At 63.1% G+C, this 55583-nt stretch carries 59 protein-coding genes, 1 tRNA gene and 1 pseudogene (2 of these 61 running past the window's edge); 23 read left to right on the top strand and 38 right to left on the bottom strand.

What is annotated here, in order from left to right; translation table 11 throughout:
- Positions 1-910: the 3' portion of an efflux RND transporter permease subunit gene (locus CK224_RS05710; protein ID WP_095781097.1), read on the top strand. The gene continues 2222 nt to the left of window position 1, outside the view; the window shows 910 of its 3132 coding nt (coding positions 2223-3132); the start codon falls outside the window, past its left edge; its stop codon occupies positions 908-910.
- Between the two features lie 27 nt (positions 911-937).
- Here the strand turns inward: CK224_RS05710 and CK224_RS05705 are convergent, their stop codons facing one another.
- The 3 genes from CK224_RS05705 to CK224_RS05695 all read right to left on the bottom strand — a co-directional run bounded on the left by CK224_RS05705 (position 938) and on the right by CK224_RS05695 (position 3744).
- Positions 938-1396 (bottom strand): hypothetical protein, encoded by a 459-nt coding sequence (locus CK224_RS05705; RefSeq protein ID WP_067002590.1) that lies wholly within the window; start codon positions 1394-1396, stop codon positions 938-940.
- Between the two features lie 63 nt (positions 1397-1459).
- Entirely contained in the window at positions 1460-2497 is a 1038-nt protein-coding gene (locus CK224_RS05700) for a zinc-binding dehydrogenase (RefSeq protein ID WP_095781095.1), read from the bottom strand.
- A gap of 5 nt (positions 2498-2502) precedes the next feature.
- A complete protein-coding gene (locus tag CK224_RS05695) occupies positions 2503-3744 on the bottom strand; it encodes an acyl-CoA dehydrogenase family protein (RefSeq protein ID WP_095781094.1) in 1242 nt (413 codons plus the stop codon).
- A gap of 114 nt (positions 3745-3858) precedes the next feature.
- On the opposite strand from CK224_RS05695, the gene CK224_RS05690 reads away from it, so the two are divergent.
- The 6 genes from CK224_RS05690 (at position 3859) to CK224_RS05670 (ending at position 7578) form a co-directional block, all read left to right on the top strand.
- A complete protein-coding gene (locus tag CK224_RS05690; RefSeq protein WP_095781093.1) occupies positions 3859-4674 on the top strand; it encodes an SDR family oxidoreductase in 816 nt (271 codons plus the stop codon).
- A gap of 45 nt (positions 4675-4719) precedes the next feature.
- The gene (locus CK224_RS05685; protein WP_277816115.1) at positions 4720-5205 is read left to right on the top strand and encodes a MaoC family dehydratase; all 486 of its coding nucleotides are present in this window, start codon (positions 4720-4722) and stop codon (positions 5203-5205) included.
- Positions 5202-6239, top strand: a complete 1038-nt coding sequence (locus CK224_RS05680) for a phosphotransferase (RefSeq protein WP_095781092.1) — start codon at positions 5202-5204, stop codon at positions 6237-6239. Before CK224_RS05685 ends, CK224_RS05680 begins: the two co-directional genes overlap by 4 nt.
- A gap of 36 nt (positions 6240-6275) precedes the next feature.
- The gene (locus CK224_RS31875; RefSeq protein WP_245425754.1) at positions 6276-6431 is read left to right on the top strand and encodes a hypothetical protein; all 156 of its coding nucleotides are present in this window, start codon (positions 6276-6278) and stop codon (positions 6429-6431) included.
- A gap of 105 nt (positions 6432-6536) precedes the next feature.
- Positions 6537-7181, top strand: a complete 645-nt coding sequence (locus CK224_RS05675; protein ID WP_095781091.1) for a TetR/AcrR family transcriptional regulator — start codon at positions 6537-6539, stop codon at positions 7179-7181.
- 160 nt (positions 7182-7341) lie between these two features.
- Positions 7342-7578, top strand: coding sequence for a DUF680 domain-containing protein (locus CK224_RS05670; RefSeq protein WP_095781090.1), 237 nt, complete (start codon positions 7342-7344; stop codon positions 7576-7578).
- 87 nt (positions 7579-7665) lie between these two features.
- Here CK224_RS05670 and CK224_RS05665 read toward each other — a convergent pair whose 3' ends face one another.
- The 5 genes from CK224_RS05665 to CK224_RS05645 all read right to left on the bottom strand — a co-directional run bounded on the left by CK224_RS05665 (position 7666) and on the right by CK224_RS05645 (position 13187).
- Complete coding sequence (locus CK224_RS05665) at positions 7666-7884, bottom strand: hypothetical protein (RefSeq protein ID WP_095778807.1); 219 nt, start codon at positions 7882-7884, stop codon at positions 7666-7668.
- 85 nt (positions 7885-7969) lie between these two features.
- The gene (locus CK224_RS05660; protein ID WP_095781089.1) at positions 7970-8554 is read right to left on the bottom strand and encodes a sarcosine oxidase subunit gamma; all 585 of its coding nucleotides are present in this window, start codon (positions 8552-8554) and stop codon (positions 7970-7972) included.
- Positions 8547-11555 carry a sarcosine oxidase subunit alpha gene (locus CK224_RS05655; protein ID WP_095781088.1) on the bottom strand — a complete coding sequence of 1003 codons (3009 nt, stop codon included), beginning with the start codon at positions 11553-11555 and terminating at the stop codon, positions 8547-8549. The genes CK224_RS05660 and CK224_RS05655 overlap by 8 nt, the downstream gene beginning before the upstream one ends.
- Positions 11552-11848, bottom strand: coding sequence for a sarcosine oxidase subunit delta (locus tag CK224_RS05650; RefSeq protein ID WP_095781087.1), 297 nt, complete (start codon positions 11846-11848; stop codon positions 11552-11554). The genes CK224_RS05655 and CK224_RS05650 overlap by 4 nt, the downstream gene beginning before the upstream one ends.
- Before the next feature lie 85 nt (positions 11849-11933).
- Entirely contained in the window at positions 11934-13187 is a 1254-nt protein-coding gene (locus tag CK224_RS05645; RefSeq protein ID WP_095781086.1) for a sarcosine oxidase subunit beta, read from the bottom strand.
- A 253-nt stretch (positions 13188-13440) separates the two neighbouring features.
- On the opposite strand from CK224_RS05645, the gene CK224_RS05640 reads away from it, so the two are divergent.
- The 6 genes from CK224_RS05640 (at position 13441) to CK224_RS05615 (ending at position 18435) form a co-directional block, all read left to right on the top strand.
- Positions 13441-14199: an SDR family oxidoreductase gene (locus CK224_RS05640; RefSeq protein WP_095781085.1), complete on the top strand. Its 759-nt coding sequence runs from the start codon at positions 13441-13443 to the stop codon at positions 14197-14199.
- Positions 14200-14307: 108 nt separating this feature from the next.
- Complete coding sequence (locus CK224_RS05635; RefSeq protein ID WP_095781084.1) at positions 14308-14694, top strand: SET domain-containing protein-lysine N-methyltransferase; 387 nt, start codon at positions 14308-14310, stop codon at positions 14692-14694.
- Between the two features lie 177 nt (positions 14695-14871).
- The gene (gene rpsU, locus CK224_RS05630; RefSeq protein ID WP_040969057.1) at positions 14872-15135 is read left to right on the top strand and encodes a 30S ribosomal protein S21; all 264 of its coding nucleotides are present in this window, start codon (positions 14872-14874) and stop codon (positions 15133-15135) included.
- Positions 15136-15271: 136 nt separating this feature from the next.
- The gene (locus tag CK224_RS05625; RefSeq protein ID WP_095781083.1) at positions 15272-16123 is read left to right on the top strand and encodes a tetratricopeptide repeat protein; all 852 of its coding nucleotides are present in this window, start codon (positions 15272-15274) and stop codon (positions 16121-16123) included.
- Positions 16124-16312: 189 nt separating this feature from the next.
- Positions 16313-16789: a DUF992 domain-containing protein gene (locus CK224_RS05620; protein WP_067002615.1), complete on the top strand. Its 477-nt coding sequence runs from the start codon at positions 16313-16315 to the stop codon at positions 16787-16789.
- 194 nt (positions 16790-16983) lie between these two features.
- Positions 16984-18435, top strand: a complete 1452-nt coding sequence (locus CK224_RS05615) for an MFS transporter (protein ID WP_245425751.1) — start codon at positions 16984-16986, stop codon at positions 18433-18435.
- Here CK224_RS05615 and coaBC read toward each other — a convergent pair.
- The 3 genes from coaBC to ubiE form a co-directional block, all read right to left on the bottom strand.
- A complete protein-coding gene (gene coaBC / locus CK224_RS05610) occupies positions 18432-19904 on the bottom strand; it encodes a bifunctional phosphopantothenoylcysteine decarboxylase/phosphopantothenate--cysteine ligase CoaBC (protein WP_210199646.1) in 1473 nt (490 codons plus the stop codon). The genes CK224_RS05615 and coaBC overlap by 4 nt on opposite strands.
- Before the next feature lie 73 nt (positions 19905-19977).
- The gene (ubiB, locus tag CK224_RS05605) at positions 19978-21552 is read right to left on the bottom strand and encodes a 2-polyprenylphenol 6-hydroxylase (protein ID WP_095781082.1); all 1575 of its coding nucleotides are present in this window, start codon (positions 21550-21552) and stop codon (positions 19978-19980) included.
- A 13-nt stretch (positions 21553-21565) separates the two neighbouring features.
- Positions 21566-22342, bottom strand: a complete 777-nt coding sequence (gene ubiE, locus CK224_RS05600; protein WP_095781081.1) for a bifunctional demethylmenaquinone methyltransferase/2-methoxy-6-polyprenyl-1,4-benzoquinol methylase UbiE — start codon at positions 22340-22342, stop codon at positions 21566-21568.
- A gap of 171 nt (positions 22343-22513) precedes the next feature.
- Between ubiE and CK224_RS05595 the strand changes: the two genes are divergently transcribed.
- The 3 genes from CK224_RS05595 (at position 22514) to CK224_RS05585 (ending at position 24937) form a co-directional block, all read left to right on the top strand.
- The gene (locus CK224_RS05595) at positions 22514-23488 is read left to right on the top strand and encodes an adenosine deaminase (protein ID WP_095781080.1); all 975 of its coding nucleotides are present in this window, start codon (positions 22514-22516) and stop codon (positions 23486-23488) included.
- 147 nt (positions 23489-23635) lie between these two features.
- The gene (gene upp, locus CK224_RS05590; protein ID WP_067002624.1) at positions 23636-24265 is read left to right on the top strand and encodes a uracil phosphoribosyltransferase; all 630 of its coding nucleotides are present in this window, start codon (positions 23636-23638) and stop codon (positions 24263-24265) included.
- A gap of 105 nt (positions 24266-24370) precedes the next feature.
- The gene (locus CK224_RS05585) at positions 24371-24937 is read left to right on the top strand and encodes a TIGR02281 family clan AA aspartic protease (RefSeq protein ID WP_067002626.1); all 567 of its coding nucleotides are present in this window, start codon (positions 24371-24373) and stop codon (positions 24935-24937) included.
- Between the two features lie 8 nt (positions 24938-24945).
- Here CK224_RS05585 and deoA read toward each other — a convergent pair whose 3' ends face one another.
- From deoA to CK224_RS05555, 6 genes are read right to left on the bottom strand one after another with little or no spacing between them, the layout of a single operon-like run.
- Positions 24946-26262 carry a thymidine phosphorylase gene (deoA, locus tag CK224_RS05580; protein WP_095781079.1) on the bottom strand — a complete coding sequence of 439 codons (1317 nt, stop codon included), beginning with the start codon at positions 26260-26262 and terminating at the stop codon, positions 24946-24948.
- Positions 26262-27068 (bottom strand): purine-nucleoside phosphorylase, encoded by an 807-nt coding sequence (locus CK224_RS05575; protein WP_095781078.1) that lies wholly within the window; start codon positions 27066-27068, stop codon positions 26262-26264. The genes deoA and CK224_RS05575 overlap by 1 nt, the downstream gene beginning before the upstream one ends.
- Entirely contained in the window at positions 27065-27457 is a 393-nt protein-coding gene (gene cdd, locus CK224_RS05570; protein WP_067002633.1) for a cytidine deaminase, read from the bottom strand. The genes CK224_RS05575 and cdd overlap by 4 nt, the downstream gene beginning before the upstream one ends.
- A gap of 58 nt (positions 27458-27515) precedes the next feature.
- Positions 27516-28487: an ABC transporter permease gene (locus CK224_RS05565; RefSeq protein ID WP_095778796.1), complete on the bottom strand. Its 972-nt coding sequence runs from the start codon at positions 28485-28487 to the stop codon at positions 27516-27518.
- A gap of 1 nt (position 28488) precedes the next feature.
- On the bottom strand, positions 28489-29628 hold the full coding sequence (locus CK224_RS05560) for an ABC transporter permease (protein ID WP_095781077.1): 1140 nt from the start codon (positions 29626-29628) through the stop codon (positions 28489-28491).
- Positions 29625-31157, bottom strand: coding sequence for an ABC transporter ATP-binding protein (locus tag CK224_RS05555; protein WP_095781076.1), 1533 nt, complete (start codon positions 31155-31157; stop codon positions 29625-29627). The genes CK224_RS05560 and CK224_RS05555 overlap by 4 nt, the downstream gene beginning before the upstream one ends.
- 162 nt (positions 31158-31319) lie before the next feature.
- Between CK224_RS05555 and CK224_RS05550 the strand changes: the two genes are divergently transcribed.
- Both CK224_RS05550 and CK224_RS05545 read left to right on the top strand, forming a co-directional pair.
- Positions 31320-31529: a SlyX family protein gene (locus CK224_RS05550; protein WP_067002641.1), complete on the top strand. Its 210-nt coding sequence runs from the start codon at positions 31320-31322 to the stop codon at positions 31527-31529.
- Between the two features lie 38 nt (positions 31530-31567).
- On the top strand, positions 31568-31975 hold the full coding sequence (locus CK224_RS05545; RefSeq protein ID WP_095781075.1) for a hypothetical protein: 408 nt from the start codon (positions 31568-31570) through the stop codon (positions 31973-31975).
- Here CK224_RS05545 and CK224_RS31870 read toward each other — a convergent pair.
- The 5 genes from CK224_RS31870 to CK224_RS05525 form a co-directional block, all read right to left on the bottom strand.
- Positions 31970-32131, bottom strand: a complete 162-nt coding sequence (locus tag CK224_RS31870; RefSeq protein ID WP_245425803.1) for a hypothetical protein — start codon at positions 32129-32131, stop codon at positions 31970-31972. The genes CK224_RS05545 and CK224_RS31870 overlap by 6 nt on opposite strands.
- On the bottom strand, positions 32116-32415 hold the full coding sequence (locus CK224_RS05540; protein WP_245425748.1) for a hypothetical protein: 300 nt from the start codon (positions 32413-32415) through the stop codon (positions 32116-32118). Before CK224_RS05540 ends, CK224_RS31870 begins: the two co-directional genes overlap by 16 nt.
- A gap of 69 nt (positions 32416-32484) precedes the next feature.
- Positions 32485-33474 carry a BMP family ABC transporter substrate-binding protein gene (locus CK224_RS05535; protein ID WP_067002774.1) on the bottom strand — a complete coding sequence of 330 codons (990 nt, stop codon included), beginning with the start codon at positions 33472-33474 and terminating at the stop codon, positions 32485-32487.
- Positions 33475-33671: 197 nt separating this feature from the next.
- Positions 33672-33992: a hypothetical protein gene (locus CK224_RS05530; RefSeq protein ID WP_095781074.1), complete on the bottom strand. Its 321-nt coding sequence runs from the start codon at positions 33990-33992 to the stop codon at positions 33672-33674.
- Positions 33993-34083: 91 nt separating this feature from the next.
- The gene (locus CK224_RS05525) at positions 34084-34785 is read right to left on the bottom strand and encodes a DUF2569 family protein (RefSeq protein WP_095781073.1); all 702 of its coding nucleotides are present in this window, start codon (positions 34783-34785) and stop codon (positions 34084-34086) included.
- 403 nt (positions 34786-35188) lie between these two features.
- Between CK224_RS05525 and CK224_RS05520 the strand changes: the two genes are divergently transcribed.
- From CK224_RS05520 to CK224_RS05505, 4 genes are all read left to right on the top strand, one after another.
- Positions 35189-35278: transfer RNA gene (locus CK224_RS05520), tRNA-Ser, on the top strand.
- A 520-nt stretch (positions 35279-35798) separates the two neighbouring features.
- The gene (gene groES / locus CK224_RS05515) at positions 35799-36095 is read left to right on the top strand and encodes a co-chaperone GroES (protein WP_095781072.1); all 297 of its coding nucleotides are present in this window, start codon (positions 35799-35801) and stop codon (positions 36093-36095) included.
- 62 nt (positions 36096-36157) lie between these two features.
- Positions 36158-37813: a chaperonin GroEL gene (gene groL / locus CK224_RS05510; RefSeq protein WP_095781071.1), complete on the top strand. Its 1656-nt coding sequence runs from the start codon at positions 36158-36160 to the stop codon at positions 37811-37813.
- 997 nt (positions 37814-38810) lie between these two features.
- Complete coding sequence (locus CK224_RS05505) at positions 38811-39332, top strand: hypothetical protein (RefSeq protein ID WP_095781070.1); 522 nt, start codon at positions 38811-38813, stop codon at positions 39330-39332.
- A 202-nt stretch (positions 39333-39534) separates the two neighbouring features.
- On the opposite strand, the pseudogene ccoS reads toward CK224_RS05505, so the two are convergent.
- The 8 genes and pseudogenes from ccoS to ccoN all read right to left on the bottom strand — a co-directional run.
- Positions 39535-39684: pseudogene (gene ccoS / locus CK224_RS05500) on the bottom strand (cbb3-type cytochrome oxidase assembly protein CcoS); the annotation flags it as partial.
- Complete coding sequence (locus tag CK224_RS05495) at positions 39681-41960, bottom strand: cation-translocating P-type ATPase (protein WP_095781069.1); 2280 nt, start codon at positions 41958-41960, stop codon at positions 39681-39683. The pseudogene ccoS and the gene CK224_RS05495, both read right to left, overlap by 4 nt.
- A complete protein-coding gene (locus CK224_RS05490; protein ID WP_095781068.1) occupies positions 41957-42454 on the bottom strand; it encodes a FixH family protein in 498 nt (165 codons plus the stop codon). The genes CK224_RS05495 and CK224_RS05490 overlap by 4 nt, the downstream gene beginning before the upstream one ends.
- Positions 42451-44010: a cytochrome c oxidase accessory protein CcoG gene (gene ccoG, locus CK224_RS05485; RefSeq protein WP_095781067.1), complete on the bottom strand. Its 1560-nt coding sequence runs from the start codon at positions 44008-44010 to the stop codon at positions 42451-42453. Before ccoG ends, CK224_RS05490 begins: the two co-directional genes overlap by 4 nt.
- Positions 44011-44213: 203 nt before the next feature.
- On the bottom strand, positions 44214-45077 hold the full coding sequence (gene ccoP, locus CK224_RS05480; protein ID WP_095781066.1) for a cytochrome-c oxidase, cbb3-type subunit III: 864 nt from the start codon (positions 45075-45077) through the stop codon (positions 44214-44216).
- The gene (locus tag CK224_RS05475; protein WP_067002678.1) at positions 45074-45229 is read right to left on the bottom strand and encodes a CcoQ/FixQ family Cbb3-type cytochrome c oxidase assembly chaperone; all 156 of its coding nucleotides are present in this window, start codon (positions 45227-45229) and stop codon (positions 45074-45076) included. The genes ccoP and CK224_RS05475 overlap by 4 nt, the downstream gene beginning before the upstream one ends.
- Before the next feature lie 10 nt (positions 45230-45239).
- Positions 45240-45971: a cytochrome-c oxidase, cbb3-type subunit II gene (ccoO, locus tag CK224_RS05470; protein ID WP_067002680.1), complete on the bottom strand. Its 732-nt coding sequence runs from the start codon at positions 45969-45971 to the stop codon at positions 45240-45242.
- Between the two features lie 11 nt (positions 45972-45982).
- Positions 45983-47593, bottom strand: coding sequence for a cytochrome-c oxidase, cbb3-type subunit I (gene ccoN, locus CK224_RS05465; protein WP_095781065.1), 1611 nt, complete (start codon positions 47591-47593; stop codon positions 45983-45985).
- Between the two features lie 86 nt (positions 47594-47679).
- On the opposite strand from ccoN, the gene CK224_RS05460 reads away from it, so the two are divergent.
- Positions 47680-48255 carry a hemerythrin domain-containing protein gene (locus tag CK224_RS05460; RefSeq protein WP_095781064.1) on the top strand — a complete coding sequence of 192 codons (576 nt, stop codon included), beginning with the start codon at positions 47680-47682 and terminating at the stop codon, positions 48253-48255.
- Here the strand turns inward: CK224_RS05460 and CK224_RS05455 are convergent.
- The 8 genes from CK224_RS05455 to trbE form a co-directional block, all read right to left on the bottom strand.
- Positions 48252-49010 carry a Crp/Fnr family transcriptional regulator gene (locus tag CK224_RS05455; protein ID WP_095781063.1) on the bottom strand — a complete coding sequence of 253 codons (759 nt, stop codon included), beginning with the start codon at positions 49008-49010 and terminating at the stop codon, positions 48252-48254. The two genes, CK224_RS05460 and CK224_RS05455, sit on opposite strands and share 4 nt — an antisense overlap.
- Positions 49011-49414: 404 nt before the next feature.
- Entirely contained in the window at positions 49415-49687 is a 273-nt protein-coding gene (locus CK224_RS05450; RefSeq protein ID WP_095781062.1) for a DUF2274 domain-containing protein, read from the bottom strand.
- A gap of 13 nt (positions 49688-49700) precedes the next feature.
- Positions 49701-50918 (bottom strand): TrbI/VirB10 family protein, encoded by a 1218-nt coding sequence (locus CK224_RS05445; RefSeq protein ID WP_095781061.1) that lies wholly within the window; start codon positions 50916-50918, stop codon positions 49701-49703.
- A gap of 10 nt (positions 50919-50928) precedes the next feature.
- Positions 50929-51957 (bottom strand): P-type conjugative transfer protein TrbG, encoded by a 1029-nt coding sequence (gene trbG / locus CK224_RS05440; protein ID WP_095781060.1) that lies wholly within the window; start codon positions 51955-51957, stop codon positions 50929-50931.
- Positions 51947-52678, bottom strand: a complete 732-nt coding sequence (trbF, locus tag CK224_RS05435) for a conjugal transfer protein TrbF (RefSeq protein ID WP_095781059.1) — start codon at positions 52676-52678, stop codon at positions 51947-51949. The genes trbG and trbF overlap by 11 nt, the downstream gene beginning before the upstream one ends.
- Positions 52679-54001, bottom strand: a complete 1323-nt coding sequence (gene trbL, locus CK224_RS05430; protein ID WP_095781058.1) for a P-type conjugative transfer protein TrbL — start codon at positions 53999-54001, stop codon at positions 52679-52681.
- A gap of 33 nt (positions 54002-54034) precedes the next feature.
- Complete coding sequence (gene trbJ, locus CK224_RS05425; protein ID WP_095781057.1) at positions 54035-54760, bottom strand: P-type conjugative transfer protein TrbJ; 726 nt, start codon at positions 54758-54760, stop codon at positions 54035-54037.
- On the bottom strand, positions 54757-55583 hold the end of the coding sequence (gene trbE, locus CK224_RS05420; RefSeq protein WP_095781056.1) for a conjugal transfer protein TrbE. Its footprint extends 1624 nt past the window's final position; 827 of the gene's 2451 nt are visible here — the last part of the coding sequence; its start codon lies beyond the right edge, outside the window; its stop codon occupies positions 54757-54759. Before trbE ends, trbJ begins: the two co-directional genes overlap by 4 nt.

Genomic DNA, 55583 nt, shown 5'->3' with positions numbered 1-55583 from the left:
CGATGTCGTCGACGTCTACATCGCCGACCGCAGCTATGGCGTGAAGTTGGTCTCGACCACCAATCCGATCAACGATCCGACGGATCTGGAAAATATCTTCCTCAAAACGTCGGACGGCCGCTTCGTGCCGATGTCGACCATCGCCACGCTGACCGAGCGCGCCGTGCCGCCGTCCCTCACTCGCGAGCAGCAGCAGCCGTCGGTGGCGATCACCGCCAATCTCGGCGGCAGCTTCGCGCTCGGCGATGCGCTGACGCGTGCCGAGGAGATCGCAACACCGCTGCTGCCGTCGGACGCGCGGATCGTGCCGCTGGCCGAGGCGGCGACGCTCGGCGAGAGCAACAGCGCCATGGCGACCATCTTCGGTTTCGCGCTGGTCATCATCCTTCTGGTGCTGGCGGCCCAGTTCGAGAGCTTCGTCAGCGCCGTCATCATCATGGCGACAGTGCCGCTCGGGCTCGCCTGCGCCATCTTCGCGCTGCTTTTGTCGGGCACCAGCCTCAACGCCTACAGCCAGATCGGCCTGGTCCTCCTGGTCGGGGTCATGGCCAAGAACGGCATCCTGATCGTCGAGTTCGCCAACCAGCTGCGCGATCGCGGGCTTGGCGTGCGCGAGGCGATCGAAGAGGCCGCCACCATTCGCCTTCGCCCGGTGATGATGACGATGATCTGCACCGTGCTCGGCGGCGTGCCGCTGGTGCTGGCTTCAGGCGCAGGCGCCGAGGCGCGCGTGGCGCTCGGTTGGGTGATCGTCGGCGGCCTTGGCCTGGCGACCGTCTCCACGCTTTTCCTGACCCCTGTCGCCTATCTCTTGCTTGGGCGCTTCGTCACGCCCAAGGCGCATGAGGAAGCCCGCGTGAAGCGTGAACTCGAGCAAGCCGCCTATGCCAATGTCGAGCCGGCGGAATAGTGGACGAGCACGAGCCAGGCAGCGCAGCTACTTGCCGGTGAATTCGGGCAGCCGAATGTATGGATTGCGCTGATCGTAGGAATATCTTGGCTCGCCTTTGCCTGACGAAACGGCACCAGCTATGAGCACTCCTTTCGGCCCAAACTGATAATCGATGCCGGCACAAAGATGCGCGAGCGTTTCATAGTCGAAGTTGCGCAATTCGCTGCCGGCTGCGAATGCAGCCGCTTTCAATGCATCCGACGAAAGCGAGCCGAGCATGCTATCGCGATAGGCCCTGACCTTGGCCTTGCTGAGCCGCGATGACTGGCATTCAGAGCCGACGACGCGCGCCAGCATGATATTTCTTATTGCGGTCGATGCTGGATCATTCAAAGAGGCCGAATATTTATTGAGAAAATAGTTCGTACCCGGATCATTGGTCATCGACTTACGCCAAATGGGCGGGAACTTGTCGGCGGCCTCGGCACTAAATGTACCTGCCATTGACACCAGGACGAATCCGACAAACCACCGTAGCCTCATAGACGCGACCTCGAGTTATTTTGATCAGGGCTTAACAAACACCTTGCCGTTCGGCTTGGCCAGCTCGTCCGGCAGCCTGGCCATGGCCTCGTCCAGCGGCACCACCGCCGTCACATCCGTCGACCAGCGCCCGTCGGAAAACCTCTTCTGCGCCTCCAGCACCGCCGGGCCGAGCCGGTCGCGGAACTGCCGCATCCATTCGGCCAGCCAGAAGCCTTCGATGCGCTTGTGCTGGAAGATCAGTTGGCCGGGCTCGCGGATGACAGTCGCCTCGGCGTCGAGCCTCCCATAGACGATCCAGCGCGAGCGCTTCGGCATGACGTTGAAGATGGCCGAGGCAAGCGGTCCGGTCACTGCGTCCAGGAAGATGCGGGGCTGCTCCGCCTTCATCACCTCGCGCAGCGCGGCCTCGAAATCCGCCGCCTTCTCGTTGAGCGCATGGGCGGCGCCCAGCTCTTTCAGCAGCGGGATCTGCTCGTCGCGGCGCACAGTGACGATCGGCCGAAAACCCTCCTCTTTCGCCAGCCCGATGATCAGCTTGCAGAGCTGGCTGGCGCCGGCAGTCATGATGAAGGCCTTCTCACCCTCCTCTCTGACGATGTCGAACATGGCTAAGGCGGTCAGCGGATTGACGATCATCGCCGCGGCGTCCTCGTCGCGCACCGTGTCGAGCAGTGGAATGCAGGAAGCCGCCTCGGCGACCGCGTATTCTGCCCAAGCACCCCAGTTCGACACGCCGGTGGCGAAGGCGACGCGCTTGCCCGCAAGGCTTTTTGCGTATGGATCGTCGCCAGTCGAGGCCACGATTCCGACGCCCTCAAATCCGGCCGGCCGGCCCTGCACACGGGGCTGGCCGTATTGCCCTGTGATGAAGGCGATATCGGACGGGTTGATTGAGGCGAGACTGACCTTGATCAGCGCTTGTGTCGGACCAGGCGCCGGCACGGCGATGCTGCCGGGCTTCAAATAAGGCTCCATCGCCTCCGGCACGCTGGCCGAAGGCGTTTTGCTGTAGCCGTCGCCGACAAGCAGCAAGCCTCGCATTTCCGATGGAAGCGTCATGGCGGTCAGATCTTCTCCTGCGTGTATTTCCTGAGCTCGGCGCGCGCCACCTGCCGCCGGTGCACGGCGTCGGGCCCGTCGGCCAATCGCAGAGTTCTCAGATGCGTCCACGAGCGGGCGAGCGGCGTATCTTGGCTGATGCCTTGCGCGCCGAACATCTGCACCGCCTCGTCGGTGACCTTGAGCGCGACGCGCGGCGCTACCACCTTGATCTGGCTGATCCAAGGGGCCGCAGCGCGTGCATCGCCCTGGTCGATCATCCAAGCTGCCTTCAGGCACAGGAGCCTCGCCATCTCGATCTCCATGCGGCATTCGGCGACGATGTCGAAATTGGCGCCGAGCTTTGCCAGCGATTGGCCGAACGCCTCGCGCCGCACCGAACGCTGGCACAGCATCTCCAGCGCCATCTCGGCCTGGCCGATCGCACGCATGCAATGATGGATGCGGCCTGGCCCAAGCCGTCCCTGCGCGATCTCGAAGCCCCTGCCCTCGCCGAGGATCAGGTTCGCCGCCGGCACCCGCACATCCTCGAACCTCAGATGCATATGGCCATGCGGCGCGTCGTCGTCGCCATAGACCTGCATTGGACGGAGCTTGGTGATCCCCTCGCTCTCCGCCGGCACCAGGATCATCGAATGCCGGCGATGCTGTGGCTCCTCGTCCGAGCCGGTCCTCACCATGACGATATAGATGGCGCAGCGCGGGTCGCCGGCCCCGGACGCCCACCATTTCTCGCCGTTAAGCACATAGTCGTCGCCCTGCCGCTCGCAGCGCATCGAAATATTGGTGGCATCGGATGAGGCGACGTCCGGCTCGGTCATCAGATAGGCCGAGCGGATATTCCCTTCGAGCAGCGGCTCCAGCCACTGCCGCCTGTGCTCTTTTGAGCCGTAGCGCTCCAGCACTTCCATATTGCCGGTATCGGGCGCCGAGCAGTTGAAGGCCTCGGCGCCGAGATGCGCCTTGCCCATCTCCTCCGCCAGATAGGCATATTCGACCGTCGACAGGCCGTAGCCGCGCTTGGAATCGGTCAGCCAGAAGTTCCACAGCCCGCGCTCCCGCGCCGTCTTCTTCAGCCCTTCGAGGATTTCGGTCTGCCTGGCCGTGTAAGTCCAGCGGTCACCGTTTCTGCCGACCTCGGCGAGAAACTCCTCGCCGAGCGGCGCGATCTCGTCGCGCACCATCGCGGCCACGCGCTGATGGATCGGCTTCAGCCGCTCGGTCATGCCGAGGTTCATGTCCGCCATCGGTTCCGACCCTTTCGCTTCTTTATCCGTGGCAAGGATGACCGTACTTCGGCTAGCCTTGTCAACGCGAGTCCTTCGGTTCCGGCCGGGACGAGGTGCGCGGGAGGAATTTGGATGAGCTATCTCGACAAGCTGTTCTCGGTCGCCGGCAAGACCGCGCTTGTGACCGGTGCCGCAACCGGCATAGGCCGCATGGTCGCGACCGGACTGGTGCAGGCCGGCGCCTCCGTGATGATCGCCTCGCGCAAGGGCGAGGACTGTGTGCGGGTCGCCGACGAAATCAACGCGCAGGGCAGCTCCGGTCGGGCCGAGGGATTTGCCGGCGACGTGTCCAGCGAAGCGGGCATCGCCGCGCTGGTTGCCGAGGTGAAGGTCCGAACGGACCGGCTGCACATCCTGGTCAACAATGCCGGCATTTCCTGGGGCGCGCCGCTCGCAGAGTTTCCCTACCACGCCTGGACCAAGGTGTTCGGCGTCAACGTCACCGCCGTCTTCCATCTGACGCGCGAGCTTTTGCCGCTGCTCGATGCCGCAGCAAGCGACGATGACCCGGCCCGCGTGATCAATCTGGGCTCGGTGATGGGCACGCAGCCGCTGGCCGACGATGCCTATTCCTACACCGCCTCCAAGGCTGCGGTGCATCACCTGACGCGCACGCTGGCAATCGAATTCGCCGCCCGCCGCATCACCGTCAACGCCTTTGCGCCCGGTCCCTTCCAGAGCCGGATGACGGCCTTTGCCACCGCCACGGAGGAGCAGGCGAAACGTGTCGGCAGCCATGTTCCGCTCGGCCGCATCGGCGTGGCGGATGACATTGCTGGCGCAACGCTCTATTTGTGCAGCCGTGCCGGAAGCTATGTCACCGGCGCCATCCTGCCGATCGACGGCGGCCAGTCGGTGCAGCACGGGATGACATTGTTCAAGGAGTAGGACGCCCGGTTCAAGCAATCGCGATCCGGGCGGGGTGCGGAGGACATCAGCGTGGAACCGATCAGTCTCGATACGCTTCTGGCCAGCGTCGGCAAGGAAGTCGGCGTGTCGCCCTGGCGCACGGTGACGCAGCGCATGATCGATCAGTTCGCCGACGCCACCGACGATCACCAGTTCATCCATTGCGATCCGGAACGGGCCGCGCGCGAGACGCCGTTCGGCGGCACCATCGCGCACGGCTTCCTGTCGCTGTCGCTGCTGTCGGCCATGACCTTCGAGACCATGCCGCCGATCGAAAACACCAAGATGGGCGTCAATCACGGCTTCGACACGCTGCGCTTCCTGGCGCCGGTGAAGACCGGCTCGCGCATCCGCACCCATTTCGTGCTGGCCGACGTCAAGGTGCGGCCTTCGGGATGGGTGCAGACGGCGCACGACGTCACCATCGAAATCGAAGGATCGAAGAAGCCGGCGCTCACCGCGCGCTGGCTGACCCTGACGCTGATCGAGCGCCAGCCCGAGACCGCATGAGCGGCGACGCGAACGCGCTCGACCAAGCAGCGCTTGCGCCTTATCTCGAAGCGCATGTGCCTGGTTTTTCCAAGCTTTGCGCGGCCCAAAAATTCAAGTCCGGACAGTCGAACCCGACCTATCTGCTGACCGCCGCCAGCGGCCGCTACGTGCTGCGCGCCAAGCCGCCGGGGCAGTTGCTGAAATCGGCACATCAGGTCGACCGCGAATTCCGGGTCATGCAGGCGCTGAGCACGACCTCCGTGCCGGTGCCGCGCATGCTCCATCTTTCAGGCGAGGTGACGCCGATCGGCCGCATGTTCTACGTCATGGAGTTCCTCGACGGGCGCATCTTCTGGGATCCGACGCTGCCGGATACATCAGGCAATGGCGAGCGTGCCGCGATCTACGACGCCATGAATGCGACCCTCGCCGCCCTGCACCAAGTCGATGTCGAGGCTGTGGGCTTAGGCGATTTCGGCAAGCCCGGCAGCTATTTCGAGCGCCAGTTCGCGCGCTGGACAAGTCAGTACCGCGCCTCCGAAACCGAAAGCATAGCCGCTATGGATCGGCTGATGACCTGGCTGGAGACGCATATGCCGGCCGATGACGGCCGGGTCTCGCTGGTGCATGGCGACTACCGATTGGACAATATGATTTTCGCCAAGGACGAGCCCAAGGTCATCGCCGTGCTCGACTGGGAACTGTCGACGCTTGGCCATCCTTTTGCCGACCTCGCCTATCAATGCATGCAATGGCGGCTGCCGCATGCGTCGGGCTTTCGCGGCCTAGACGGCATCGACCGCGCCTCGATCGGCCTGCCGTCCGAGGAGGCCTATGTCGCCGCCTATTGCCGCCGGCGCGGCATCGACGGCATCGGCAACTGGACCTTCTTCCTCGCCTTCTCCTTCTTCCGCCTGGCGGCGATCTGCCAGGGTGTCTACCGCCGCGCGCTGGACGGCAATGCCTCCAACCCGGAAAAGGCCAGGACCTATGGCGAGGCGGTGAAGCTGCTCGCCGCGCTGGCGGTGGAACTGATTGACAAGAAAAGTTGAGGGAGCCAAGCCACGCGCCGTTTCGATGGAGCGACGGTGCTGATCACCGGTGCGACAGGCGGTCTCGGCAGCGGCGCGGCCAAAGCCTTCGCCACTGAGGGCTCGCGGCCATGCGCAGGCGCTGGACGGCGGCATCAGCGCGATCCAGTTCGGAAAAAGTGGGCAGCGGCTTTTCTGTTCGGAATTAAGTAGGAACAAAGCGTTAGGCGTATCTTGGGGAACCAGGCCGCTCCCTTGTCCGTTTCCGTACAGCGTATATAATTTTGTCAGGCAACCAAGCATAAAGGCAGGCGGAAATTGCCGCTGAGCGTTCAGAAACGCCGCGAGAAACAGAAAGCCGAGCTTCGTTCCGAACTGGTCGACGCAGCTCACAAGCTTGTGCAGGAAGAGGGCTACGAAGGGCTTACCATTCGCAAGCTTGCCAAGCGGGTCGGCTACGCGCCGATGTCGGTCTATTCCTATTTTGCCGATAAGCAGGACATCCTGTTCGCGCTCGCCGAGGACGCGTTCGAAACGCTTGCCCGCCGCATCGAGGAGCACCCGGCAGACGATCCCGTTGAGGCGCTGCGGGCTGTGATGACCGAGTATGCCGCCTTCGGGCTCGGCAATCCCAATGAATACCGCACCGTCTTCATGACAGAGAAGACCCGGCTGCCGGAAGGCCGGAGCTACGAGGAGATGGAACAGGGCAATCCGGCGATGAAGGTGCTGATCAAAAGGGTCGAGGCCTGCGTCGCAGCCGGCAAGCTCAAAGGCGACCCGCGCGCCATAGCCACCATGCTGTGGACCGTCGGCCACGGCACGATCTCGCTGCTGATCACCTTTCCCTTCTATCCGTTCGGCGACCCCCAGGCCTATGTGAAGCGGATGTGCGATTTCATGCTGGCCTCGTTGTCGGCGCAGGACATACCCCCGCTCACCGAAACACCGGTCAACTGCTGACCGGCTTCGCCGGCTTGACACAACGCCGGTCGCTTGATTTGCGACGCCAGTTACTCGGTTCAAGCTAATTTGTCGTACGCGTACAAATTCCCTCTTGAATTCAGCTTCCATTAACCGTATCTGTACGTTGTGTCGTACATGTACGATTGGAGACGGAAAGATGAAAAAGACAATCCTCGCGCTCGCTGCCTTGCTGGCTTTCTCGGGCGCCGCTTTCGCTGGCGGGAGCCAGCCGGCCAAGCACGCCCCTGCGGCCTGCACCCAGACTCACACCAATCAGGCGCTCGACTGCGCCGCGACCGGCTCGGTGGAAAAGCCCGATGCCGCCAACATCCAGACGACCAAGGGCCCGCGGCTCGGTATCGACGTGAACCCTTGGTTCGTACCCGGCCTCTAATCAGGCCAAATCGCGAACGAAAACCGGCGGCGCTTGGCCGCCCGTTGTTCGTTTCGCCTGAAGCCCAATTTGACTGCGGCGGCGGCTCTACTTCTTGCGCGACTTCATTCCAGGCAAGGTCTTGGCCCTGCCAGGCTTTGCCGGCCCGCCGGGGATGGTGGTGCTGGTAATCGACACCGGATCGCTGGCCGGGAAGGTGTCCTCGAGGCCTTCCTCGAGCTCTTCTTCCTCGATCTCGCGATCCCGCTCCAGCGAACGGACCGCCTCTGTCTTCTTGGGCGTCTTCGGCGCGGATTTGGACGGCATCGGCACTCTCCTCGCAAGCCGCAGAAACGGCCCGGACCGGTGAAGGTTCCCCGAGGCCGGCCCGTTCGGACCGGTTGGCGCAGGATCAGTTCGCCGCGTCGCTCGCCGCTTCCGACAGCAAAGTAAATACATAGTCCGAGAAGGAACGCCAGCATTCCACCCGGAACGTGTCTTCAGCGGTACGCAGCAGCACGATCTCGGACTTGCCGAGAATGGTGCGCGATGCTGCCCCGACCGGGAAGGCCTCGAGCGACAGGTCCTGTGGGCAACCGGAATTGACCGTCACCGCGGCCGCCGGCCCTGCAACCGAGATCGCCACATTGCGATGCGAGATGCCGACCGCGGAGTGCAGCGCCGAAACCTTGGCGCAGTCGGCCAGCGGATCGTTGCCGGCATCGTCGATCACCAGCCATTCGTCCGGTCCGAGCCATAAGGCGGTGCGCCCGCCTTTCGCCGCCGAGGTCTTCGGCTTCGACGGCAGCGTCACGCCGAGCGCCTTGGAGAGCGCGGCGACGGAAGCTTCGGGCGCGCGCAGCGAGATGCGTTCGGCCGGCGGTAGGATCTCGACCTTGACGCCCGGCGCCGACACCGCGCGGCCGGCAAGTGCCGGACGCCGTTCGACGGCAGCTGAAGCGTCGGCGGCTTTTGTCTTGGCGGCAGCCTTAGCCATTGAGGCGCTCCCCCTTTTCGTCGACGAACACCATGCCGGTGACCTCCACCTCGATCGTGCCGTTCGGCATCGGCACATAGAGCGTCTGGCCCATGCGATCACGGCCGCCGGCGACCAGCGCCAGCGCGATCGAGCGCCCGCAGTTCTCCGACCAGTAGCTGGAGGTGACGTGGCCGATCATCTTCATCGGGATCGCCTGTTTCGGATCCTCGACGATCTGCGCGCCTTCTTCCAACACGACCTTCGGATCCTTGGTCTTCAGGCCGACCAGTTGCTTGCGGCCGTTGGCGACGAGATCCGCGCGCATCATGCCGCGGATGCCGACGAAATCGGTCTTCTTCTTGCCGACCGCCCAGTCGAGACCGGCATCGTTCGGCGTCACCGTGCCGTCCGTATCCTGGCCAACGATGATGTAGCCCTTTTCGGCGCGCAGCACGTGCATTGTTTCGGTGCCGTAAGCGGTCGCGCCATGCTTCTGGCCTTCGGTCCACAGCGCTTCCCACACCGCTTCGCCGTAGTCGGCCGGCACGTTGACCTCGAAGCCGCGCTCGCCGGTGAAAGACATGCGGAACAGCCGCGTCGGCACGCCGCAGATCTTGCCTTCGCGCACCGACATATGCGGCAGTGCCTCGTCCGACATGTCGATGCCTTCGACCAAAGGTTCGATGATTTTCCGCGCGCTCGGCCCCTGCACGGCGATCACCGCCCATTGCTCGGTGATAGAGGTCAGCCAGACATTGAGATGCGGGAACTCGGTCTGGAGATAATCCTCCATGTGATGCATGACACGCGGCGCGCCGCCGGTGGTCGTCGTCACATGGAAGCGGTCCGGCGCCAGCCTGCCGACGACGCCGTCATCATAGATGAAGCCGTCCTCGCGCAGCATGATGCCGTAGCGGCAGCGGCCGGGCTCCAGCTTCTCCCACGGGTTGGTGTAGAGCAGCTCCATGAACTTCGCCGCATCCGGCCCGACGACCTCGATCTTGCCGAGCGTGGAGGCGTCGAACAGGCCGGCCGCTTTGCGCACCGTGACGCATTCGCGGTTGACAGCGGCGTGCATGTCCTCGCCGGCTTTCGGGAAATACCAGGCGCGCTTCCACTGGCCGACATCCTCGAACACGGCACCTTGGGCGGCCGCCCAGCCATGCGTCGCCGTGCGGCGCGTCGGGTCGAACAGCGCGCCACGCGCATGGCCGACGATCGAGCCGAAGGTGACCGGCGTATAGGGCGCGCGGAACGTGGTGAGACCAACCTGCGGGATCGGCTTGCCGAGCGTCTCGGCGGCGATCGCCAGGCCGTGCATATTCGACGTCTTACCCTGGTCGGTCGCCATGCCGTTGGTGGTGAAGCGCTTGACGTGCTCGATCGAGTGCATGCCTTCATGCACCGCCTGGCGAATGTCCTTGGCGGTGACATCGTTCTGAAAATCGACGAAGGCCTTGACCGTGGTGCCCGGCCCGGCGCCGGGCGCAGCGCCAAGCATGCCGCGTGACCAGCTTTCACTGGCATCGACCTTCGGCTTGGCGCCCTTGCCCATCTTGCCGCTGGAATCCTTGCCGCCGGCGTCCCTTGCCGCCTGGGCGCCTGCCGCATAGGCCTCGTCGACCGTTGCCTCCAGACCGTCCGTGCCGTTGCAGGCGCCGACCGAGACGCAGTCCTGCGCATACGTCCCCGGCACGAAGCGTCGCGCCTCCTCGTTGAAGGCGACCTTGCCGCGCGACTGCGAGAACAGATGCACCGACGGCGTCCAGCCGGCGGACATCAGGATGGCGTCGACCGCGATCCTGCGCTCGCCGCCGCCGTTCTTCGGCTGCACCGTCATCGACGATACGCGCAGCTTGCCGCCGGCGCTAACCACAGCGCGACCGAAATTGATCTCGATGCCGAGGCTCCTCGCTTCGTCGATCACCGCCCCCGACGGGTTGTCGCGCAGGTCGACGATGGCAGCGACATTGACGCCGGCCTTCCTCAGGTCGATCGCGGCCGCGTAGGCCGAGTCGTTTGCCGTATAGACGCCGACATTCCTACCGACCGCCACGCCATAGTGGTTGAGGTAGGTGCGCGCCGCCGATGCCAGCATGACGCCCGGCCGGTCGTTGTTGGCGAACACCATGTGCCGCTCGATCGCGCCGGTCGCGAGCACGACCCGCTTGGCGCGAACCTGCCACAGGCGCTCGCGCGCCAGCTCCCGGCCGGGGCTCTTGAGATGGTCGCTGACCCGCTCGACCAGGCCGACGAAGTTCTGCGCGTAGTACCCGAAAGCTGTCGTGCGCGACAGCACTCGGACATTGTCCATCGCCTTGAGTTTGGCGATCGCGGCTTGTGCCCAGGCAAAGCCGTCCTCGCCATCGATCCTGGCGCCGCTCTCGAAGCGCAGGCTGCCGCCGAATTCGGCCTGCTCGTCGGCGAGGATCACCCGCACGCCGGTTTCGGCTGCGGCAAGCGCTGCGGCGATGCCGGCCGCACCGCCGCCCAGCACCAGCACGTCGCAATGCGCGTAGCGCGCCGCATAATGGTCGGGATCCGGCCGGTCGGGGGAAACGCCAAGGCCGGCCGTCGCGCGGATCTTCGGCTCATAGAAGTTCAACCAGGCCGACTTCGGCCACATGAAGGTCTTGTAGTAAAAGCCGGCCGAGAACATCGGCGAGGCAATGTCGTTGACCGCGCCGACATCGAAGGCGAGCGAGGGCCAGCGGTTCTGCGAATTGGCGGTGAGCCCGTCATAGAGCTCCTGCACGGTCGCGCGCACATTCGGTGTCTTGCGCGCGTCGTCGCGAACGATCTGCACCAGCGCGTTGGGCTCTTCCGCGCCGGCCGACAGGAAGCCGCGCGGCCTATGGTATTTGAAGGATCGGCCGACCAGATGGACGCCGTTGGCGAGCAAGGCCGAGGCCAGCGTGTCGCCTTCGATGCCGAGATAGGACTTGCCGTCGAAGCTGAACGAGGCTGTCTTGGCCTGGCTGAGGCGCCCGGCGCCGGAGATGCGGAACGACGCGTTCATTTCGAGGCTCCAGGCAGCTTCGCGGGCCTCGGCTCGCCGGCCTTGTAGGTCATGACGAACTTGTCGGTGACGGTGTCGCGCACGGCGTTGAAGAAGCGGGCGCAGCCATGGATATGCCGCCAGCGCTCATAGATGACGCCTTTCGGGTTCGAGCGGATGAAAAAGAATTTCTCGAAATCGTCTTCGCTTTCGGCGGCAATGTTGGTCGGGCGCGCGATATGCGCCTCGCCGGCATTGCGGAACTCGAGTTCCGGGCGCTCTTCCTCGCAATAGGGACAGCGGATGAGAAGCATCTAGGTTGATCCTACAATTCTCCATGGCCGACGCGGACGCCGGCCGGTTGATCGCAAAGCCTCTGGCAGGCCATCTCGGCCATCATCAATGCGCCACCGCCGCCGCCGCCGCTTCGTCGATGAGACGGCCGGTGCGGAAGCGCTCGAGCGTGAAGGGCGCGTTGATCGGGTGCGGGTCGTCCCTGGCGATGGTGTGGGCAAAGACGTTGCCCGAACCTGGCGTCGCCTTGAAGCCGCCGGTGCCCCAGCCGCAATTGACATAGAGGCCCTTGACCGGCGTCTTAGCCAGGATCGGCGAGCGGTCGGGGGTCACGTCGACGATGCCGCCCCAGGAGCGCAGCATCTTCATGCGGGTGAAGATCGGGAACATTTCGCAGATGGCGTCGAGCGTGTGCTGCAGGATGTGCAGGCCGCCGGTTTGCGAATAGGAGATATACTGGTCGGTGCCGGCGCCGATGACCAGCTCGCCCTTGTCCGACTGCGAGATATAGGCGTGCACCGTGTTCGACATGATGACGCATGGCACCACCGGCTTGACCGGCTCCGAGACCAGCGCCTGCAACGGATAACTCTCCAACGGCATGCGCACGCCGGCCATATCCATGATGACCGACGAATGGCCGGCCGCGACGACGCCGACCTTCTTGGCGCCGATGAAGCCGCGCGTCGTCTCGACGCCGGTGACCGCGCCGTTGGCCGCACGCTTGACGCCGGTGACCTCGCAGTTCTGGATGATGTGCACGCCGCGCGCCGAGGCGCCGCGCGCATAACCCCAGGCGACCGCATCGTGGCGGGCCGTGCCGCCGCGGCGCTGCAGCGCGGCACCCATGACCGGATAGCGCGCCTCCTTGGAAATGTTGAGCGGCGGACAGAACTCCTTCGCCTGTTCCGGCGTCAGCCACTCATTGTCGATGCCGTTGAGGCGGTTGGCATGGATGTGGCGCTTGAACACCTGAACGTCATGCACATTGTGCGCGAGCATCATGACGCCGCGCGCCGAATACATGACGTTGTAATTGAGCTCCTGGCTCAGTCCGTCCCACAACTTCAGCGCATGGTCGTAGATGCCGGCGCTTTCGTCATAGAGATAGTTGGAGCGGATGATGGTGGTGTTGCGGCCGGTGTTGCCGCCGCCGAGCCAGCCCTTTTCCAGCACCGCGACATTGGTGATGCCGTGCTCGCTCGCCAGATAATAGGCGGTGGCCAGGCCGTGGCCGCCGGCGCCGACGATGATGACGTCGTATTCCTTCTTCGGCTCGGGTGAGGTCCATTGCTCTTCCCAGCCCTTGTGGCCGCGCATCGCCTCGCGGGCAATGGCGAATACGGAGTATTTCTTCACGTTCAGCCTCGCGCCAAAAATCGCGGATCTCGGCCGGGCATTCCCCGGCGCGCGTGGTGTATCACTAGCGAAAGCGCGTAGCCACCCTTGCGCTGTTTGCGACGGCGCTTGCCGTTTTGCGCCGGGGCTGCGCGGCGCATGCCCGACAACTCGCATTCCGATCGGCAAGTCAGCTTTCGGGTGGCTGCCGAAATGCCGATTTGCGACCAAGCATCCCACCACCGGCTGGACCGGCATAGAGAAAGGATGAGAAATGTTCGCACTCACCAACAAGGTTGCCATCGTCACCGGCGCCAGCTCCGGCATCGGCCGCGCCACGGCCGGTCTATTCGCCGAGCAGGGCGCCAGTGTCGTCGTCGCGGCGCGCCGCCGGGCCGAGCTCGATGCACTCGTCGGCGAAATCGAGACGGCCGGTGGAACCGCAATTGCACTCGCCGGCGATGTCCGGGACGAAGCCTATGCCAGAGCTCTGGTCGAGCTTGCGGTCGAAAGGTTCGGCGGCCTCGACATTGCCTTCAACAATGCGGGCGCCGTCGGCTTGATGGCGCCGGTACCGGAGATGGCGCCGGCGACTTGGCACGACACGATCGACACCAATTTGACCAGCGCCTTCCTCGCCGCAAGGCACCAGATCCCGGCGATGCTGGAGCGCGGCGGCGGCTCGCTGATCTTCACCTCGAGTTTCGTCGGCTATACCGCCGGCATGCCGGGCATGGCCGCCTATGCCGCCGCCAAGGCGGGGCTGATCGGGCTGACGCAGGTGCTGGCCGCCGAATACGGCCCGAAAGGGCTGCGCGTCAACGCGCTGTTGCCCGGCGGCATCGACACGCCCGGCGCCACGACCACGACGCCCGAGGCGCGTGCCTTCGTCGAAGGTATCCATGCACTGAAGCGCATGGCGCAGCCCGAGGAGATCGCCCGCTCCGCGCTCTACCTTGCCTCGGACGCCTCAAGCTTCACCACTGGCACGGCACTGTTTGCCGATGGTGGCGTTTCGATCAATCGGACGTGAATCATCTGACGGTCGGCAGCCATGCTCATCCGCTGAAATCGCGCGACGGGGCCTTGCATTCCGGTCCGTTTTGACGATTTGGTTTCCCGTCGAAAACGGATCGGAACGATGCTGCTGATCAGAACCTATGTAGCCCAGAGCGCCATCGAAGGCGTCGGCGTTTTCGCCGCCGAGCCGGTCAGGAAAGGTGCCTCCATCTGGCGGCTCGATCCCGATTTCGACCGGCTGATCCCCATGGAGAAATACGAGAAGGCGCCGCCGCATCTCAAGGAATTGCTCGACCGCTACGCCTATCCGAGCCCGGACAAGCCGGGTTTCATGGTATATGAGGTCGACAATGGCCGCTTCATGAACCATTCCGAGCGGCCGAACACGGATTTCTCCCAATATGGTGGCGCCACAGCGACCCGGGATATCGCGGCCGGCGAGGAAATCACTTGCGACTATGGCGAATTCTTTGAGGATTTCGCCCGTCTGCATCTGGCGACCGCCTAAGGCTCAGACCGGCAAGGCACGGCGCTCGGGCTTCCGATCGCGGTTTCCTGCAATCAACGGTGGACAGCACGGCCTGATTCTGCTATCAGCCGGCACAATTCGCGGTGCAGGTCACTGCGGGGGCATGCGGCTATGGGCTGCTTGCCTGAGATTTCAAACCCGAAGACAGGATTGCACGTGCAGGTACTCGTCCGCGACAACAACGTTGATCAGGCGCTTCGCGCGCTGAAGAAGAAGATGCAGCGCGAAGGTATTTTCCGCGAAATGAAGATGCGCGGTCACTACGAAAAGCCGTCCGAGAAGCGTGCCCGCGAGAAGGCGGAAGCCGTCCGCCGCGCCCGCAAGCTGGCCCGCAAGCGCGCCCAGCGCGAAGGCCTGCTGCCGATGACCCCGCGCCCGGCTCCGGCTGGTGCTGCCGGCGCATCGCGTTCGCCGCGCTGATACCGTCAATTTTTCGTCCTTTTCGAAGGATACCGAGGGTGGCGCGATGCGGAATCGCCGCCACCTTTTTGTTTATGTGTTCGAGCCGGTTCGGAGAGGGAACGGACCTGACGGCGCGGCGCCAGTGAGGACTGAGATGAACGCAATTACCGTGGAGCGCAGAACCGCTTTTCGCGGCTTCGCCCTGACGGCGGCCCTGCTTTCGGGCCTGACCCTTGCAGCATGCCAGACGGCCCCGACGGGGGAGTTCAACAGTATCGACAAGGCGCAAGGCTCGACCGAGAACATCTCCTCGCTGTCGGCTGTCATCCAGCGCAATCCTCAGGATCCCGAGGGTTACAATGTGCGCGGCTCGGCCTATGGCCGCGGCGGCCAGTACCAGGCGGCGCTCAAGGATTTCGACACCGCCATCCAGCTCAATCCGAACTTCTATCAGGCCTATTCGAACCGGGCGCTCATCCGGCGTTTCCTGGGCAACCAGCAAGCAGCGCTTGCCGACTATAACCGCTCGATCCAGATCAACGCCAATTACGACGCCGCCTATATCGGCCGCGGCAATCTCTATCGCAAGGCCGGCCGCGTCAACGACGCCTTCAACGATTTCCAGAAGGCGATCCAACTCGACACGACCGACGCCCGCGCCTACCACAATCGCGGCCTGATCTATCAGAGCCAGGGCCAGCATAAGTTCGCCATCGAGGATTTCTCGACCGCCATTTCGCTGGCGCCGGACGCAGCCGAGCCCTACAACGGCCGCGGCCTGTCCTATCTGGCCATGAATGACGAGGACAACGCCTTCGCCGACTTCAACATGGCCATCAAGCTCGACGGCAAGAACGCCGAGGCCTGGGCCAACCAGGCGCTGATCTACGAGCGACGCGGCGACAAGGAAAGGGCGGCCAAGTCCTACCGCGAAGCTGTCCACCTCGACCCGAACTACCAACCCGCCAAGGACGGCCTGTCGCGCACCTCGGCCGGCGCCAGCTGATCGGAAGCTAAGGCCGCCCGGGGGTCCGGTCGCCCGCGATGGGTCTATTGCGGCGCTGACACGCCGATGTGGCCGTTAGTCGCCAACGGCGATGTGTTGGCTCGCCATGCTCGCGCCAAGTTTTGGGCGGAACGCTCCTCGCACCTCGACCGTTTAACCGGGGCCGTTTGTTGCGAAAGGACCTTTCCGATGATCAAGACACTTGCCTGTGCCGCCGCCGCGCTTGCCGCCACGGTCCTCGCTTCTCCGGTCAGCGCCGGCACGCTCCGGCTCGGCACGCTCGATTGCACCATCGACGGAGGCACCGGTTACGTCATCACCTCCAACAAGGGCGTGTCCTGCGTCTTCCGCCCCTATCATCACGGCCCGGCCGAGCTATACACGGGCATGATCTCCAAGCTCGGCGTCGATATCGGCCGGACGCATCAAGGTCAGCTTGTCTGGGCGGTTCTCGCCGCCACCCGCCACCATGACGCAGGCGATCTCGCCGGCAGCTATTACGGCGTCAACGCGGAGGCGAGCGTCGTGACCGGTGGCGGCGCCAATCTTTTGGTCGGCGGCCTCGACGGCGCCTTCATGCTCGAGCCGCTGAGCGTCCAGGCGCAGACCGGCGTCAACCTCGCTGTTGCCGTGGCTTCGCTGGACCTCGTCCACTCCTATAAGTGAAATTTCAAATCAGTTAGCACCGATACGGCCCGGGACTCTCGCTCCGGGCCGAATTTTTAGCGCGCTGCTCGCCGATATCGCCGAAATGCCTCTTGAGCTCAACTGCGCTTGAGGTTCTACAAGCCCTGCCGAACTGGATCTGGCGCTTCGTTCGCAATGTGGATGAGGTTGCGGAAAACAAGCGGGAGATCGACGTGACGGCAGCAGGCGGCGGCAAGGTGGCCGGCAACAAGGTGGACTGGCGAGCACTGTGGGCAAGCGGCGACCTGGCGCGTTTCTGCTTTGTCAGTCTCGGCATCCTGCTGCATGCCACCAACGAGACCATGGTGGCGACGGTGATGCCGGCCATGGTCGGCGAGTTGGCCGGCGTGCAGCTCGTTGGCTGGTCGCTGGCGATCTATGAGCTCGGCGCCATCGTCGCGGGTGCGGCCGCCGGGCGGCTGGTGAGCTATGTCGCGCTGCGCTCCAACATGATGATCGCTGCCCTGCTCTACGCGGCAGGCGCGCTGATCTGCGCGACGGCACCCTCCATGCCGTTCTTCCTCGCCGGGCGGCTGGTCGAGGGACTTGGCGGCGGCGCGCTGGTGTCGCTCGCCTTCGTTTCGGTCGAGCGTCTCTTTCCGCGCAACATCTGGCCGCAGCTCTTCGGCATCATGTCGGCGATCTGGGGCGTCGCCGCCTTCAGCGGACCGATGCTCGGCGCTGTTATGACCGAGTTCCTGTCGTGGCGCTGGGCCTTTGGCGTCTTCACTTTCGGCGGCGCGGCGATGGCGCTGGCGAGCTTTATCGTGCTGGACACGCCGGAGGCGACGAGGCCGCAGGCGGGCAGCGGCACGGCGCCGCCCTTTCCCTATCCGGCGCTTGCCTGTCTCGCCATCGCCGTCGTGCTGATCGCTGCCGCCGGCATCGACATCGCCCTGCTGCGCTCGTCGCTGCTGCTGGCCGTCGGGCTGATCGGCCTGGCGCTTTTCTTCCGCATCGATGCCCTCAGGCCGCGCTCGCGCCTGTTTCCGGCACCTTTGTTCTCATGGCGCTCGCCGCTTGGCTCAGGCATGACCATGGTTGCGGCCTTCTCGGTAGCGACCTGCACGTTCACCATTTACGGGCCGCTGCTGCTCACCACGCTGCACGGCATTCCGATCCTGACCACCGGCTATATCATCGCTGCCGAATCCATCGCCTGGTCGATCCTGTCGATCCTCATCGCCAATGCGCCGCTGGAACGCGAAAGACTGATCATCGTCGTCGGCGCGCTGATGATCGCCTCCGGTCTTGCCAGTTTCGCCTACGCCATCCCCGCAGGTTCGATCCCGCTGATCCTGCTCTGCGCTCTGCTGCAGGGTGGCGGCTTCGGCGTCTGCTGGCCGTTCCTGACGCGTGTCATCGTCGCTTCGGCCCGCGACGGCGAGCAGACGATCGCTTCCGCCGCCGTGCCGACCATGCAGCGGATCGGCTACGCGGTGGGCGCGGCCCTTGCCGGCATTGTGGCCAACGCCAGCGGCTTCTCGCAAGGCCTCAGTCGTGACGCGGCTGCAGGCGTGGCCGGCTGGCTCTTCCTCGCCTTCGTGCCGCTTGGGATCCTCGGCTGCATCGCCGCGCTGCGGATCGCGCTGCCGCCAATGCGACCGCAGGCAGCGGCAAGCTAAACCACTGTCGTTTTCAGCCGCTCGGCAATCGATGCGGCGAGCCGTGTCGCCACCTCGTCCTTGCCCATCTCCGGCCACTCCTCGATGCCCGTGCGCGAGACGATGCGCACCTTGTTGCGATCGCCGCCCATAACGCCGGAAGAGCCGATGCCGCTCCCATGCGAGACGTCGTTCGCGACGATGAGATCGGCGCCCTTCTTCCTGAGCTTGGCCTCGGCGTTGCCGATGAGGTCCTGCGTCTCGGCGGCAAAGCCGACGACAAGACCGGGCCTCTGCGCATGATGGCCGACGCCCGCCAGGATGTCGGGATTCTCGACCATCTTGAGCGACGGCGGGCCCTTCCCTGCCACCTTCTTGATCTTTTCACCGGCGGCATTCGCGGTGCGCCAGTCGGCGACGGCCGCGACGAAAACAGCCGCGTCCGCCGGCAAAAGGCTCTCGACCGCTTCCTTCATCTCGGCCGCTGTTTCCACATGCGTGGTCTTCACCCCGGCCGGATCGGCGATGTTGACCGGACCGGACACGAGCCGGACATCGGCGCCGAGCTTCGCCAGTGCCGCCGCGATAGCATGGCCCTGCTTGCCGGACGAACGGTTGGCGATGTAGCGCACCGGATCGATCGGCTCATGCGTCGGCCCCGAGGTGACGATGATCTTGCGGCCGGCAAGCGGCTGCGGCTTCTCGTCGAGCATCGCCTCGATCGCGGCCACGATTTCCAGCGGCTCGGCCATGCGGCCTTCGCCCGCCTCGTTGCTTTCCGCCATCTCGCCCTTGGCCGGCCCGACAAAGGCGATGCCATCCTTCTGCAAGGTCGCCCGGTTGCGCCGCGTCGCCGGATGCGACCACATCTTCGGATTCATCGCCGGCGCCATCAGCACTTTCTTGTCGGTCGCGAGCAGCACCGTCGAGGCGAGATCATTGGCATGGCCGTTGGCGAGCTTCGCCATCAGGTCGGCGGTGGCCGGCGCCACGACCAGCAAATCGGCCTCGCGCGACAGCCTTATGTGGCCGACATCGTGCTCGTCATTGCGATCGAAGAGCTCGGTGAAAACATGGTCGGCCGAAAGCGCGCCGACGGACAGCGTGGTGACGAATTCCTGCGCGGCTGATGTCATTACCACCCGGACAGAAGCGCCGCGCTCGCGCAGGCGCCGGATCAGATCGAACGATTTGTAGGCGGCGATCCCGCCGCCGATGACGAGAAGGACGCGTTTGCCGGAGAGCGTTCCGCGAACTGATGACTTGCCGAGAAAGTTGGAGATCGGCGATGCTTGCTGGCCGGGGCCGGTCAGCGCGCGCAACGTCTTCTCGATCTGGTCGATGCGGTCGGCCTGCCCTGCCCGGCCCTCAACGGCCGCCCTGATCATCGCCCGGGCCTGCTCCTCCATTGAGCAGCCATTTTCGGCAGCCAATTGGCGCAGCAGGTCCTTAACTCCATCGTCAAGGTTGCGGATCGTAATGCTGGCCATCTGATTGCACCCGCTTCAAACTAGCGCCGGCAATGATAGCAATGCAATCAAACCGCAGCAAGGCGGCGGGCGGTCAGAAAATCCGCCACGCGATGTAAATCAGCGTCAGCGCAATAGTCCACAGCGCCACGCGGCCGGAGCGGGTGTGGCGCGCCTCCGCCTTGCCGATCGCGCGCGCGGTCGCCTCGTCGAAGCGCAAGCCGTGCTCGGCCATCAGGTCGATTTCACGCGACAGCCGCTCGGTGCGAACCGCAATGTCCGGCGCCTGCCTCGCCAGCGAGATCAAAGCCTTGCCGGCGTCCCGCGCGTCCGAGAGCACGCCGCGCGGGCCGAGATTGCCCGCGATCCAGTCGCTGACCACCGGCTCCGAAGTCTTCCACATGTTGAACGCCGGATCGAGCGTGCGGGCCACGCCTTCGACCACCACCATGGTCTTTTGCAAAAGCACCAGCTCGGTCCGCGTCGCCATGTCGAAGAGGTCGGTGACCTCGAACAGCAGCGTCAGAAGCTTGGCCATCGAGATCGTGTCGGCCGACTGGCCGTGGATCGGCTCGCCGATGGCGCGGATCGCCTGCGCGAAGGCCGAGACATTGTGCTGACGCGGCACATAGCCGGCCTCGAAATGCACCTCGGCGACGCGCCGGTAGTCGCGCACGATGAAGCCGTAGAGGATCTCGGCCAGAAAACGCCGCTCCTTCTTGCCGAGTCTGCCGGCGATGCCGAGATCGACGGCAACGATGGTGCCGTCCGGTTCGACGAACAGGTTGCCCGGGTGCATGTCGGCATGGAAGAAGCCGTCGCGCAGCGTGTGCCTGAGGAAGGACTGGACGAGATTGGCTGCGATCGCCTTGAGGTCGTGACCGGCGGCGGCAAGCCCGGTCAGATCGTTCATCTTGACGCCGTCGATCCACTCCATGGTGATCACGTCGCGGCCGGTCCGCTCCCAATCGACCGCCGGCACGCGGAAGCCCGGATCGTCCTTGGTGTTCTCAGCGAGCTCGGAAAACGCGGCGGCTTCGAGCCGCATGTCCATCTCGACCTTGGTGGTCTGCGCCAGCGTCTGGGTCACCTCGATCGGCCGCAGGCGGCGCGATGAGGGGATGTACTTCTCCTGCAGGCGGGCGGCGAGGAAGTAGCTCTCGAGATCCTGGAAGAAGCGATGGCGCACGCCGGGGCGGATGACCTTCACCGCGACCCGTGAAGCCTTTCCGTCGCGAACGACTTCGGCGCCGTGCACCTGTGCGATCGATGCCGCCGCGACCGGCTCGCCGAACGTTGCGTAGAGATCCTCGATCCTGCGCCCGAGCGAGGCTTCGATCGCCGCGACCGCTTCCGCCCTCGGAAAGGTGTGCATCTTGTCCTGCAGCAGCGCAAGGTCGACCGCCATGTCGTTGCCGACGACGTCGGGCCGCGTGGCGAGGAACTGGCCGAGCTTCACATAGGATGGCCCCAGCCGCACCACCGCCTGCGCCAGCCGGTCGCCGCGCAGATGGCTTCGGGCGCGGCGGCGAGTGAGCACGCGCGCCAGCCGCCAGCCGAGCTTCGGCATACCGGAAAGCTCTTCGCCGGGCAGCGCCGCGACGACGCCCTCGCGGACCAGCACCCAGCCGGCCCTGGCGAGCCGGAAGCCGGCGCCAACGCTGGTCATCGGACGCCCTGCCTCAAAGCTTCCAGCCCGAATGGAGCGCCGCGATGCCCCCCGAATAGTTGCGGAAAGTGACCCGATCGAAGCCGGCCCGACCAATCATCGCGGCGAAGTTCTGCTGGTTGGGGAACTTGCGGATCGATTCGACCAGATAGGAATAGGGCTCGCCGTCGCCGGTCACCGCCCTGCCGATTTTGGGGATGGCGTTGAACGACCAAGCCTCGTAGGCCTTGTCGAGCAGCGGCATGTCGACCTCGGAAAACTCCAGGCATAGGAAGCGCCCGCCGCGCTTCAGCACACGAAAAGCTTCGCTCAGCGCCACATCGATGCGCGGCACGTTGCGGATGCCGAACGCGATCGTATACGCATCGAACGTGCCGTCCTCGAACGGCAGCGCTTCGGCATTGGCCTCGACGAAATCGGTCTTTTCCGAGAGGCCTTTCTTTTCGGCCCTGTCGCGGCCGACGTCGAGCATTGAGCCGTTGATGTCGAGCACCGTGGCATGCGCATGGCGCTGGCTTGCCTCGATGATGCGAAAGGCGATGTCGCCGGTGCCGCCGGCGACGTCGAGCACCTTCCAGCCCGGCCGCTTCGGGGGGTTGAGCCACGCGACCATCGCGTCCTTCCACAGCCGGTGCAACCCACCCGACATCAGATCGTTCATCAGGTCGTATCGATTGGCCACCTTGTGAAAGACGTCATTGACGAGCGACTGCTTGTCGCCCGCGCCAACCTTCCTGAAACCATAGGAGGTTTCCATGCCGCCCGCGGCCGTGGTTCTCTCAACTGACATTATTTCGATCCGCCATAAAACCGGCGGGACCATAGCCGATCGATGGGGCGGGCGCTATTGTCCAAGGCGCGGTTTTCGGCCGCGCTTTCAGAACGGGTCGGGGAAGAGTTTGCCACGATTTTCCACCCGGAATCGGCGCGACGACAGAAGAATACCGCACGGGATGGCCGCATGATCTTGAAAGCCGAATTGCACTGCCACATCGAAGGGGCAGCGGCGCCCGACCTCGTCGTCAGCCAGGCCCGCAAATACGGCAAGGACCCTTCGCCCTACATCCAGAACGGCTCCTTCGTCTGGCACGATTTCACGTCTTTCCTCGCCGCCTATGATTTTGCTTCCGACCTGTTCCGCACCGAGGAGGATTATGCCCGTCTAACCGATCATTATCTCACCAGCCTCGCCCGCGACGGCGCCATCTATTCCGAGGTCTTCACCTCGCCGGATCACGCGAAAAAGGCCGGGCTTTCGCCCAAGGCCTATACGGACGCGCTGGGCGAAGGCATGGCCCGCGCCAAGGCGAGGACCGGCATCGAGGGGCGCATGATCGTCACCGGCGTACGCCACGTCGGCGTCGAGGCGATCGAGCAGGCGGCGCGCTTTGCGGCGCGCTGCGGCCATCCGCTGGTCACCGGCTTCGGCGTCGCCGGCGACGAGCGCATCGGCGATTTCGAGGACTATGTGCGGGCTTTCGAGATCGCGCGCGAGGCCGGCCTCGGCATCACCATCCACGCCGGAGAATTGATGGGCTGGGAAAGTGTGGCGGCAGCGCTCAACCATATCCGCCCGTCGCGGATCGGCCATGGCGTGCGCGCCATCGAGAACCCGGACCTTGTTCGCCGCATCGCCGCCGAGGGCGTGGTGCTGGAATGCTGCCCCGGCTCCAACATCGCGCTCAAGGTGTTCGATAGTTTCGCCACGCATCCTTTTCCGGCGTTGCGCGCGGCCGGCTGCAGGGTGACGCTCAATTCCGACGACCCGCCCTATTTCTGGACCTCGCTGAAGCGCGAATACGATATCGCCGCCGAGCATTTCGCGATGGACGACAAGGCGCTTACCGCCGTCACCAGGACGGCCATCGAGGCGGCCTTCGTCGACCGGAAGACCAAGGCGATGCTGATGAGCCGGCTCGACCCCAAAGGCCGGTGAATGGTGAATGGTGAATGGTGAATGGTGAATGGTGAATGGTGAACGTTTGCCGGCGGCTTCAGCGTGTCAACCAATCATCGGCCCATCAGGACTCGCAAACCGGCTCACTATTCACTATTCACTACTCACCATTCACTGGAGAAGACCATGCAGGGCGTCACCGTCGTCGACCACCCCCTTGTCCAGCACAAGCTGACCATCATGCGCAAGAAGGAGACCTCGACGGCAGGCTTCCGGCGGCTGCTGCGCGAAATCTCCCTGCTTCTCGGCTACGAGGTGACCCGCAACCTCGAACTGACGACCACCACGATCGAGACCCCGATCGAGGAGATGGAAGCGCCGACGCTGGAGGGCAAGAAGCTGGTTTTCGCCTCCGTGCTGCGGGCCGGCAATGGCCTGCTCGAAGGCCTGCTCGATCTGGTGCCGGCGGCGCGCGTCGCCCATATAGGCCTTTACCGCGACCATGAGACGCTCGAGGCGATCGAATATTTCTTCAAGGCGCCGAGCGACCTTGCCGACCGTCTGGTGATCGTGGTTGATCCGATGCTTGCGACCGCCAATTCCGCGATCGCGGCGATCGACAAGCTGAAGGGGCGCGGCGCCACCAACATCCGCTTCCTTTGCCTGCTTGCGGCGCCCGAAGGCATCGAGCGCTTCACCAAGGCGCATCCGGATGTCCCGATCTTCACCGCTTCGATCGACCGCCAGTTGAACGACAAGGGTTACATCATGCCTGGCCTCGGCGACGCCGGCGACCGCATGTACGGAACCAAGTGAGATCTTTTCTTAACCGGTCGTTTACGAAACGCCGTGGTTCCGGCGCGCGTTAAAGCCGAAAACACCATGTCGGCTTAAGGATCGAACCTTCACGAAGGTCGATCCATGCTGCGCAAGCTTCTTCTCCTTGGCGTCTTTGTCGGAAGCTCGGCATCGATTCCGATCGTCTATCAGTCGAACCCGCAGATGGTCGAAACCCTGCTGAGATCGGCGGTTGCTTCGAAGCCGGCGCCGCCTGAGGCTCAGCCGGACGTCAATCTCGCTTCGGTTCCAGCCAGGCCGGCGGCGCCGATGCCGCTCGGCCGCCAGGTGCTGGTCAATGCCGACCAGCGCGGCCATTTCACTTCCGCCTTCAAGTTCAACGGCCGTCAGATAGACGGCATGATCGACACCGGCGCGACGCTCGTCGCGATCAACATATCGACGGCGCGCCGGATCGGCATCTCGCTCAACCAGTCGGATTTCAATCAACAGGTGAACACGGCGAACGGCGCCATCAAGGCCGCCGTGGTCACCGTCGACCGTCTGCAGATCGGCAAGATTTCCCTCGACAACGTCCAGGCGGTGGTGCTCGACGATCGAGCGCTGCAAACCAACCTGATCGGCATGAGCTTCCTGCAGCGGCTGCAGAAATACGAAGTGCAGGACGGCGCGCTGTTGCTCGTTCAATAGGCGCGATTTTATAGAGGCAGTATCCGCCTGAGCACCGTCTTTTCTGCGGTCGGCTTCGAGTGACCGACCGTATAGGCGGCGCGCACCGCGACGGCGGCAGCCTCGGCGTCGGCCTCGGTCCGCGCATGGACCAGCGCCAGCGCCTCGCCCGCATGCACCTCCGCGCCGACCGGCAGCAGCCGGGTGAGGCCGACGGAATGATCGATCTTGTCGTCCGGGCGGACGCGCCCGCCGCCCAGCGCAACGACGGCGAGCCCGATTTCGCGCGTCGCGATCCCGGTGACGAAGCCGTCCTCGGCCGCTTTGACCGCCATTTCCACTGCCGCCTTCGGCAGATATTTCTCCGGATTCTCGACGAAGTCGGGGGGACCGCCGAGCGCCGTCACCATGCGCGCGAACACCGCCGCCGCGCGGCCGCCGGCAAGCGTCTCGGCCGCGCGCCTGATCCCGTCCTGGTTGGACGAGACAATTCCCGCCGATTGCAGCATCTCGGCGGCAAGCGCCAGCGTGACGTCCTCCAGCCGGCGGTCGCGGAAGCGGCCGGTGAGAAAGTCTACCGCGTTCTTCACCTCGACCGCATTGCCCGCTGCCGAGGCCAGCGGCTCGTTCATGCCGGTCACCAGTGCCGAAGCCTTCAGGCCGGCGCCATTGGCGACCTCGACCAGGCTGTTCGCAAGTGCGGCCGCATCGCGCGACTTCTCCATGAAGGCGCCGTTGCCGACCTTGACGTCGAGCACAAGCGAGCCGAGACCGGCGGCAAGCTTCTTCGACAGGATCGAAGCCGTTATCAGCGGCACCGATTCCACTGTGCCCGTCACGTCGCGGATCGCGTAGAGCCGGCGATCGGCCGGCGCCAGGTCGGCGGTCTGGCCGATGATGGCGCAGCCCGTCTCGAGCACCGTCCTGCGGAACCGCGCCAAATCCGGCTGGCTGACGTAACCGGGAATGGCATCCATCTTGTCCAGCGTGCCGCCGGTATGGCCAAGGCCGCGGCCGGAGATCATCGGCACATAAGCGCCGCAGGCCGCGACGATCGGCGCCAGCATCAGCGAGACATTGTCGCCGACGCCGCCCGTCGAATGCTTGTCGGTGACCGGTCCCGGCAAATCGGACCAGTCGAGCACGTCACCGGAATCGCGCATCGCGAGCGTCAGCGCCACTGCTTCCTCGCGACTCATGCCTTTGAGGAACACCGCCATGGCGAAGGCGCCGATTTGGCCTTCCGAGAGCGTGCCGGCCGTGATCCCTTGGATGAAGGCCGCGATCTCGGGCGCCGAGAGCTTGTGGCCGTCACGCTTGCGGCGAATGATTTCCTGGGGCAGCATCAGCTTTCCGGCAAACCTTCCTCGAAGACGCGCCGCAGGATCGTCGCCAGCCGCGCGCCGCCGACCGGCGCCATGTCCTTGGTTTCCTGGTGCGAGAGTTCCGCCCCGGTCATGCCTGCCGCAAGGTTGGTGATCACCGAGCAGGCGGCGACCTTGAGGCCGAGGAAGCGGGCCAGGATCACTTCGGGCACGGTCGACATGCCGACCGCGTTGGCGCCCATGACGCGCGCCATGCGGATTTCGGCCGGCGTCTCGAAACATGGTCCGGAAAACCACATGTAGACGCCCTGGTGGAGCGCGGTGCCGGTCTCCTTGGCCGCCGTCTCGATTGCCTTGCGCAACCCGGCATCATAGGCCTCGGTAAGGCCGACGAAGCGGCGGTCGCTCGGCTCGCCGATCAGCGGATTGGAGCCGGAGAAGTTGATGTGATCGGTGATCATCATCACCGAGCCCGGTCCCATCTCGGAATCGACCGAGCCGGCGGCGTTGGTGAGGATGAGATGCGAGATGCCGATGCCGGCAAGCACCTCGAGCGCCGGGCGCATCGCGGCGGCATTGCCGTGCTCGTAATAGTGCGCGCGCCCGGAAAGCATCAGCACCGGCGTGCCGGCGAAACGCCCTGCCACCACCTCGCCGGCGTGGCCGGAGACGCCGCTGCGCGGAAAGCCCGGCAGTTCGGCATAGGGGATGCGCCTTGCGCCTTCCACCTGGTCGACCAGCCCACCAAGGCCGGAGCCAAGCACAAGCGCCGCGGTCGGGGCCAGCCCGTCCAGTTTCTCGACCAGATGATCCAGCGCTTCCTTCATTTCAGGATATCGCCCCTGAAGCCGTAAGGCAGCATGTCGCCCATCGTGACCGTCTCGGCCACGCCGGTATTGTCGCAGAGATAGAGCTTCGTCTCCGGCCGGCAGAATTCCGCCAGCCGCTGCCGGCAGCCGCCGCAGGGCGAGCATTTGGCCATGCGCTCGGCGATCACCGCGATCTCGGTGATCTTGCCGCCGCCGCCCATGATGTAGTGGCCGAGCGCGGTGGTCTCCGCACACCAGCCTTCCGGATAGGATGCCACCTCGATGTTGGCGCCGGTGAAGACGCGACCGTCCTCGGTGCGCAGCGCGGCGCCTACGGGAAACTTGGAATAGGGCGCATAGGCCTTGGCCATCGCCGTCCTGGCCGCTTCGAACAGATCATGCGACATTTGCTTCTTCTCTCCCACGATCTTGTTCAAATTGCCGGTTGCCGAGACTGCCCGAGCCTCAGCGTTCCTTGACATAGGGCACGCCGCCGGCGCGCGGCGGGATCGCCTTGCCGATGAAGCCGGCGAGCAGGATGACGGTGAGCACATAGGGCAGCGCCTGCATGAACTGCACCGGCACTTTGCCGAGGATCGGCAGCGGCGAGCCCTGCAAGCGGATCGATGCCGCGTCGAGGAAGCCGAACAGCAGGCAGGCGAACATCGCGTTGACCGGCTTCCATTTGGCGAAGATCAGCGCGGCAAGCGCGATATAGCCCTTGCCTGCGGTCATGTCCTTCACGAAGCCGCCATTCTGGACCATGGAGAGATATGCGCCGGCGACGCCGGTAAGGATACCGGTGCAGATCAGCGCCCGGTAGCGCAGCCAGGCGACCGAGATGCCGGCGGTGTCGACGGCCGCCGGGTTTTCGCCCACGGCCCGCATTCTGAGACCGAAGCGGGTGCGGAACAGCACCCACCAGGTGAACGGCACCATCGCGAAGGCGAAGTAGACCAGGATCGAATGGCCGGAGATCAGCTCGGCATAAACGGGCCCGAGGATCGGCACGTTGCGAACGGCTTCGGCGCCGGGCCACACGATCGCCTCGAAGCGCTCGCCCGGCTGCAGCGCCGGCGTGCGGCCGCCCTGCTCGAACCAGGCCTGGCCGAGGATGATGGTCGAGCCGGCGGCGACGAAGTTGATGGCGACTCCGGAGACGATCTGGTTGCCGCGATGCGTGATCGAGGCGAAACCGTGCACCATGGCGAAGGCGACCGAGATCAGGACGGCGGTGCCGAGACCGATAAAGGCCGAATGGAAGACCGATGCCGCTGCAGCGCCGGCGAAGGCGCCGACCAGCATCTTGCCTTCGAGACCGATATCGAAGATGCCGGCCCGCTCTGAATAGAGGCCGGCAAGACAGGCAAGCAGCAGCGGCACCGACAGGCGGATGGTGGAATCCAGGACCTGGACGATCGCGTTGAAACTGTCCATCTCAGGCCCCCTTCCCCTTGACCGCCTGCATGCCGACCGATTTGGGGCTGACCGATGCGAACAGCGCCTGAATATAGGGCCTGAACATATGCTCCAGCGCGCCGGCGAAGAGGATGACCAACCCTTGAATGATGACGATCATGTCGCGGCTGATCGCCGGCATCTCGAAGGCAAGCTCGGCTCCGCCCTGGTAGAGCATGCCGAACAGGATCGCCGCCAGCACGATGCCGACCGGATGCAGCCTGCCCATCAGCGCGACCGCGATGCCGACATAGCCGGCGCCCGAGACGAAATCGATCGCCACATTGTGCTGGTCGCCCATCACGGGGTTGAGCGCCATCATGCCAGCCAGCGCGCCCGAGATCATCATCGCGGTGAGGATGATGCGGGTTTCCGAAATGCCGGCATAGCGCGCCGCTTTCGGACTATGGCCGTAGGTGCGCATCTCGTAGCCGAGCTTGGTGCGCCAGATCAGCAGCCAGACCAGGAACGCCATCGCCAGCGCCAGCAGGAAGCAGATGTTGAGCGGCGCCGAGCGGATCTTGGCGCCGAACAATTCGATCATCCAGTTGAGCTTCGGCAATTCCGCGCCGGCCAGGAAATTGCGTGTCTGCGGGGCCTGCGATCCGACCGGCTTCAGCGGACCGACCAGTAGATACACCATCACCGAGGCGGCAATGAAGTTGAACATGATGGTGGTGATGACGATGTGCGAGCCACGCTTGGCCTGCAGGTAGGCCGGGATGAAACCCCAGAGCGCGCCGAACGCCGCCGCGGCGACGATCGCCATCGGAAATATCAGCCACCAGGGCAGGACGCTGTCGAAGCTCAGGCAGACGAGCGCGATGCCGAGGCCGCCGATATAGGCCTGGCCTTCGGTGCCGATGTTGAACAGGCTGCAATGCGCCGCCACCGCCACCGACAGCCCGGTGAAGATGAAGGTCGTGGCATAGAACAAGGTGAAGGCGATGCCTGTGCCCTTGCCGAAAGCGCCTTCGACCAGGATGACGGCGGCGCGGAACGGATTTTCGCCGACCAGCATGACGACGAAGCCCGCGACGATGAAAGCAACCGACAGGTTGATCAACGGAATCAACCCATAGTCGGCCCAGGCCGGCAGCTTGGCGTAAGGCGTGCTCATTCGGCGGCCTCCTGGTGCTCGACACCGGCCATCAAGAGGCCAAGCTCGCCTTCCGTCGCTTCCGGTCCGCGTTCGCCGACGATGCGGCCGGCGAACATTACCAGGATGCGGTCGGACAGCGAGCGGATCTCGTCGAGCTCGACCGACACGACCAGCACCGCCTTGCCCTGATCGCGCATGGCGATCAGCCGCTTGTGGATGAATTCGATGGCGCCGACGTCGACGCCGCGCGTCGGCTGGCCGACGATCAGCACGCCGGGATCCTGCTCCATCTCCCTGGCCAGCACGATCTTCTGCTGGTTGCCGCCGGAGAAATTTGCGGTCTTCAGCCGCGGATTGGCGGGACGGATGTCGTATTTCTCGATCTTGTCCTTCGCGTCGGCCATGATGGCATCGACGTTCAGGAACGGTCCCTTGAGATAGCGCTCGTCGTCGTGATAGCCGAGGATCGAGTTCTCGTTCTCCTCAAAGGCGAGCACCAGCCCGACATGGTGGCGGTCTTCCGGCACATGGGCGAGACCGCGGTCGCGCAATTCGCCGGGATCGGCCTTGCCGGTCAGCTCGATTGGCTTGCCTTCGAGCATGACCTCGCCCGAGACGGCGTGCCGGATGCCGGAGATCGCCTCGAGCAGCTCCGACTGGCCGTTGCCGGCCACGCCGGCGATGCCGACGATCTCGCCGCCGCGGACGTCGAAGGAGACGTCGTCGACCATGGTGACGCCGCGTGAATCCTTGACCGTCAGGTTCTTGACCGAGAGTTTTATCGCACCGGTCTCCGACTGGCCCTTCTCCACCCGCAAGAGCACGCGCCGGCCGACCATCAGTTCGGCCAATTCGCCGACCGTCGTTTCCCTGGTCACCCTGGTCGCCACCATGGTCCCCTGGCGCATCACCGAGACCGTGTCGGTAACGGCCATGATCTCGCGCAGCTTGTGGGTGATGAGCACCACCGTTTTTCCCTGTTCCTTCAGCTGCTTGAGGATGCGGAACAGATGGTCGGCCTCGGCTGGCGTCAAAACCCCTGTCGGCTCGTCGAGGATCAGGATCTCGGCGCCGCGATAGAGCGCCTTGAGGATCTCGACGCGCTGCTGCAGGCCGACCGGCAATTCCTCGATGATGGCGTCGGGATCGACCTCGAGGCCGTATTCGCGCTCCAGTCGTTCGAGTTCGGAGCGCGCCTTGGCGATGCTGCTCTTCAACAGCGCGTCGGTCTCGGCGCCGAGGATGACGTTCTCCAGCACCGTGAAATTGTCGACCAGCATGAAATGTTGGTGCACCATGCCGATGCCGAGCGCTATCGCGTCGTTTGGGGTGTTGATCGACACCGGCTTGCCCGCCACGCGGATTTCGCCGCTGTCGGCTTGGTAGAAGCCATAGAGGATCGACATCAGCGTCGATTTGCCTGCGCCGTTCTCCCCGACAATGCCATGGATGGTGCCGCGCGTGACTTCCAGGTTGATGTCGCGGTTGGCGCGCACGGCGCCAAAACTCTTGTTGATGCCTATGAGCTCGATTGCGGCTTGCGCCATGCAGCCTGTCCCACTCGTTATTTTTTATCGCTTGGTCAAAATGCCTAGCATGATGCCCCGCCCGTGCCAATTGGCCGAAACGCCATTCACTCTCGACAAATCCCCCCGCGCTTGTCAATTTCGAAGGTGGCCGGGAGCTTCACATTCACAGAGACCGGGATGATGACGATGCCTGACGATCGGCTGACGACGCTGGAAATCCGCGCCGCCGAGCAGGAAAAGACGATCGAGGAACTGTCCGGCCAGATCGCCGAGCAGTGGACGGTGATCGAGCGCATGGAACGCAAGCTGGCCGCCCTTGCCGACCGATTCTTGGCCCTGGAGGAGCAGGCCGCTCCCGACGTGCCGGTGACCAAGCCGCCGCACTACTGAGCCTGCAGGGGGAGCGAGCGAGTTCGAGGAGAACGGTCATGGCCGGTGAAGGAGACCGCATCGCAAGGGCCGGCGACTATGTCTTCGGCCTGATGGACGAACGGGAGCGCGCTCGCGCCGAGCGCGACCTACAGATCGATCCCGCCTTTCGCGACGCGGTGCTGCGGCTTGCCGAGCGCATGCGTGCTTTGGAGCCGCAGGGAGCGTCGGCCACGGCTTCGGATGAGCGCTGGCAGCTTATCCAGCGCCGGCTTGGCGAATTGCCGCAAATGCGGTTTGCCGGGCTGGACAAGGGCGATGCGAAGCCGCAGCCGATCGTGATCAACAAGATCGAGCGCAAGCCTTATGGCGTCGGCCTGCATTCCCTTGGCGACCGGCTCGGCCTGGCTATCGCGCTCGCCCTGGCGGCCGCCTTCGCGCTGGGCTATCTCGCCGGCACGCTATAGGGCGCACGACATCAGAAGCATCGGCTCGCCCTCCTGCTCGAAAGCTTCCGTGGCAGTCCAGCCAAGCGCTTCGTAGAAAGATCGTGCCTGCCAGGTGTAGAGATAGAGCCGGTTAACGCCGGCCGACGCGGCGTGGCCTTCTATGGCCCTGACCAGCGCCGAGCCAACGCCCTGGCCTCGATACGCCTTGTCAACAACAAGCCCGGCGAGCCATCATGCGCCGGGTCGATCTCGTTGCGGACGAAGAGGCAGCTTCCGATCGGCGGGCCGCCGAGGCGGGCGACGACAGCCGCCTCGAACCCGTCGCCTGCGATCAGCCGGCGAAGTCCCGCAATATCCTCTGCGAGCGTCCGGCCGGTGCCCTCAAAGAAGGCGGCAAGGCGCAGCTTGGCGATCGCCTCGACATCGCGCTCCGTCATGGCTTCGATAATCGGTTGCATGATGCTGGTCCGAAAAACAAACCGCCGGGCGAAAGCCCGGCGGTCGAAGAAGCCTCGTTCAGTTGCCGATCAATACGGGCAGTTGTTGTCGGTGGTGTAGTCGTGCACCTGGACCTTGCCGGCAATAATGTCGGCCTTGGCCTTTTCGACGGCCGCCTTCATTTCATCCGTCACCAGCGCCTTGTTGTTGTCGTCCATGGCGTAGTCGACACCGCCTTCCTTGAGGCCGAGATTTTCGACGCCGCCCTTGAAGGTGCCGTTCTTGCCGTCCATGAAAGCATTGTAGACGGCAACGTCGACGCGCTTCATCATCGAGGTCAGCACCTTGCCGGGCTGCAGGCCGTTCTGGTTGGAATCGACGCCGATGCCGAGCTTGCCGGCATCCGCGGCCGCCTGCAGCACGCCGACGCCGGTGCCGCCGGCCGCGGCATAGACGACGTCCGCGCCCTGATCGATCTGCGTCTTGGCGATCTCGCCGCCCTTGGCGGGGTCGTTCCAGGCGGCCGGGGTATCGCCGGTCATGTTCTGGATGACCTCGGTGGCCCCGGCAGACTTGGCGCCGCCGACATAGCCGCATTCAAACTTGCGGATCAGCGGGATGTCCATGCCGCCGACGAAGCCGACCTTCTTCGACTTCGACGCCATCGCAGCCAGAATGCCGACGAGGTAGGAGCCTTCGTTCTCCTTGAACACCAGCGAGCGGACATTGGGCAGGTCGACGGCATCGTCGATGATGGCGAAGTTGAGGTCGGTATATTCGGCCGCGACCTTCTTCAGCGCATCTTCCCAGGCAAAGCCGGCCATCACGATCGGGTTGCGGCCGTCCTCGGCGAAGCGGCGCAGCGCCTGCTCGCGCTGCGAAGCGTTGGAGACTTCGAACTCGACATAAGCGACGCCGGTTTCCTTCTTGAATTTCTCGGCGCCGTTATATGCAGCCTCGTTGAAGGATTTGTCGAACTTGCCGCCGAGATCGTAGAGGATGGCCGGCTGGACATCCGCGGCGAAGGCCGGGAGAACCATTGCGGTTGCGGCCAGGAGGCCGAGAACGATACGTTTCATGTGATCCACACCCTGTCGGTTATTTTCCGTTTGCACCGCAAACCCTGCCCGGTCCTCCGGCAGGCATGCGACGTCAGGCAGGAAGTGTATGCCCCTCCCGCTCGCGGCCAATCTGGCACGGCCCGAAACAAAATTCACGTGGAATTTTGACCTGTTGGAAAAAGCGTGAAGGCCGACCGTTTCGGGCGGAGTCCGCGTCAGTTGGTCGGGGCGAATTCGTGGCGCCGCCGGCGGTAGCCGAGGGCGTAGAGCAGGAACGCCAATACCGCGAACACGGCGAATCCCGGCTGGCCGAGCACCCAGGCGATGATCCCGTCCCAGACCAGCGGACTGGCCTTGGCGCGCACATAGGTCTCGAACGCGGCGCGCGTGTCGGGCGATACCGCCAGCCAGCTTGCGTTGAGCGGCGTCATGACCGGCGCCGACGCCGCGACGGAGCGCGTGGTGTCGATCACCGCCATGATGACAGAAATCGACAACGCAACCATAGCCGCCAGCCGAAAGATGAAACGCAGCATCCAACGCACTCCCCGGGAAAACTCCCGTCTGCCCCGCCAAACGACATAGAGCGTGCACAACCGCCACGCAATCGCGACACGTGATTTTGAGTTAGGTGCTCCGCGCCGGTTTGCGCCGGTTGACGCGCCAGATGGCGAAAATCCCGCCGCCGATGGCGCCGATGATCAGGCCGCCCAAGCCGATGAAGACAGCAAAAAACCCGCAGGCGCCCTCGAAGCAGCTCATATGGGTGGCGTCGGCGATTAGCGACCCCGCGAAAAATCCGATGCAGGCGCCGATGGCGCCGCCAAGAATGATGCCGAGCAACGCGGCGACGAGCGAGACCAGGAGCGGCGGGCGTTCGGCCTCGGGATTGGCATACACCGTGTCGGCGCCGCCGCCGCGCCGCAAGAGGTAGATGCAGAGCAGGCCGATGGCGATCTCGGCGACCGTGAAGCCCAGCGCTTCGGCCGAGAAGTCGAAACCGGGCACAAGAAGCGTGTAGGCCTGACGCACGACGAGCCAAAGGATGATGGCGACTTGCCAGATCGTATAGTGACGCGGGAAACGCGCCGACCGGTTGAAGGCGAGGCCGAGCAGGTAAAGCCCCCACAGAATGGTCACGACGCCGCCGGTCAGCTCGCCATAGATCAGGAAGAGCACGCTTTCCGGCAGATTGAAGTCTCCGATCAGCCGCCAGTTCGAGATCAGGCCATAGGCCGATAACCCCATGACGATGATCAGCCACGCCACGGGGATGACGGAGAGCCCGCTGTCGGGCCGGGTCGCGGGCTGCGGGTTGATCGATGCCATGTCAGGACAATGCCCCTCGCAAAGCCCAAGCAGTTCCGGGAACTGCGTCGTGGTTTTCCGTCCGGAAGTGCACGAAACAAACGCCTGAGACAGTCGACAGGCGGCCAGGGCCGAAGTCAAGCGCGGGAAACCGCGCCGGCCAGCCTGTGCACAGCATTCGGCTGCATGGCAGGCCACCGGAGCAGCTTTCGCGCCATCCACGGCAAAAGCCACGGAATGACTTGGCATTCGCTTTAGGATCGACTAGATGAGCCCCGCGCCTGTTTTGCCTAGACGGCTAGAGGTGCCGGGAAAGGGTTGCCTGCCGGTTGAAGGCACCCCAAATTTAGGCCGAGAGGCCTTCCCGAGGGAGATGCATCTCCCCAACCCGCGCGGCGAAACCGGCCGACGCGACATGCAAGACGGAGAGGTGGCCGAGTGGTTGAAGGCGCACGCCTGGAAAGTGTGTTTACGGGAAACCGTAACGCGGGTTCGAATCCCGCTCTCTCCGCCAGTTCCTCAACAAAATCAATGATTTAGAGCGAATTTCAGAACTTACCCGCCAAAAAGCCCCTCATGCAGGATGCTATTGATTTAGACAGCATGCGACGGCATGAGACATAACAGCCGGGTGCCATTCCCATCGAAAAACGGGATCCCATCGAGAACGGGGAGTACTCTCAGAGCGCCTTCTGCAAGTGCCTGCCGAAGCGATGAGCGCTCGTTGCGACCCAATTTGTGGATGCGGCCGACGGCTCGGCCGTAATTTCACATAATTTCACATTTCAAATAAGACACAAAAATCGACCCCGAGCTGACGGCCGAAACCCGCTTAGGCAGTGGGATGCGCCCCGTAATGAGGCCGGGCTTCCGTGTCGATTCCAAATCTTTTGCTCTTCGGCTGTCCGCTCGTCCGTCTTGACCAGGATGAACCTACAGCCTATCTCACCGCCACGTTGGCACTCCCCGCTGGCGAGTGCTAACCGGCTCCGGCAACGGAGAACCTTTCAACCTCGGCACCAGGGATATCCAAAATGACAAAGTCGAATTTCCGGCCGCTGCATGACCGCGTGGTCGTTCGTCGAGTCGAATCCGAATCCACGACCGCGGGCGGGATCATCATCCCCGATACGGCTAAGGAAAAGCCGCAGGAAGGCGAGATCATCGCCGTCGGTTCCGGCGCCCGCGACGAGAGCGGCAAGCTCGTGCCCCTGGACGTCAAGGCCGGCGACCGCATCCTGTTCGGCAAGTGGTCGGGCACTGAAGTCAAGCTCAATGGCGAAGACCTTCTGATCATGAAGGAATCCGACATCATGGGCATCATCGGCTGAATTTCGGCCTCTCCATCAACTGAGTTTTCGGGCTCTTCCCGAGCCCCTGTCAGGAGCTAACCATGGCTGCAAAAGACGTAAAATTCTCCCGCGACGCCCGTGAGCGCATGCTGCGCGGTGTCAACATCCTCGCCGACGCGGTGAAGGTAACGCTTGGTCCCAAGGGCCGGAACGTCGTGATCGACAAGTCGTTCGGCGCTCCGCGCATCACCAAGGACGGCGTCACCGTCGCCAAGGAGATCGAGCTCGAGGACAAGTTCGAGAACATGGGCGCCCAGATGGTCCGCGAAGTCGCTTCGAAGACCAACGACATCGCCGGCGACGGCACGACAACCGCGACCGTTCTGGCGCAGTCGATCGTCCAGGAAGGGAACAAGGCCGTTGCCGCCGGCATGAACCCGATGGACCTCAAGCGCGGCATCGACCTCGCCGTCACCGAGGTCGTCGCGACGCTGATCAAGAACGCCAAGAAGATCAAGACCTCCGAGGAGGTTGCCCAGGTCGGCACCATCGCCGGCAATGGCGACGTTTCGGTCGGCTCGATGATCGCGGAAGCGATGCAGAAGGTCGGCAACGAAGGCGTCATCACCGTCGAGGAGGCCAAGACCGCCGAGACCGAGCTGGAAGTCGTCGAAGGCATGCAGTTCGACCGCGGCTACCTGTCGCCCTACTTCGTCACCAACGCCGACAAGATGGTCGCCGATCTGGAAGACGCCTACATCCTGCTGCACGAGAAGAAGCTCTCCAACCTGCAGGCCATGCTGCCGGTCCTGGAAGCCGTCGTTCAGACCTCGAAGCCGCTGCTCATCATCTCGGAAGACGTCGAAGGCGAGGCCCTGGCCACGCTGGTCGTCAACAAGCTGCGCGGTGGCCTGAAGATCGCCGCCGTCAAGGCTCCGGGCTTCGGTGACCGCCGCAAGGCCATGCTGGAAGACATCGCCATCCTAACCGGTGGCCAGGTCATCTCGGAAGACCTCGGCATCAAGCTCGAGAATGTCGGCCTCAACATGCTCGGCCGCGCCAAGAAGGTGTCGATCTCCAAGGAGAACACCACCATCGTCGACGGTGCTGGCAAGAAAGAAGAGATCCAGGGCCGCGTCGCCCAGATCAAGCAGCAGATCGACGAAACCACCTCGGACTACGACAAGGAGAAGCTGCAGGAGCGTCTGGCCAAGCTCGCCGGCGGCGTTGCCGTGATCCGCGTCGGCGGCGCGACCGAAGTGGAAGTGAAGGAAAAGAAGGACCGTGTCGACGACGCCCTCAACGCGACCCGCGCGGCCGTGGAAGAAGGCATCGTTCCCGGCGGCGGCGTCGCGCTGCTGCGCGCTTCGCTGGCCATCACTGTCAGCGGCGCCAACTCCGATCAGACCGCCGGCATCGCCATCGTGCGTCGCGCGCTGCAGGCTCCGGCCCGTCAGATCGCGGCCAACGCCGGTGCGGAAGCCTCGATCGTTGCCGGCAAGATCCTTGAGAACAAGGGCGCGACCTTCGGCTACAACGCCCAGACCGGCGAGTATGGCGACATGATCGTCATGGGCATCGTCGACCCGGTCAAGGTCGTGCGCACGGCTCTCCAGGACGCGGCCTCGGTCGCCGGCCTGCTCGTCACCACCGAAGCCATGATCGCCGAGGCTCCGAAGAAGGAGCCGGCTGGCGGCGGCATGCCTGGTGGCATGCCCGGCGGCGGCATGGGTGGTATGGGGGGTATGGATTTCTAAGGTCCACGCCACCTCAACAATGTCGAGGGGCGGCAGCGATGCCGCCCTTTTCTTTGACGCGGAGCCAAGCCCGATCGCCCATCCACAAAGGCTACATACGGCGGCACTTTCACATCCAAAAGACTAACGCCCTCCAATGCGAAGTAGCTTGAGAAACCCTCTCGCCCTAATTGTCATTCCTCAGCCTCACGGGCAGATGATTTCAACGCCATTCTATTTGGTCATTCAGTCGAAATTTACGGGAAGACCGAGGAGACGATCATCTCTGCGGGAAACCCACTACAGACGGTAGGCTCACCATAGACGAAATTGCGCTGGTGGGCAGAATTCCGACATTGATCGGCAACAGTCTCTCCGGCGGCGCCTCGTGCGAAGGATCGCCCTTCGTCGTATCGTTCCCAACAGGAACCCTCGCATTGACGGGCCAATCGAGGGCAGCGACTGCGCGTTGGTACCCGTTAGGTTGAAGATACTGTGATTACATTTTCCATTGCCCCAAGCGCCGGAAGGGTTGGCAAAGCATGGGTGTGGACGCCATCAGCCGGGCTTACCGAGGGGCCGTCCGTCGAAATGCGACCAGACATGGATAAGGGCTTTGCAACCCTATGTGAACGCGCCATCAAACATCCGTCGGAACTTTCTCCTACGGCGAAGTGGCCGCGCTATCAGTGACCTACTCGGAACCGACCTTAAGGCAAACCGCGAAACGCTCGACGGGGCTGGTTCCGGCAAATTCGTCTGCGACGACTATGTCGGAACGGCTTGCACCCCCCATATGTGCGGCCTTCAGGAGGCAATGGTTTTCGTGTCCGCAAAAGAGCATCGTATCTATGCGGCCTTGAAACCGGATCAAAAGAAAATTGAGGTCTGGCCACCTCTGCATGATTGGCCAGAAAGGCTCGGGCCGAACTGGAAGCGTGGGCAAAAAAATGGATCTAGCTGCAGGCCACACTGATCGCGATCTTTTGACCGAGCATGAATTCGAGACGAATCTGAAATGATGATCTTGCAGCAGAGACATTCGGTTGCCTTTACAATCGCGGCTTGCCTCGTTGGCGGTTCAGTGTTGGCCCAATCAGCTATCGAGCATCACGTCTGGCAAGATAAGCGCAAATTCGAACCGTATAGCCGCACTGCAAAGTCAATCACCGGCGCGATACGGCTCTCGGGAAATCCAGATTTCGCCACCCCGGGCAGCAAGATGGCGATCACATTCGGAAACGGCAAAAAGATAGGTCTGACCTCGGTGGGCGCTTCTTGGCGTCAGTGGGACGAAACGGACGATAAGAAATCGACCGCGGAAGTCTTCAAATTGTCGCGGGATCCGGGTGCTCTCAAAAACGGCAACACGCTTTGCGGCGATCCGAAATCTGACCTCGCCCAATACGTCGTGTTTCTCGAAAGATCGTCGTTTGGAGACTCTCCGCTGCTTGGAATGGCCGTTTTTGGATCGAAAGAAGTCCCACACGACATCAATAGCCAAAGTCTCTGCGGTACTTTCAGCTATTCTACCGACTAATCTGGGAGATCCGGGATTCGGTCGCCCGAGGCAAATATCGACTAGGGGGAATAGGTGATGCAAGAAGCGCGAACAGAGGGACTTGGTCTAGCCCGATTTGTTTTTGGTCTGGTCTAGCTTGAGCCCGGTTTTCCTACTATGGGCCGTGCGTGGCGTTGCACCCATTTTCCGATCTAACGTCGGGACAGCGATCTGGCTCAGCGTCCGGCTTGTCGTCCTGGTCGATGAGGATGCGCTCAACGGCTCCATCAAGATCCTCATATTGGCCACTTCTCAACGCCCATAGAAAGCCAGACAGCCCCAGTGCGCCAAAAAATAGGGCGACTGGTATAAGGTAGACGAGTGTCGTCATGACGGCCGCGCTGATGAGTGAATGCCAGAACGCGTTGCCGAAGAAGCCCTTTTCAGCTCGGCGAGCATAAAGCCCTGCAGCCGCAGCGCGTTTCCGATCACCAGCAGCGATGAGGCGGACATCGCGACCGCCGCGATCAACGGTGTGACGTGGCCAAGGATGGCGATCGGAACGGCAACGGCGTTGTAGATGATCGCGATAGCTATGTTCTGGCGGATCAGCCGCCCTGCCTTCCGCGAGACGTCCAGCGCAAGAGGTACCGCCGAAAGGCTTTCACGCAGGAACACGAAATCGGCGGCGGTGCGGCCGACATCGGCGGCGGTGGCTGGAGCGATCGAGACGTGCGCCGCGCCCAGCGCTGGGCTGTCGTTGAGCCCGTCGCCCACCATCAGAACCTTGTGGCCGGCCTTGGTCAGCACTTCGATCCGCTTAGCCTTCCCGGACGGCAGCAGCGCCGAAGCAAAACGGTCGATGCCCAATATTCTTGCGACATCGCCACAGGCGTCTGCGGTATCGCCCGACAGCATTTCGACCGAGACCCCGGCATCGTTCAACTGCGCCAAGGCGGCCCCGGCATCGGGCCGCAACGCATCCTCGAAAACGAAGGATGCGACAATGCCCCCGTCTTTCGTCAGGACTGTTCCGCCATGCCCGCTTTCGCCATCGGTTCGGGCCTTCCATCCAGCCCATCCGCGCCGGCCCAGCCGCCAGATACTTCCGGCGACAGTGGCTTCGATTCCAAACCCCGGATGCTCTGTGACGGCATCGAACTTATGCTGCCCGCCAGCAGCGGCAAAACCGGCTATAGCCTTTGAAAACGGATGACGCGAATGCGCGGCCATATCGGCGGCGATTGCCAGCACGGCCGGATCGATCGACGACGCATTGACGAGGCGGGGCTGTCCGAGCGTGAGTGTTCCGGTCTTGTCGAACACCGCCGTATCCATCGTCGCCAGGCGCTCCATTGCCGAACCGTCCTTGACCATGATGCCGCTTTCGAACAGACGTCGCGCCGCGACCACCTGCACGATTGGCACGGCGAGGCCGAGCGCACACGGGCACGTGATGATGAGAACGGCAATTGCAATCGTCATTGCCAGGTGCCAGTCGCCGACCGCAACCATCCAACCGATGAATGTTATTAAGGCTGTGAGATGGATCACCGGCGCATAGAGGGCGGAGACACGATCGGCGATGCGTCGATAGGGCGAGCGGCCGCCCTCCGCCGCCTCCATCAACCGAACCATTTCCGCCAGGAACGAGTCGTTCGCGGCGGCTGTCGCCTCGATCGTCAGGGAGCCGGTAAGGTTGAGTACGCCAGCCTGCACGGGTACGCCTGGCGCCACGTTTCTGGGCGTGCTCTCGCCGGAGACCAGGGAGCAGTCGAGATCCGACGATCCCCGAATGATCTTTCCGTCGACAGGAATCCTTTCGCCCGCTGCGATGAGCAGCTGCATTCCCGGTTCGATCTCGAAAACAGGCAGGTAGTCGCGCGCGCCGTCGCTGCGCAGCACCATGGCACCACGCGCCGCCAGCTGCGACAGGCCGTTTACGGCGGTCCGGGCACGCTCGCGCATGACGTGATCCAGCGTACGGCCGATTAACAGGAAGAACAGCAGCGATACCGACGCGTCGAAATAGGCGTGATCGCCATGATTGATCGTCTCATAGAGGCTCATGGCGTAGGCGAGCGACACCCCGACCGCGATCGGCACGTCCATGTTCATGCTGCCATGGCGCAGCGCGTTCCAGGCCGAGCGGAAGAAAATGCCGCCGGCGAAGGCAAGCGCCGGGATGGCGATCAGCGCCGAGACCCAGTGGAACAAGTCGCGGGTCGCGCCTTCGGCGCCGGACCAGACCGAGACCGAAAGCAGCATGATGTTGCCCGCCGCAAAACCAGCAACCGAGACCGCGCGGATGAGTTCGGATAGCGTCTTGTTCTTGTCGCCGACCTCGGGGTCGAACAGATGCACCTGGTAGCCTAGCCGCCCAAGCGCGAGGACGAACGGTGGCACCTCGTCACCACGCCACCTGACCGAGACCCTTTTCATCGACAGGTTGACGCGGGCGCTCTCGACGCGATCGAGCTTTGCCAACGCGGTCTCGATCCTCTGGATGCAGGCTGCGCAATGAACCGTCGGAACTGAAAGGTCGGTCTGGCGAAGACCATCGCCAACCAAGCGGCTCGCCAACCTGATCTCCTGGCCAGACGGCAGGACCGATGTGGTACCGGTCAGATCCAGCGCCAGTTCCGCGCCGGGTGAACAGCGGCTCATTGCAGCGCTCCTTGCGAAATCATGATCCGGCGAACGTCGCGATAGGGCTCCGCGAGACCGGCGTCGGCATCGACTTCGACGATCCAGACGCCATCCTTGGGCACGTCCCGTGCTGCAAACTCCTGAGCCGAAGCAAGGGCAAGAGTGACGGACTTGTCCTCGGCCTCATAAGCGGGATGACGAAACAGTATCTTCACGCCATGCAAGGGGACCGGCTTGCCGGTGGCATCGCTCAAGCTGTAGCGGACCTCACTCCGAGCGATCGTCAGGTTGCCGGTCCAGCCGAGTGCCGCCTGCGCGCGCCCTTCCTCGGCCTTTTTGTTGAATTGCTGACTGGCCACATAGGTGTTCTCGACGACAAGGCCGGTCCAGCTTTTGCTGGCGAGCGTCGCCATGGTCAGGTTGACGGCGATGACCACGCCGAAAAAGCCGAGAATGATGAGCAGCATGTGCCTGCCGGTGAACTCACGCGTCTTTTGTGTATTGGTGCTCATCTGGCGATCTCCGGTGCGTTGAAGGTGGCCGTGTATTCGTCCGATTCGAAGTTCGCCTTGTCCTCGACCCGGAACTTGAAGGTTTGTGCAGCATGCCGCACTTCACCCGCTGGCTGGCGCACGAAAACCTTCAGCATCTTCAGCCGGTCGGGTTCGACCGCGATGCCGAAGAAGCGATCTGCCGGCAGATCACTGCCGACGACGCTCATCTCGGCTCCCTGCAAGCCCTGCATCGCGACAATGATTGTCCTTGGCTCGGGGATCATGTTGAGCAGCTTGACGGTATAGCCATTGCGGATCGAACCGTCGGACAGCGTGACAAACTGTGGATTGCGGTCATGCAGCACGTTCAGTTCGAGCCGATCGCGCGTCAGCAGCGAATAGAGCAGGCCCAGCCCGATCAGCGACCACAGGCCCATGTAGACGTAGGTGCGCGGCCGAAAGATCTTGCGAATGTGAAAATACGCCACCTGATCGCAGAAGGTGCCGACAGCAGTCCTGACCAGCGACGGATTGATCGAACTGGAGCCGCCTGCTGTCGCCAGCATCATGTTGGCGTTGTAGTGGAAGAGCGTCGCGTAGGAGATCAGCCCACGCTCCTTGCCGAGCTTGTCCATGACGCCGTCGCAGGCGTCGATACACAGCGCGCAGGTAATGCATTCGAGCTGCTGGCCGTCGCGAATGTCGATCCCCATCGGGCACACCGCGACGCAGGCATTGCAATCGACGCAGTCGCCGACCCGCTGCCCCGCCGCATGGGCCTTCTTGGCGTGCCTCGAACGAGGTTCGCCCCGCCAGTCGTTGTAGGTCACGGTGAGCGAATTCTCGTCGAGCATGGCAGCCTGGATGCGCGGCCATGGGCACATGTAGGTGCAGACTTGCTCGCGCATCAGCCCGCCGAACGTGTAGGTGGTCGCCGTCAGCACCGCGATGGTGACGTAGGCGACCGGAGCGGCAGTGCCAGTGAATACCTCGCTGATCAGCGTCGGCGCGTCGGCGAAATAGAAGATCCAGGCGCCGCCGGTGGCTACCGCTATGACCAGCCAGATGGCGTGCTTCGATACGCGCAGTACCAGTTTGCGCGCCGTCCATGGGCCGGCGTCGAGTTTCATGCGGGCGTTGCGATCGCCTTCGATCGCCCGCTCCACCACCAGGAAAAGGTCGACCCATACGGTCTGCGGGCAGGTATAGCCGCACCAGGCGCGGCCAACGGTTGACGTGATCAGGAAGAGGCCGATGCCGGCCATTATCAGAAGGCCGGCGACATAGTAGAATTCCTGCGGCCATATCTCGATGAAGAAGAAGTAGAAGCGGCGGTTGGCAAGATCGATCAGCACGGCCTGATCAGGAGCAAACGGACCTCGATCCCAGCGCAGCCAGGGTGTCAGATAGTAGATGCCCAGCGTGATCGCCATCACCAGCCACTTGAAGCGGCGGAAGCTACCCGAGGCGCGCTTGGGGAAGACTTTCTTGCGCGGTGCATAGAGCGGCTGTTGTGTCTTGGCGGAGTTGACCGCTTTTGCCTCGAGCCGCTCCATCTGCGTTTTATCCAGCACGTGTATCTCCACTTGCCCGCGGCCTATGACATCGTTGTGCGACGGACTTGTCTGCTTCGACAGACGTCCGGTCTGCCGCTTCGCCGAATGGGGCCGCGCCGCCTTGCAGCAGGGTCAATGGCCGCATGCCGGAATGGTGTCGAGGCCCGGCAAAGCCGGGCCTCGTCGCTTGGCGGGGGAGGGCCGAGAATAGGCTTCCGTTCCTATTCTCCGCCGCCAAGCGAATGGACATAAACCGCAAGTTCCTTAACCTTGGTCTCGCCGAGACGCCCGATCCAGGCCGGCATGACGCCGTGCTTCGGCGCACGGACCTGGACGGCGACGGCTGTCTCGCCCGACCCGTAGAGCCAGATCGCGTCGGTCAGGTCGGGTGCGCCGAGTTCCCTGTTGCCTTTCGCTTTGTCGCCGTGACAGGAGACGCAGTTTTCGGCGAAGATCTTGGCGCCGGGTTGAAGCAGAGTTGCATCGCGGACCTTGCCAGACAGGCTGGCAACGTAGGCGCTCACCTGTGCGATCTGATCGGCGGTGATGATATCGCCGAAGGCCGACATTTCCGACAGGCGCGTGTCCGGATCTGACGCGAAGCGGATGCCGTGCGCGATCGTTTGCTGGATCTGCTCGGCCGTGCCGCCCCACAGCCAGTCATCGTCGTTCAGGTTTGGAAAACCCTTCGACCCTTGGGCGCCGGAGCCATGGCACTGCGTGCAGTTGACCTTGAATGCGGCGCCGCCGGCCGCGACGGCGAATTCGCGCAAGGCATAGTCCGAGGCGATTTCAGAGAGGCTTTTCGACTCGACCGCCGCGGCGTATTTGCCTTTCGCCGCTTCCGCCGCCGCCAGCTCATTCTTGACATCGTTGCGGCTGGAATATCCAAGCACACCCTTGGTTGCGGAAGACAGCATGGGCCAAGCCGGATAGGCAATTGTATAAGCTACCGCCCAACCGACGGTGATGTAGAAGGTTATCACCCACCATCGGGGCAATGGGTTGTTGAGCTCCCTTATCCCGTCCCATTCATGACCGGTCGTCGAGATGCCCGAGACTTCGTCGATGTGCTCGTCGCTCATGATCGGTCGCCCTTGAGTGGAATCTGGGCGGCTTGCTCGGCCTGTGTTTTGCCGCCGGGACGCAAGGCAAAGGCAATGCTGCCGACGAAGAAGAGCGACATGGCAAGCAGACCCCAGCTGTCCGCGAATTCCCGCATCAAATCATAGCTCATTGCGCCCCCCTCAGCGGTAGCCGGCTGCATCGTCATAGGTCTTGAAATCGACCAGTGTTCCCAGCATTTGCAGATAGGCGACGAGGGCATCCATCTCGGTCACCTGCTGCGGATTGCCGTCCAGATCGCCGACCTTGGCTTTCGGATAGCGTTTCTCGAGGCCGGAGCTATCGGCATTCGGGTCGGCCTGGGCCATTAGATCGGTATTGGCGTGCGCGATCATGTCATCGGAGTACGGGACGCCAACACGCGCGTTCGCAACCAGATGCGTCGAGAAGTCCTTCACCTCGATCGGAGCGTCCTTCAGGAAGGCATAGCGAGGCATGATAGATTCCGGCACCACCGAACGTGGATCCACAAGGTGCTGAACGTGCCATTCGTTGGAGTAGCGGTTGCCGACTCGTGCAAGGTCAGGGCCGGTGCGCTTCGAGCCCCACTGGAAGGGGTGGTCGTACATGGACTCAGCCGCCAGGCTGTAGTGGCCGTAGCGTTCGACCTCGTCCCGGAAAGGCCTGATCATCTGGCTATGGCAGAGGTAGCAGCCCTCGCGCACATAGATGTTGCGTCCTGCGAGTTCGAGCGGCGAGTAGGGGCGCATGCCCTCGACCTTCTCGATCGTGTTGTCGAGATAGAACAGCGGTGCGATTTCGACTATGCCGCCGACGGTCACGACAAGAAGAGAGCCAACGAGAAGAAGCGTGGCGTTCTTCTCGATGATCGCGTGTTTGTCCGTCAAGCCCATTGTCTGGCTCCCTATTCGGCAGGCCGGAGGGCGGGCTCGGAACCCGGCATTGGTTGCTCTTCACGCTGGTATCCGAGGATAGTCATAGCGATGTTCCAGGCCATGATCATGGCGCCGGAGAGGTACATCGCACCGCCGATGGCGCGCATGACGTAGTAGGGGTGCATGGCGGAGACGGTTTCGGCGAAGGAGTAGACCAGGAACCCCTGCTCGTCGTATTCGCGCCACATCAGGCCCTGCATGATGCCGGACACCCACATCACCGCGGCGTAGACGACGATCCCCAGAGTCGCCAGCCAGAAGTGCCAGGTGACGAGCCGTATCGAATAGAGCCGGTCACGGTTCCACAGTTTCGGCACCATGTAGTAGATCGCGCCGAACGAGATCATGCCGACCCAGCCGAGCGCACCTGAGTGGACATGGCCAATGGTCCAGTCCGTGTAGTGCGACAGCGAATTGACCGTCTTGATCGACATAATCGGTCCCTCGAAGGTCGACATGCCGTAGAAGGCGACTGCCATCACCATCATGCGGATGATCGGATCGGTGCGCAGCTTGTCCCAGGCGCCTGACAGCGTCATCAGGCCGTTGATCATGCCGCCCCATGACGGCATCCACAGCATGATCGAGAATGCCATGCCGAGCGTCTGCGCCCAGTCGGGTAAGGCGGTGTGATGCAGGTGGTGCGGGCCGGCCCAGATGTAGAGAAAAATGATCGCCCAGAAGTGGATGATCGACAGCCGGTAGGAATAGACCGGGCGGCTAGCCTGCTTGGGCACGAAATAATACATCATGCCAAGGAAGCCGGCCGTCAGGAAGAAGCCGACCGCATTGTGGCCATACCACCATTGCGTCAAGGCGTCCTGGACGCCGGAGAAGGCGGAGTAGCTCTTCGAGCCGAGGAAAGAGGCCGGCATCGACAGGTTGTTGACCACATGCAGCATCGCGATGGTTACGATGAAGGATAGATAGAACCAGTTGGCGACGTAGATATGCGGTTCCTTGCGCTTCAGGATGGTGCCGAGGAACAGGATGAGATAGGCGATCCAGACGATGGTCAGCCAGAGGTCCACATACCATTCGGGTTCGGCGTATTCCCGGCTCTCGGTGATGCCGAACAGGTAGCCGGTCGCGGCCATGACGATGAACAGCTGGTAACCCCAGAACACAAACCAGGCCAGATTGCCGCCAAACAGCCGGGCGCGGCAGGTGCGCTGGACAACATAGAGCGATGTGCAAAGCAGCGCGTTGCCGCCGAAGGCGAAGACGACTCCCGATGTGTGCAGCGGACGCAAACGGCCGAAATTGAACCAGGGTGGGATGTTAAGGTCGGGGAAGGCGAGTTGAAGCGCGATAATGACGCCGACCAGCATGCCGACGACACCCCAAAACACCGTTGCGATGGCCCCGTAGCGGAGCGGACCATCCATGTAGGCGGAGGGGTCGATCGGCCCCACGGGCTTGAAATCCCAATTGCGCAGCAAGATCGCGATGAAGCCAGTCAGTGCGAAGAACAGAACCCACATGTGCTGGCGAAAGGGTCCTTCTACGCCGAAGCCGGCAGCCACCAGCGCCGCAAAGGCAAAAAGGCTTAAAAGGACGATCTCCGTGCCGAATTTCATGACATGTCCCTGACCAGGATTCCAATGCGCGGACGCTAAATCCGCGGTGCATTAATTCCCTAGTTGCCGCCTGCTCGCCCTGATCCATGTCAGAGCCGCACGATTTTGCTTCGGGCAGCATCGAGTTCGGTGAATCAGAAGGTGGCGATTTGAACAAGGAAACGCAGCACGGGCCACCCCACTCATGGACAAGTGCAGCTTCCTCGCGTCGGGCCGGTACAGAGGCGATTCCGGGCGAGGTCATGAAACGTGCCCATCGGGAAAAGCTGAATCTCTGCGACTCGCTGGAAAGCATTGCCGATGCACTGCCGAACGTCGACCTCCTCAAATGTCTTGGAACGGCCAAGAAAATCGTTCCGCTGCTCCGTGACATTCATGGGTTTGAGGAGATGGTGATTTTCCCTGCGTATGAGGCGCACTTGACGCCGGCCGAGGCCAAACTTGCCTCTACCAGCCGGTTGCGCGTCGAGCACCTTAAGGATCAATGCTTCGCTAGCGAGGTGGCCGAAACGCTCCTAGCGATAGGTCATGGTAATCCGATAGAGAGCCCGGAAGCTGTCGGGTTCATGCTACGAGGCTTCTTCGAAGGCTTGCGGCGACACATCGCTTTCGAACGCGAGCACGTCTTGCCGCGGATCGCAATAAGCGACGTAGGCGCTTAGGTCTCAAAGGCCGGTTGCCGCGAGCCTCGGCCGCCGCAGCGCTGCTCCAGCCGGCTCATGCTGTCCACCGTTACATGGCGGTTGTTCTTGATCCGGATCACGCCGTCAGCCCGCAATCGCGTAAGCTGGCGGCTCACGGTCTCGTTCGTCAGTCCAAGGAAATCAGAGATGTCGGCACGTGTCAGCGGCAGATCGAAGCATGAGGACCTAGCCGCCGGGTCGATACTGGAATCCATATTCTGGGCGATCATGAGGAGAAAGCTCGCCACCTTCTCGGGTGCGGTCTTGCGCCCGAGAGTCACCATCCATTCAAGTGCCTCGTCGAGTTCGTTCAGCGTCTGCTTGAGCAAGCGAAGCTGGAGTTCCGGTGATTCCTTCATTATCCGTTCAACGGCCGCCTTCGGAAACGAGCACAGCGAGACGGAGGTTGCCGCTTCCACATTGATCGTGCTTTTCACCTTGAAGGGCCGGCCCAGAAAATCCGGTGCGAACCGAAGACCGACAATCTGCTGGCGGCCGTCCGAAAGGCACTTCGTCAGCTTCACAACGCCTGAAAGCATGTTTGAATAGCTGTCGACAGCCGCGGCGTCGGCGATCAGTTCGACCCCCGGCTCGATTTTGTGCCGCGATGAAGTCTTGGCGAGCCCAACCAAATGGTTTCGATCGAGCGCACCACAGATCCCGCGATGCCGTGCGGCGCAAGACAGGCAAAGAACGGGAATGCCGGAACTGTGAATGTCCTGCTGTACTGTCATTACGCTCGCGCCATCGATCCCAAGTTTCGGCAGGATAGCAAGCGATGGCAGAGAAATCCTTGCGGCAGTTTGTCCATGCTGGAGGCTGACCGAAATCAGGGCTTTGACACTTCGACGAGTCCAGACTTCCGGCGAGGCAAAAACGACGGACCACCAAATGAGACCGGAATTAGCTGCCAGGCTTTGGCGAGACATATGGCGCCACTTTATGATCCTGTGACGACGCGTATTTCCCAAAGGGGGTCGCATGGCAGAGGGCCGGCCGGAACCTGCAGGCAGGGCTCCACTTTGTATCCGCCTAAGGAGGTTGGATTGTTCGGCCCATTCTTTCACTGACCAGCGACGCACCCCATTGCGGCTCTGCTACTCAGCGCTGCGGCTTGCCCATTGACCAAACTTTATAATTACTCGGAACCTGAACCTGACACGCGTCGCGATTTCTCTGACATGCCGGCGGCAGGCAAGCTTTCCTTTCTGGCCTTGGCAAACGCGCGATCGCCTTCCAAGAACCCGACCAGCATGAATGGAATGAGATCAGCTACTGTCTCAGACTCATTGTAGGTCTGACGGTAAAGCGCCGCGTAGTCCTTCAGTGCTTGGCTGAGGCCCGCGCTGACGGTGATGGTGATCTTGGAAGGCGTCCGGTCCGGAAGCTTTCCTAATTTCAGGTTCGCCATGAGCGGCTCCTATTCAATTTGTGTATGGTCGTAGCACGATGTCCTTGTGCACGATGACGCGGAGCGGCCAACCAGGACGGACGGAGATTGTCGGCTGAATATTGAGGTTTTTTTCGGTGATGCGCTGGCCAGCTTGACTGACGTTCTGCTGAGTGGATTCGCGGATTGCCTTGAGCAGATCGCTTTCGTTGTCCCCAAAGCTCAACTCGGTGCCGACGCCCAGCAGCGTGGCTAGAGCAACTCCCTTGATCAGCTGCCAAGTGTGGAAATCCACCTGGTCCTCCAGCCCTGCATAGCCGGCAGTATCTGTCGCTGGCAGATTGTCGATTTCAATCGACGACCCGTCAGGCATCACAATGCGCTGCCAGACTAGCAACGCGCGCTTCTGTCCAAAAGCGACGACACTGTCATAGATGCCGATGAGCCGCGAGCCCTGCGGGATGAGCAAGGTGCTGCCGGTGACGGTGTCGTGCACATTCTCGGTAACCTGTGCAACCACGAGGCCAGGCAGGTCGGAATTGATGCCGGTGATGAGGCTTGCGGCGATCACGCTGCCGGCCATCAGCTGATAAGGCGAAGCCGGAGTCTGCAGCGTGTGCGGATTGTAGATCCCATTTGTGCTCTGCTGGCTGACAAACTCGAGCTTGCGCTGCTGATTGTTCTGATCACCCTCAGCCGGTGCAACGGAAGCCCTTGCGTCTCCCGCATCGGGTTGTGCAAGTGGTGCTTCAAACGGCGGCCGCGCTCCCTGCGCATTGTCGGCGACCTTCGTTTCCCTGGGCCGGTTCTCGATCCGGAACATGACTTGCGACTCACGTGCCTCGATCGCCTGCTGGGCAAGCCGCTGCTCCTCGGCGGAGGCCTCCTGCCCCGGGGCGATGCCAAGCTGTCGCTGGCGTTCAAGGATGGGGCGGCCGAGATCGCCGGGCAGAGGTGGCCCAAGCACGGGAGGCTTCGGCTTCAATACGGAATAGTCCTTGGGAAGCGTTTCAAGTCCCTCCGCGGTTGGCTTACGTTCGGTGTTGTAGAGGTCTTCCGCCCGCTCTTTGATACGCAACGCCGGCCCCTGAAGCGCTATCATCGTGACGCCTAGAATTGCGCCGGATCCAACTGCAACGATAGCGACGATCGCGCCGCGCCTGAACCGCACGGCGCGCCGGGGAGAAGCCCGCAACTGCAGCTGCTCGGGGTCGAGTTTCTGCGGTGCATCTGGTCGGGAAGTATCGGTCATGAGCGCTCCCTCATCTGCTGGACCGCGCAAAGAGCGGTATTCGCCGCGGCGGTTGCCGGCCGTCGATCCTGGTGATGCGGACCACTTGCTGCTCCTTGACGCCGAGGCGCAATTCGGCGGCGGCAAAGAGACGATCGACGACGTAATAGTTCCCGCGCATGCGGTAATTGACAAGCTGGTTGCTCCCGTCAGCACCGACGATGAAGAGTGGCGGTGCCTCACCCTGATCGATGCGCCGCGGGAATTCGATATAAACCTTGTTGCCGTCGTCGAAGGCACGCGTCGGCCGCCAAGGCGGCGTGTCACCGCTGATCGAGTAGCGGAAGCGAATGTTTTCGAGCGCCACATTTGAAGCTGCCGGCATGGCGGCGTCGGCCTGCGCATTGCGCTGGCGCAACGCAATGATCTGGTCTTCGCTATAGGTCCAGGAGATCGCCGCCATTGCAGTTTTCTCGGTGCTTTGAAGCTGCAGGTGGTATGTCCGGCGTTCCGTGGTGATCACCAGGTTGGTGCTAAGCCCCGGCGCGAACGGTTTGACCAGCACATGGGTGCGCTGATTGTCGCCGGTGCCGCTGACGGTGTCGCCGATGACCCAGCGCACGGTGTCGCCAGCCGACACGGCTGTTAACTTCTCGCCCGGCTGTAGAGCGATATCGGTGACGCGCTCCGGCGCGGCATAGAGCTGATAAAGTGCGCCGTCGGTGAAGGGATAGACCTGGACCGCATTGACATAGCCGTATCTGGTGGGCTGCTGCGTGGCCGCCTTGTTGGCATCGGTGACCCTTTCTTCAGGGGAGCGCTTTTCCTCAGCGACCTTATCCGGATCGGGTTGCAACTGGCCCGGGAGCGGTAGCGGCTTTGGGACTTGGACAATCTTCACCGGTTTCTCCGGTGGCTTTTCGATCGCGGCTGGTTTGAAGTCGGCAGCATCGTAGGAAATCTCAGGCGGTGGCACCGGCTTCGAGGCGCAAGCAGGAAGGACGGCTGCTGACGCGGAAAGGAGTAGCGCGGCACGGAATGATGGGACTCTATTTTTCATTTGCAGGCTCCTTCGGGGAAACGGATGTCGGCGCGGCGCTGTCGAGCTCACGCGACCAGTCGATGGCATTGACGAAGACGCCGAGCGGGTTGTTGCGCAGCTGGTCGGTATTGCTCGGCGGGCGAGTCACGATGGTGAGGATCGCCGTCCAGTGCCTCGTGCTGGCAAGGCTGCCGCGCTCAAAAACCTGCTCAGTCCATTTGACCTGGAACGAGCTGTCGGAAGCCCTGATCACGCTGGTCACCTGCACCGACACGCTTCGCGTGCCGATCTGACCGAAGGGGTCGTTCGTCTTGGCGTACTCGTTGAGGAAGAGCGCCGCCCGGTCGGTGGCAAAGTCGTAGGCCGCCAACCAGTTTTGCCGCACCAGCACCGGATCTGTGGAGACGGAACGGACATTCTGGATGAAGCGGCCGAGATGCCAGGCGATCTGTGCATCGGACGGCTCGTAGTCCCGGATTGCCGGTGCAACGGCGCGCGCCTCACCGAAGCGGTCGACCTCGACGACGTATGGCACGATACGGCTCTGCATCGACTGCCACACGAGTCCGCCGGAGAGCCCAGTCGTCAAAGCCAGGCAGCCAAGAGCCATCAGCCGCCAGTTCCGGGCCTGCACCCGCGATGAGCCGATGCGCTCATCCCACAGCTGGGCGGCCTTCTGATACGGCGTGACCGGCTCGGGCGTCTTGCCGTAACGTTGAACGGGTCGCTTGAAGAGCATCTAGTCGTCCTTGTCACTGAGAGAGGGATTGGCGCTGCCGCCCGGTCTGTCACCGTCGCGGACGGCCTGTACGGCGGCGTGGCGATGAGCACGAGCGGTCTGCTCGGAACGCAAGCGCTTCGCCCAGATGGGCGCGGCGTTAGCGGCGCTACCGGCTGGACTTCCGGCCATTAACGCGGTCGGCGCACCGCCGGTCGCGGTCCATGCGGCTTCGCGCCCGGAATCGGCGCTGCGCGCGAACCCTCCCCCGGCAGATCGTGCTACTCGCATCGCGGCGCCGCTGGCGGCACCCGCCACGCCCTGCATTCCAGCAGCCACACCGGACAGGCCGGTCTCGGGCGAGGTTGCTCGTCCCAACTGCCATGCCGAGGAAGCTGCCGAGCCAATGGTCGTGCCGGCTCGGATGGCGGCAAGCCCGCCGCCAGTTGCCATGCGCGCGCCGGCGAATGCCGCACCTCCGGCAACGAGCGATGCACCGGCCGCTGCCGCGGTAGTCCCAAGTGCTGCGCCCGCGCCAAGTTGTGGCGCGCCGGAGACAAGACCCGAGGCGATCCCAGGGCCGAAAATGCCGAGCCCAAGCAGCGCCAGCGCCCCGAGCACTTGCGACATGGCAGCGGCCAAGTCCGGCTCCTTGCCCTGCAGCGCTGAAGCGAACTCGCCGAAGAGCGTGGACCCGATACCGACGATGGCGGCGAGCACCATCACCTTGATGCCCGACGAGATCACATTACCAAGCACGCGCTCGGCCAGAAACGACGAGCGGTTCCACAGCGCGAAGGGCACGAGAACGAAGCCTGCCAACGTGGTGAGTTTGAATTCCAGGATGGTGATGAAGAGCTGGATCGAGAGAATGAAAAAGGCGATGATGACCAGGAACCAGGCCAAGAGCAGCACGAAGATGGTGAGCGCGTTGCCAAAAATTTCGGGGAAACCAAGCAACTGGCTCGCCTGATCGAGAAGCGGCCACGCACCCTCGAAGCCCGTCGCGGCAATGCGGCCTGGATGCAGCAGATTGTCGGCGGACAGATTGCCGGAAGACGCATTGATGCCGAGACCGGCAAAGGACCGATAGATGATGTCGGCAAGGTTTTTGAAATTGTTCAGAATGAAGGCGAAGACGCCGACATAGAGAACCTTGCGGATGAGGCGGGCTAGAATGTTGGGCTCGCCGCCGAATGCCCAGGCCAGGCCGGCAAGCGTGATGTCGATGCCAATTAAAGTCGTAGTGAGGAAGGCGACGTCGCCCGAAAGCAGACCGAACCCGCTATCGATATAGCGGATAAAAGTCTCCATGAAGCGATCAATGACCCCGAGGTCGTTCACGCCGCCACCTCTCTCGTATTGAAGAACTGGTGATCAGTTGCCGGGATAGGCCGTGCCGGTGCCCAGGAAGCGCTTTGTCGTCTCGCGGGCGGCTTCCTCGGATTGCGCCTTGCGGGCGGCATCCTCAGCCTCAGCCCGAAACTGCGTCGCAAGCAGCGTCTGGATCTGCATCTGCTGCTTGGTCGAAAGCGCGATCAGCTGATTGGTGGCCTGGCTTGCCTCAAGCGCGCCGGCCGCCCCTTGGCTGCGGTTGACGAGATCGGCAAGCAGGTCACCGTCGCCTCGGACATTCTCGACGATCAGCGACTGCACACCCATGGTCTGTCGGAACGCCTGCAGGGCGCTTTGCCAGCGTTCGCGCGCGGCGTTCGCCACATTGCTGACCTTGATGGTGGCGTCGTAGCTTTCCGGATATTGGTTGCGCCACTGGTTCTGGAGCTTGTCCAGATCAAAGCTCAGGCCGCTCGCCTGGTCCATCAGTCCATCGATGCGATGCAGCGCGCCGGTCAGCTGACCCACGGAGGAGAAATCCAAACTCTGAAGATTGCGTGCCATGTTCTGTAGCATGGTTGCCTGGTTCTGCAGCGACTGGATCTGGTTGTTGATCTGCTCCAACGAGCGCGCCGCCGTCAGAACGTTCTGCGCGTAGTTCGAGGGATCGAACACGATGAGTGCATAGGCCGGCTGGACATAGTCGGCCATCGGCTTGGCGATCAGAGAAATAGTGATCAGGGTGGAGAGAAAACGGCGCCGCATCATGACGATTGCTCCTTGGGTTGAGGGAATTGCTTGAGAAGCTCGGCGGCCCAATCGAGTCCGCGCGCATTCAGGAACCGAGCGGCAAAGCCGTCCTGCCCGTGCTCGGACAGCACGCTACCGATTAGCGTCTGGCTGGCAGGATCGGAGGCACCGCAAAGGGCGAGAGCAATCGGGCCGAGGCCGAGCTCAAAGAGCCGGTTGCCGCGGCGCGACTGCAGATAGTACTGGCGCTTCGGTGTGGCGCGAGCGACAAGCTCGATCTGCCGCTCGTTGAGACCGAAGCGTTCGTAGGCTGCCCTAGCCTGCGGTTCCACGGCACGATCATTGGGAAGAAAGATGCGCTGAGGGCAGCTCTCGATGATTGCCGGTGCTATTGCCGAGCCGGCGATGTCGGCAAGCGACTGCGTGGCGAAGATGACCGAGACGTTCTTCTTGCGCAGCACCTTCAGCCATTCGCGGATGCGGGCGGCAAAGAGCGGATTGTCGAGATAGACCCACGCCTCGTCGAGCATGAGCAGTGTCGGCCGTCCGTCGAACCGCTCCTCAAGACGATGGAAGAGATAGGTGAGCACCGGCGTCGTGACAGCGCCTTGGCTGTGCATCAGTTGCTCGGTCTCGAAACACTGCACATCGGACAAGGCCAGCCGATCATCATCGGCATCGAGCAGCCGGCCGTAGGGACCATCGAGTGTGTAGGGCATCAAGGCAGACTTCAGCGCATTGGACTGAAGCAGGACCGATAACCCCGTCAGTGTGCGTTCTTGCGCTGGCGCAGTGGCAAGGCTGCTGAGAGCCGACCAGACCGCCTCCTTCACTTCGGGCG

The organism is Mesorhizobium sp. WSM3862 (assembly GCF_002294985.1).
GTDB lineage: Bacteria > Pseudomonadota > Alphaproteobacteria > Rhizobiales > Rhizobiaceae > Mesorhizobium.
The sequence above is the reverse complement of the archived record's forward strand: the minus strand, read 5'-3'. Positions and strand labels throughout refer to the sequence as shown.

Excerpts from the sequence above, each read along its gene's own strand:
- CK224_RS05705 (WP_067002590.1), bottom strand. The coding sequence starts at position 1,396 with ATGGCAGGTACATTTAGTGCCGAGGCCGCCGACAAGTTCCCGCCCATT.
- CK224_RS05700 (WP_095781095.1), bottom strand. The coding sequence starts at position 2,497 with ATGACGCTTCCATCGGAAATGCGAGGCTTGCTGCTTGTCGGCGACGGC.
- CK224_RS05695 (WP_095781094.1), bottom strand. The coding sequence starts at position 3,744 with ATGGCGGACATGAACCTCGGCATGACCGAGCGGCTGAAGCCGATCCAT.
- CK224_RS05690 (WP_095781093.1), top strand. The coding sequence starts at position 3,859 with ATGAGCTATCTCGACAAGCTGTTCTCGGTCGCCGGCAAGACCGCGCTT.
- CK224_RS05680 (WP_095781092.1), top strand. The coding sequence starts at position 5,202 with ATGAGCGGCGACGCGAACGCGCTCGACCAAGCAGCGCTTGCGCCTTAT.
- CK224_RS05670 (WP_095781090.1), top strand. The coding sequence starts at position 7,342 with ATGAAAAAGACAATCCTCGCGCTCGCTGCCTTGCTGGCTTTCTCGGGC.
- CK224_RS05665 (WP_095778807.1), bottom strand. The coding sequence starts at position 7,884 with ATGCCGTCCAAATCCGCGCCGAAGACGCCCAAGAAGACAGAGGCGGTC.
- CK224_RS05660 (WP_095781089.1), bottom strand. The coding sequence starts at position 8,554 with ATGGCTAAGGCTGCCGCCAAGACAAAAGCCGCCGACGCTTCAGCTGCC.
- CK224_RS05655 (WP_095781088.1), bottom strand. The coding sequence starts at position 11,555 with ATGAACGCGTCGTTCCGCATCTCCGGCGCCGGGCGCCTCAGCCAGGCC.
- CK224_RS05650 (WP_095781087.1), bottom strand. The coding sequence starts at position 11,848 with ATGCTTCTCATCCGCTGTCCCTATTGCGAGGAAGAGCGCCCGGAACTC.
- CK224_RS05640 (WP_095781085.1), top strand. The coding sequence starts at position 13,441 with ATGTTCGCACTCACCAACAAGGTTGCCATCGTCACCGGCGCCAGCTCC.
- CK224_RS05635 (WP_095781084.1), top strand. The coding sequence starts at position 14,308 with ATGCTGCTGATCAGAACCTATGTAGCCCAGAGCGCCATCGAAGGCGTC.
- CK224_RS05625 (WP_095781083.1), top strand. The coding sequence starts at position 15,272 with ATGAACGCAATTACCGTGGAGCGCAGAACCGCTTTTCGCGGCTTCGCC.
- CK224_RS05620 (WP_067002615.1), top strand. The coding sequence starts at position 16,313 with ATGATCAAGACACTTGCCTGTGCCGCCGCCGCGCTTGCCGCCACGGTC.
- coaBC (WP_210199646.1), bottom strand. The coding sequence starts at position 19,904 with ATGGCCAGCATTACGATCCGCAACCTTGACGATGGAGTTAAGGACCTG.
- ubiB (WP_095781082.1), bottom strand. The coding sequence starts at position 21,552 with ATGACCAGCGTTGGCGCCGGCTTCCGGCTCGCCAGGGCCGGCTGGGTG.
- ubiE (WP_095781081.1), bottom strand. The coding sequence starts at position 22,342 with ATGTCAGTTGAGAGAACCACGGCCGCGGGCGGCATGGAAACCTCCTAT.
- CK224_RS05595 (WP_095781080.1), top strand. The coding sequence starts at position 22,514 with ATGATCTTGAAAGCCGAATTGCACTGCCACATCGAAGGGGCAGCGGCG.
- upp (WP_067002624.1), top strand. The coding sequence starts at position 23,636 with ATGCAGGGCGTCACCGTCGTCGACCACCCCCTTGTCCAGCACAAGCTG.
- CK224_RS05585 (WP_067002626.1), top strand. The coding sequence starts at position 24,371 with ATGCTGCGCAAGCTTCTTCTCCTTGGCGTCTTTGTCGGAAGCTCGGCA.
- deoA (WP_095781079.1), bottom strand. The coding sequence starts at position 26,262 with ATGCTGCCCCAGGAAATCATTCGCCGCAAGCGTGACGGCCACAAGCTC.
- CK224_RS05575 (WP_095781078.1), bottom strand. The coding sequence starts at position 27,068 with ATGAAGGAAGCGCTGGATCATCTGGTCGAGAAACTGGACGGGCTGGCC.
- cdd (WP_067002633.1), bottom strand. The coding sequence starts at position 27,457 with ATGTCGCATGATCTGTTCGAAGCGGCCAGGACGGCGATGGCCAAGGCC.
- CK224_RS05565 (WP_095778796.1), bottom strand. The coding sequence starts at position 28,487 with ATGGACAGTTTCAACGCGATCGTCCAGGTCCTGGATTCCACCATCCGC.
- CK224_RS05560 (WP_095781077.1), bottom strand. The coding sequence starts at position 29,628 with ATGAGCACGCCTTACGCCAAGCTGCCGGCCTGGGCCGACTATGGGTTG.
- CK224_RS05555 (WP_095781076.1), bottom strand. The coding sequence starts at position 31,157 with ATGGCGCAAGCCGCAATCGAGCTCATAGGCATCAACAAGAGTTTTGGC.
- CK224_RS05550 (WP_067002641.1), top strand. The coding sequence starts at position 31,320 with ATGACGATGCCTGACGATCGGCTGACGACGCTGGAAATCCGCGCCGCC.
- CK224_RS05545 (WP_095781075.1), top strand. The coding sequence starts at position 31,568 with ATGGCCGGTGAAGGAGACCGCATCGCAAGGGCCGGCGACTATGTCTTC.
- CK224_RS05540 (WP_245425748.1), bottom strand. The coding sequence starts at position 32,415 with ATGCAACCGATTATCGAAGCCATGACGGAGCGCGATGTCGAGGCGATC.
- CK224_RS05535 (WP_067002774.1), bottom strand. The coding sequence starts at position 33,474 with ATGAAACGTATCGTTCTCGGCCTCCTGGCCGCAACCGCAATGGTTCTC.
- CK224_RS05530 (WP_095781074.1), bottom strand. The coding sequence starts at position 33,992 with ATGCTGCGTTTCATCTTTCGGCTGGCGGCTATGGTTGCGTTGTCGATT.
- CK224_RS05525 (WP_095781073.1), bottom strand. The coding sequence starts at position 34,785 with ATGGCATCGATCAACCCGCAGCCCGCGACCCGGCCCGACAGCGGGCTC.
- groES (WP_095781072.1), top strand. The coding sequence starts at position 35,799 with ATGACAAAGTCGAATTTCCGGCCGCTGCATGACCGCGTGGTCGTTCGT.
- groL (WP_095781071.1), top strand. The coding sequence starts at position 36,158 with ATGGCTGCAAAAGACGTAAAATTCTCCCGCGACGCCCGTGAGCGCATG.
- CK224_RS05505 (WP_095781070.1), top strand. The coding sequence starts at position 38,811 with ATGATGATCTTGCAGCAGAGACATTCGGTTGCCTTTACAATCGCGGCT.
- CK224_RS05495 (WP_095781069.1), bottom strand. The coding sequence starts at position 41,960 with ATGAGCCGCTGTTCACCCGGCGCGGAACTGGCGCTGGATCTGACCGGT.
- CK224_RS05490 (WP_095781068.1), bottom strand. The coding sequence starts at position 42,454 with ATGAGCACCAATACACAAAAGACGCGTGAGTTCACCGGCAGGCACATG.
- ccoP (WP_095781066.1), bottom strand. The coding sequence starts at position 45,077 with ATGAGCGACGAGCACATCGACGAAGTCTCGGGCATCTCGACGACCGGT.
- CK224_RS05475 (WP_067002678.1), bottom strand. The coding sequence starts at position 45,229 with ATGAGCTATGATTTGATGCGGGAATTCGCGGACAGCTGGGGTCTGCTT.
- ccoO (WP_067002680.1), bottom strand. The coding sequence starts at position 45,971 with ATGGGCTTGACGGACAAACACGCGATCATCGAGAAGAACGCCACGCTT.
- ccoN (WP_095781065.1), bottom strand. The coding sequence starts at position 47,593 with ATGAAATTCGGCACGGAGATCGTCCTTTTAAGCCTTTTTGCCTTTGCG.
- CK224_RS05460 (WP_095781064.1), top strand. The coding sequence starts at position 47,680 with ATGTCAGAGCCGCACGATTTTGCTTCGGGCAGCATCGAGTTCGGTGAA.
- CK224_RS05455 (WP_095781063.1), bottom strand. The coding sequence starts at position 49,010 with ATGACAGTACAGCAGGACATTCACAGTTCCGGCATTCCCGTTCTTTGC.
- CK224_RS05450 (WP_095781062.1), bottom strand. The coding sequence starts at position 49,687 with ATGGCGAACCTGAAATTAGGAAAGCTTCCGGACCGGACGCCTTCCAAG.
- CK224_RS05445 (WP_095781061.1), bottom strand. The coding sequence starts at position 50,918 with ATGACCGATACTTCCCGACCAGATGCACCGCAGAAACTCGACCCCGAG.
- trbG (WP_095781060.1), bottom strand. The coding sequence starts at position 51,957 with ATGAAAAATAGAGTCCCATCATTCCGTGCCGCGCTACTCCTTTCCGCG.
- trbF (WP_095781059.1), bottom strand. The coding sequence starts at position 52,678 with ATGCTCTTCAAGCGACCCGTTCAACGTTACGGCAAGACGCCCGAGCCG.
- trbJ (WP_095781057.1), bottom strand. The coding sequence starts at position 54,760 with ATGATGCGGCGCCGTTTTCTCTCCACCCTGATCACTATTTCTCTGATC.